At 63.9% G+C, this 57671-nt stretch carries 52 protein-coding genes, 1 tRNA gene and 1 pseudogene (1 of these 54 only partly in view); 24 read left to right on the top strand and 30 right to left on the bottom strand.

Annotated elements, in window-relative coordinates; genetic code table 11:
• The 7 genes from BN1233_RS16605 to BN1233_RS16575 form a co-directional block, all read right to left on the bottom strand.
• Window positions 1-429 carry the start of a class II 3-deoxy-7-phosphoheptulonate synthase gene (locus tag BN1233_RS16605; protein WP_046864727.1) on the bottom strand. It extends 957 nt beyond the left edge of the window, so the window shows 429 of its 1386 coding nt (coding positions 1-429); its start codon is at window positions 427-429; its stop codon lies off the left edge, out of view.
• Window positions 430-573: 144 nt separating this feature from the next.
• A complete protein-coding gene (gene gor / locus BN1233_RS16600) occupies window positions 574-1959 on the bottom strand; it encodes a glutathione-disulfide reductase (RefSeq protein ID WP_046864726.1) in 1386 nt (461 codons plus the stop codon).
• Entirely contained in the window at window positions 1956-3212 is a 1257-nt protein-coding gene (locus tag BN1233_RS16595) for an O-antigen ligase family protein (RefSeq protein WP_046864725.1), read from the bottom strand. Before BN1233_RS16595 ends, gor begins: the two co-directional genes overlap by 4 nt.
• A 54-nt stretch (window positions 3213-3266) precedes the next feature.
• Entirely contained in the window at window positions 3267-3785 is a 519-nt protein-coding gene (locus tag BN1233_RS16590) for a DUF2059 domain-containing protein (protein ID WP_074078310.1), read from the bottom strand.
• Between the two features lie 27 nt (window positions 3786-3812).
• Window positions 3813-4508, bottom strand: a complete 696-nt coding sequence (rpiA, locus tag BN1233_RS16585) for a ribose-5-phosphate isomerase RpiA (protein ID WP_046864724.1) — start codon at window positions 4506-4508, stop codon at window positions 3813-3815.
• Window positions 4505-5953, bottom strand: coding sequence for an NAD-dependent succinate-semialdehyde dehydrogenase (locus BN1233_RS16580; protein WP_046864723.1), 1449 nt, complete (start codon window positions 5951-5953; stop codon window positions 4505-4507). Before BN1233_RS16580 ends, rpiA begins: the two co-directional genes overlap by 4 nt.
• A gap of 106 nt (window positions 5954-6059) precedes the next feature.
• Window positions 6060-6515 (bottom strand): hypothetical protein, encoded by a 456-nt coding sequence (locus BN1233_RS16575; protein WP_046864722.1) that lies wholly within the window; start codon window positions 6513-6515, stop codon window positions 6060-6062.
• Between the two features lie 198 nt (window positions 6516-6713).
• On the opposite strand from BN1233_RS16575, the gene BN1233_RS16570 reads away from it, so the two are divergent.
• Window positions 6714-7418, top strand: coding sequence for an HAD family hydrolase (locus tag BN1233_RS16570; RefSeq protein ID WP_046864721.1), 705 nt, complete (start codon window positions 6714-6716; stop codon window positions 7416-7418).
• A gap of 35 nt (window positions 7419-7453) precedes the next feature.
• On the opposite strand, the gene BN1233_RS16565 is transcribed toward BN1233_RS16570, so the two are convergent.
• The gene (locus tag BN1233_RS16565; RefSeq protein ID WP_052763820.1) at window positions 7454-7930 is read right to left on the bottom strand and encodes a copper chaperone PCu(A)C; all 477 of its coding nucleotides are present in this window, start codon (window positions 7928-7930) and stop codon (window positions 7454-7456) included.
• Window positions 7931-7978: 48 nt separating this feature from the next.
• A tRNA-Val gene (locus tag BN1233_RS16560) sits at window positions 7979-8053 on the bottom strand.
• A gap of 214 nt (window positions 8054-8267) precedes the next feature.
• On the opposite strand from BN1233_RS16560, the gene BN1233_RS16555 reads away from it, so the two are divergent.
• On the top strand, window positions 8268-8858 hold the full coding sequence (locus tag BN1233_RS16555; protein WP_046864720.1) for a L,D-transpeptidase: 591 nt from the start codon (window positions 8268-8270) through the stop codon (window positions 8856-8858).
• Window positions 8859-9116: 258 nt separating this feature from the next.
• On the opposite strand, the gene BN1233_RS16550 is transcribed toward BN1233_RS16555, so the two are convergent.
• Window positions 9117-9491 (bottom strand): gamma-butyrobetaine hydroxylase family protein, encoded by a 375-nt coding sequence (locus tag BN1233_RS16550; RefSeq protein ID WP_046864719.1) that lies wholly within the window; start codon window positions 9489-9491, stop codon window positions 9117-9119.
• A gap of 89 nt (window positions 9492-9580) precedes the next feature.
• On the opposite strand from BN1233_RS16550, the gene moaA reads away from it, so the two are divergent.
• Entirely contained in the window at window positions 9581-10615 is a 1035-nt protein-coding gene (moaA, locus tag BN1233_RS16545; protein ID WP_046864718.1) for a GTP 3',8-cyclase MoaA, read from the top strand.
• An 11-nt stretch (window positions 10616-10626) separates the two neighbouring features.
• Here the strand turns inward: moaA and BN1233_RS16540 are convergent, their stop codons facing one another.
• Window positions 10627-12381, bottom strand: a complete 1755-nt coding sequence (locus BN1233_RS16540) for a methyl-accepting chemotaxis protein (protein ID WP_048708114.1) — start codon at window positions 12379-12381, stop codon at window positions 10627-10629.
• A gap of 151 nt (window positions 12382-12532) precedes the next feature.
• On the opposite strand from BN1233_RS16540, the gene BN1233_RS16535 reads away from it, so the two are divergent.
• The 11 genes from BN1233_RS16535 to BN1233_RS16485 all read left to right on the top strand — a co-directional run bounded on the left by BN1233_RS16535 (window position 12533) and on the right by BN1233_RS16485 (window position 25871).
• A complete protein-coding gene (locus BN1233_RS16535) occupies window positions 12533-13450 on the top strand; it encodes a DMT family transporter (RefSeq protein ID WP_048708116.1) in 918 nt (305 codons plus the stop codon).
• Window positions 13447-14634: a multidrug effflux MFS transporter gene (locus BN1233_RS16530; protein WP_048708119.1), complete on the top strand. Its 1188-nt coding sequence runs from the start codon at window positions 13447-13449 to the stop codon at window positions 14632-14634. The genes BN1233_RS16535 and BN1233_RS16530 overlap by 4 nt, the downstream gene beginning before the upstream one ends.
• Before the next feature lie 151 nt (window positions 14635-14785).
• Window positions 14786-15406 (top strand): TRAP transporter small permease subunit, encoded by a 621-nt coding sequence (locus tag BN1233_RS16525; protein WP_046864717.1) that lies wholly within the window; start codon window positions 14786-14788, stop codon window positions 15404-15406.
• Window positions 15407-15439: 33 nt separating this feature from the next.
• Window positions 15440-17320, top strand: a complete 1881-nt coding sequence (locus BN1233_RS16520) for a TRAP transporter large permease (RefSeq protein WP_046864716.1) — start codon at window positions 15440-15442, stop codon at window positions 17318-17320.
• Between the two features lie 81 nt (window positions 17321-17401).
• Window positions 17402-18211, top strand: a complete 810-nt coding sequence (locus tag BN1233_RS16515) for a transporter substrate-binding domain-containing protein (protein WP_082145528.1) — start codon at window positions 17402-17404, stop codon at window positions 18209-18211.
• A 681-nt stretch (window positions 18212-18892) separates the two neighbouring features.
• Window positions 18893-20302, top strand: a complete 1410-nt coding sequence (locus BN1233_RS16510; RefSeq protein WP_046864715.1) for a class II fructose-bisphosphate aldolase — start codon at window positions 18893-18895, stop codon at window positions 20300-20302.
• A gap of 228 nt (window positions 20303-20530) precedes the next feature.
• Window positions 20531-21667: an ABC transporter substrate-binding protein gene (locus BN1233_RS16505; RefSeq protein ID WP_046864714.1), complete on the top strand. Its 1137-nt coding sequence runs from the start codon at window positions 20531-20533 to the stop codon at window positions 21665-21667.
• A gap of 9 nt (window positions 21668-21676) precedes the next feature.
• Entirely contained in the window at window positions 21677-22645 is a 969-nt protein-coding gene (locus tag BN1233_RS16500) for a carbohydrate ABC transporter permease (protein ID WP_082145498.1), read from the top strand.
• A 14-nt stretch (window positions 22646-22659) separates the two neighbouring features.
• Window positions 22660-23526, top strand: coding sequence for a carbohydrate ABC transporter permease (locus BN1233_RS16495; protein ID WP_046864713.1), 867 nt, complete (start codon window positions 22660-22662; stop codon window positions 23524-23526).
• 5 nt (window positions 23527-23531) lie between these two features.
• The gene (locus BN1233_RS16490) at window positions 23532-24497 is read left to right on the top strand and encodes a carbohydrate kinase family protein (protein ID WP_244470715.1); all 966 of its coding nucleotides are present in this window, start codon (window positions 23532-23534) and stop codon (window positions 24495-24497) included.
• A 507-nt stretch (window positions 24498-25004) separates the two neighbouring features.
• Window positions 25005-25871: an NAD(P)-dependent oxidoreductase gene (locus BN1233_RS16485; protein WP_046864712.1), complete on the top strand. Its 867-nt coding sequence runs from the start codon at window positions 25005-25007 to the stop codon at window positions 25869-25871.
• Window positions 25872-26111: 240 nt separating this feature from the next.
• On the opposite strand, the gene BN1233_RS16480 is transcribed toward BN1233_RS16485, so the two are convergent.
• The 4 genes from BN1233_RS16480 to BN1233_RS16465 all read right to left on the bottom strand — a co-directional run bounded on the left by BN1233_RS16480 (window position 26112) and on the right by BN1233_RS16465 (window position 28446).
• Window positions 26112-26318, bottom strand: coding sequence for a hypothetical protein (locus tag BN1233_RS16480; protein WP_046864711.1), 207 nt, complete (start codon window positions 26316-26318; stop codon window positions 26112-26114).
• Window positions 26319-26331: 13 nt separating this feature from the next.
• Entirely contained in the window at window positions 26332-27123 is a 792-nt protein-coding gene (locus tag BN1233_RS16475) for an enoyl-CoA hydratase-related protein (RefSeq protein WP_046864710.1), read from the bottom strand.
• Complete coding sequence (locus BN1233_RS16470) at window positions 27120-27770, bottom strand: uracil-DNA glycosylase family protein (RefSeq protein ID WP_046864709.1); 651 nt, start codon at window positions 27768-27770, stop codon at window positions 27120-27122. Before BN1233_RS16470 ends, BN1233_RS16475 begins: the two co-directional genes overlap by 4 nt.
• Window positions 27771-27834: 64 nt before the next feature.
• Window positions 27835-28446, bottom strand: a complete 612-nt coding sequence (locus BN1233_RS16465) for a glutathione S-transferase family protein (protein WP_046864708.1) — start codon at window positions 28444-28446, stop codon at window positions 27835-27837.
• 288 nt (window positions 28447-28734) lie between these two features.
• Between BN1233_RS16465 and BN1233_RS16460 the strand changes: the two genes are divergently transcribed.
• The 4 genes from BN1233_RS16460 (at window position 28735) to BN1233_RS16445 (ending at window position 33136) form a co-directional block, all read left to right on the top strand.
• Window positions 28735-30225 (top strand): xylulokinase, encoded by a 1491-nt coding sequence (locus BN1233_RS16460; protein WP_046864707.1) that lies wholly within the window; start codon window positions 28735-28737, stop codon window positions 30223-30225.
• A gap of 166 nt (window positions 30226-30391) precedes the next feature.
• The gene (locus BN1233_RS16455) at window positions 30392-31333 is read left to right on the top strand and encodes an ABC transporter permease (RefSeq protein WP_046864706.1); all 942 of its coding nucleotides are present in this window, start codon (window positions 30392-30394) and stop codon (window positions 31331-31333) included.
• 16 nt (window positions 31334-31349) lie between these two features.
• The gene (locus tag BN1233_RS16450) at window positions 31350-32300 is read left to right on the top strand and encodes a sugar ABC transporter substrate-binding protein (RefSeq protein WP_046864705.1); all 951 of its coding nucleotides are present in this window, start codon (window positions 31350-31352) and stop codon (window positions 32298-32300) included.
• 35 nt (window positions 32301-32335) lie between these two features.
• Window positions 32336-33136, top strand: a complete 801-nt coding sequence (locus BN1233_RS16445; RefSeq protein WP_244470713.1) for an ATP-binding cassette domain-containing protein — start codon at window positions 32336-32338, stop codon at window positions 33134-33136.
• 54 nt (window positions 33137-33190) lie between these two features.
• Here BN1233_RS16445 and BN1233_RS16440 read toward each other — a convergent pair whose 3' ends face one another.
• A complete protein-coding gene (locus BN1233_RS16440; protein WP_187144306.1) occupies window positions 33191-33679 on the bottom strand; it encodes a thermonuclease family protein in 489 nt (162 codons plus the stop codon).
• A 112-nt stretch (window positions 33680-33791) separates the two neighbouring features.
• Here BN1233_RS16440 and BN1233_RS16435 point away from each other — a divergent pair, with 112 nt between their 5' ends.
• On the top strand, window positions 33792-35285 hold the full coding sequence (locus tag BN1233_RS16435; RefSeq protein ID WP_187144305.1) for a sensor histidine kinase: 1494 nt from the start codon (window positions 33792-33794) through the stop codon (window positions 35283-35285).
• A gap of 277 nt (window positions 35286-35562) precedes the next feature.
• Here BN1233_RS16435 and cobT read toward each other — a convergent pair whose 3' ends face one another.
• A complete protein-coding gene (cobT, locus tag BN1233_RS16430; protein WP_046864702.1) occupies window positions 35563-36588 on the bottom strand; it encodes a nicotinate-nucleotide--dimethylbenzimidazole phosphoribosyltransferase in 1026 nt (341 codons plus the stop codon).
• A 57-nt stretch (window positions 36589-36645) separates the two neighbouring features.
• Here cobT and BN1233_RS16425 point away from each other — a divergent pair, with 57 nt between their 5' ends.
• Genes BN1233_RS16425 through BN1233_RS16415 form a run of 3 tightly spaced genes read left to right on the top strand, consistent with a single transcriptional unit; the run spans window position 36646 to window position 38458 of the window.
• Window positions 36646-37530 carry an adenosylcobinamide-GDP ribazoletransferase gene (locus BN1233_RS16425; RefSeq protein WP_342341651.1) on the top strand — a complete coding sequence of 295 codons (885 nt, stop codon included), beginning with the start codon at window positions 36646-36648 and terminating at the stop codon, window positions 37528-37530.
• A 31-nt stretch (window positions 37531-37561) separates the two neighbouring features.
• Window positions 37562-37759, top strand: coding sequence for a DUF1289 domain-containing protein (locus tag BN1233_RS16420; RefSeq protein WP_046864700.1), 198 nt, complete (start codon window positions 37562-37564; stop codon window positions 37757-37759).
• Window positions 37760-37762: 3 nt separating this feature from the next.
• Window positions 37763-38458 (top strand): TIGR02281 family clan AA aspartic protease, encoded by a 696-nt coding sequence (locus BN1233_RS16415; protein ID WP_046864699.1) that lies wholly within the window; start codon window positions 37763-37765, stop codon window positions 38456-38458.
• A gap of 58 nt (window positions 38459-38516) precedes the next feature.
• Here the strand turns inward: BN1233_RS16415 and dusA are convergent, their stop codons facing one another.
• The 6 genes from dusA to BN1233_RS16385 form a co-directional block, all read right to left on the bottom strand.
• Entirely contained in the window at window positions 38517-39515 is a 999-nt protein-coding gene (gene dusA, locus BN1233_RS16410) for a tRNA dihydrouridine(20/20a) synthase DusA (protein WP_074078309.1), read from the bottom strand.
• Window positions 39516-39696: 181 nt separating this feature from the next.
• On the bottom strand, window positions 39697-40146 hold the full coding sequence (gene aroQ, locus BN1233_RS16405) for a type II 3-dehydroquinate dehydratase (protein ID WP_046864697.1): 450 nt from the start codon (window positions 40144-40146) through the stop codon (window positions 39697-39699).
• 248 nt (window positions 40147-40394) lie between these two features.
• Window positions 40395-43520: a S8 family serine peptidase gene (locus BN1233_RS16400; RefSeq protein WP_046864696.1), complete on the bottom strand. Its 3126-nt coding sequence runs from the start codon at window positions 43518-43520 to the stop codon at window positions 40395-40397.
• 87 nt (window positions 43521-43607) lie between these two features.
• Window positions 43608-44234, bottom strand: a complete 627-nt coding sequence (locus BN1233_RS16395) for a hypothetical protein (RefSeq protein WP_046864695.1) — start codon at window positions 44232-44234, stop codon at window positions 43608-43610.
• 34 nt (window positions 44235-44268) lie between these two features.
• Window positions 44269-44523 (bottom strand): hypothetical protein, encoded by a 255-nt coding sequence (locus BN1233_RS16390; RefSeq protein ID WP_147707328.1) that lies wholly within the window; start codon window positions 44521-44523, stop codon window positions 44269-44271.
• A 7-nt stretch (window positions 44524-44530) separates the two neighbouring features.
• Complete coding sequence (locus BN1233_RS16385) at window positions 44531-45505, bottom strand: radical SAM protein (RefSeq protein WP_244889833.1); 975 nt, start codon at window positions 45503-45505, stop codon at window positions 44531-44533.
• Between the two features lie 149 nt (window positions 45506-45654).
• Here BN1233_RS16385 and BN1233_RS51105 point away from each other — a divergent pair.
• Window positions 45655-45843: pseudogene (locus BN1233_RS51105) on the top strand (zinc-ribbon domain-containing protein); the annotation flags it as partial.
• 36 nt (window positions 45844-45879) lie between these two features.
• Complete coding sequence (locus tag BN1233_RS16380) at window positions 45880-48849, top strand: ATP-binding protein (protein ID WP_046864692.1); 2970 nt, start codon at window positions 45880-45882, stop codon at window positions 48847-48849.
• A gap of 148 nt (window positions 48850-48997) precedes the next feature.
• On the opposite strand, the gene BN1233_RS16375 is transcribed toward BN1233_RS16380, so the two are convergent.
• The 7 genes from BN1233_RS16375 to BN1233_RS16345 all read right to left on the bottom strand — a co-directional run bounded on the left by BN1233_RS16375 (window position 48998) and on the right by BN1233_RS16345 (window position 57343).
• Window positions 48998-50482 carry an aldehyde dehydrogenase family protein gene (locus tag BN1233_RS16375; protein ID WP_046864691.1) on the bottom strand — a complete coding sequence of 495 codons (1485 nt, stop codon included), beginning with the start codon at window positions 50480-50482 and terminating at the stop codon, window positions 48998-49000.
• Between the two features lie 201 nt (window positions 50483-50683).
• The gene (locus BN1233_RS44725) at window positions 50684-51277 is read right to left on the bottom strand and encodes an urease accessory protein UreE (RefSeq protein ID WP_074078307.1); all 594 of its coding nucleotides are present in this window, start codon (window positions 51275-51277) and stop codon (window positions 50684-50686) included.
• A gap of 184 nt (window positions 51278-51461) precedes the next feature.
• The gene (locus BN1233_RS16365) at window positions 51462-51947 is read right to left on the bottom strand and encodes a nucleoside deaminase (protein ID WP_046864689.1); all 486 of its coding nucleotides are present in this window, start codon (window positions 51945-51947) and stop codon (window positions 51462-51464) included.
• Window positions 51944-52888, bottom strand: coding sequence for a xanthine dehydrogenase accessory protein XdhC (xdhC, locus tag BN1233_RS16360; protein WP_046865006.1), 945 nt, complete (start codon window positions 52886-52888; stop codon window positions 51944-51946). Before xdhC ends, BN1233_RS16365 begins: the two co-directional genes overlap by 4 nt.
• 30 nt (window positions 52889-52918) lie before the next feature.
• Entirely contained in the window at window positions 52919-55264 is a 2346-nt protein-coding gene (gene xdhB / locus BN1233_RS16355) for a xanthine dehydrogenase molybdopterin binding subunit (RefSeq protein WP_052763817.1), read from the bottom strand.
• Window positions 55265-55267: 3 nt separating this feature from the next.
• Window positions 55268-56743 carry a xanthine dehydrogenase small subunit gene (gene xdhA / locus BN1233_RS16350; protein ID WP_046864688.1) on the bottom strand — a complete coding sequence of 492 codons (1476 nt, stop codon included), beginning with the start codon at window positions 56741-56743 and terminating at the stop codon, window positions 55268-55270.
• Between the two features lie 159 nt (window positions 56744-56902).
• Entirely contained in the window at window positions 56903-57343 is a 441-nt protein-coding gene (locus BN1233_RS16345) for a VOC family protein (protein WP_046864687.1), read from the bottom strand.
• Window positions 57344-57671: the final 328 nt, after the last annotated feature.

The raw sequence follows: 57671 nt of genomic DNA, 5'->3' as shown, positions 1-57671 counted from the left end.
CGTGAACGCGATATCGTTGATGATGTCTCCCCGGTAGCTCGGCAGTTCGACGCCATCGACGGTCTCCGTCGGTGCAGAACGCGGCTTCGCGAACTGGCCGGCGACCCGACCGATCTTCACCACCGGCGAGCCGCCCGCGAAGGTAAGGACCACGGCCATCTGAAGGAATACGCGGAAGAAATCGCGGATATTGTCGGCCGAATGCTCGGCGAAGCTCTCCGCGCAATCGCCACCCTGAAGCAGGAAGGATTCACCTGCTGCAACCTTGGCAAGGGAGCGCTTCAGCTTGCGAGCCTCACCGGCAAACACCAGAGGCGGAAACCCGGCGAGCTGCTGCTCGACCTGCCCGAGGGCTTTCTCGTCCGCATAAACGGGCACCTGCTGGATTGGCTTATTTCTCCAGCTATCCGGCGTCCAACGCTCGCTCATGACCCGTTTCCTTCGACACCCCAGTTTCGAACCGCCCCCATGGCGCCGGACCTATACACGAAACCTTCCCCGAAAGGCGAGAGCGGCGCTTGCGGCTGATCGGCCGATACTCCTCTTGCGAGATGAAAGCAGAGTAGCGGCCCATCAGCCAACTGAAACGGGCGTCTTCACGACGACCGGGGTCCGCATGGTCACGAGTTCTTCGGCAGCGGTCGGGTGCACGGCAATCGTGCGGTCGAAATCCGCCTTCGTGGCTCCCATGGTGACGGCGATGCCCGCGAGCTGGATCATCTCACCGGCATCGCTTCCCATGATGTGGACCCCGACGACCCGGTCCGTCGCCTTGTCGACGAGGAGCTTCATGAGAACGCGGTCATCACGCCCCGATAGCGTTGCGCGCATGGGCCGGAAGCTCGTGCGGTAGACGTCGATCTCTCCATGGAGCTTGCGGGCCGCCACCTCGCTGAACCCGATCACGCCGATCTCCGGAGTCGAGAAGACGGCGGTGGGGATGATCGAGTGATCGACGATCGTCGGCTTTCCGCCGAACACGGTATCCGCAAAGGCATGCCCCTCACGGATCGCCACCGGAGTGAGATTGGCCCGGTTGGTGACATCCCCGACGGCGTAGATCGAGGGCGTGATGGTCTGTGAATAGGCATCCACGGGAATGGCGCCGACCGCGTCGACCTCAATTCCGGCCGTCTCGAGCCCAAGGCCGGTGATGTTCGGGCGGCGACCCGTCGCGCCGAGGACGGTATCGAATTCGAGGACTTCGCCGTCGGAAAGCGTTGCCTGGATGGCACCGCCCCGGCGATCGAGCCGATCGACGGTGCGTCCGAGCCTGAGGCGAACCCCGCCACGGGCGTAGGCGTCGCCAATCGCATCGCGAATGTCCTCGTCGAAGCCGCGCAGCAGCTTGTCTCCGCGATGCACGAGCGTCACCTCGCTGCCCAACCCTCGGAAGATGCCGGCGAATTCCACGGCGATATAGCCGCCGCCGATGACCAGGATGCGGCGCGGCTGCTCGGCGAGATCGAAGACTTCGTTCGATGTGATCCCGAGTTCACCTCCCGGAATCGCGGGTTCGAGCGACGGCCGAGCCCCGACAGCAACCAGAATGTATCGCGCCCGCACGCGGGCGCCGGTGCTCAGCACCCGTACCGTATGGGCATCCTCGATCACCGCACGCGAGTCGATGATCTCGACTCCGGCCTTCTCGAGATTGGAGCGATAGATGCCTTCGAGGCGACTGATCTCCCGGTCCTTGTTGCGGATCAGCGTAGGCCAGTCGAAACGGGGCTTCTCGACCGTCCAGCCAAAGCCCGCCGCATCCTCGAAATCGTCCGAGAACCGGCTTGCATAGACGAGAAGCTTCTTCGGGACACATCCGCGGATCACGCAGGTCCCGCCGACGCGGTATTCCTCGGCGACCACGACCCGTGCCCCATAGCCCGCAGCGATCCGCGCCGCCCGGACGCCTCCGGAGCCACCACCGATGACGAAGAGATCGACGTCGAAGTTGCTCATCCGATCATCCCCTGCTCCCGCATGCGCACGCCCCGGAGCCACACCAAGGCAGCAGCTACCGACGAAGCCCACCAGGCTTGCCAGGCGCCGTGTCCGATCAGGGACACGGAGGCGACAACCGCGAGAAATGCAAGCTCGGCAGTCGGCATGATGCCGCTGCCCTGGGCGGCGCAACGGAGGACCAGCAGGGCGATCGCAAGAGCCATGAGCGCTCCCGGGAAACCGAGCTCGACCCAGATCTGCAGCGCCGCATTGTGCGCATGGCTCGCGCCAAGGAGTTCGCGACGCTCAGGAGCAACCTCCTCGGCTACCGGAAGATCGCCCATGCGGGCGCTCGTCCCGAATCCTGCTCCGAGCCAGGGCTCCGCCGCCACTGCTGCGCCGAAGCTCTGCCAGATTTCGACGCGCGCCTGCGAGTTGCTGGCAGCCAAGGCCTGATGAAGTCGAGCAGGAATGAGCGCTCCGGCAATCGGCCCGGTGAGCGGAGCGAGCAGAATCGCGGAGGCGAGGGCGAGGGCCAGCATTCCGGCGCATGCCCGCTGGGACGTGCGGGCAATCGCCACCACCGCGATGGCCACCAGCGCTCCAAGACGTGCGGCTCCGCTTTCCGAGATCGCCACGACCCCGAGAACGCCGAGCGCTGCAAGTCCGACGACGATTCGATTCACCGCGCCCGGGCGAAGTATCGCCAGGGTAAGGAGCGGCACGAGTCCCAACAGCAGCGTGAGCGCCGGCCGGTTATGGATGAAGCTGGCCGATCGCACACCAATGGCCTGACGCAAGGCGAGGCCACTCGAAAGATCAGTAAGGATGATGACACTCGCGACGATGATCCCGAAGGCGAGCCCGAGATATGCGCTGCGACCAAGGTGAGGCGGAAGAGTGAGGAACAGAACGAATCCAGCGAGGACGGACAGCCAGAACTCACCGAGCGCTCTGATCGTCAGGAGCGGAGCGCCGCTCCAGAGAAGTGACAGGATGCACCACGCGAGGGCAGCGAGGACCGCCATTCCGAGCGGGGAACGAGCCGCGCGCAGCATGCGTCCGAGCAACGCAGCGACGCCGCTCTCCGCGCAGGTCGCCGCAGCGCAGAACAAGGCAGCAACAGTCAGGAAAACTGGGCTCGAACGGTGTGCGATCGCCATCCCGACCGGCAGGAGCACGAGAGACAGGATCGCACCCTGCCAGAGGCGGGGGGCGATCCATGTCGCCGACTCGTCATACGAAGCCCGAATCGACGATGCGACCGTCATGGCGGGATGCTCCTCTCGCATGGCATCACCAGATCCGAGTGCCTGGCCGGGCCTCTATTGGAGGGCGTGCCCTCTCTTGCCCATCTCGTCGCGAGCCCGGTGCATCGCATATTCTGCGACGTTCTGCGTCCAGGTGCCCATATCGCGCACGAAATCGCCAAGAATCAGCGGCTCGGTCTCAAGATATTTCTGCCCGACCGGAGACTTGAAGAAAGCGGCAACCTGACGAAGCTCGTCCTCGGTCATTCGGCCCGCAACCGTGCGCGCCGCCAACTCGACCATCTGCTGCTTCTGCTTCTCGATCTCCGGACGGATGATCTCGACCACGACATCGAGATCTTTCCGGATCTCGGGCCGCGTGACGTTCATCTGCTCGAGGGAACGCAGGGTATCCTGCACGATAGCATCGAGCGGCTTCGTGAGGCCCGAGGCAGCTGCCACTTCCCGTGCGTAAACGAGATGCTGCGCAGAGAAATTCGTGCCCTGCCCGGCTGTCTGAGCCGAGGCCGGAAGTTGGACGAGCATGAGTGCGAGGCAGGTCGCAGCGCATCGCAGCGTGGAACGGATCATCATGTAACTCCAGATCAGGATTGAATTCGGTCAGACGCGGCCGATCTCGTCGACGCCGCTCGCGGTTGCGACGATCGCGCCGGTCGCAAGGCTGATGAACAGACCGTGCTCGACCACGCCGGGGATCGCCTGCAAGGAAGCGGCAAGCTCCTCCGGCCGGTCGATGCGCAAGAGCTTCGCATCGAGAATGTAATGCCCACCATCGGTGAGGAACGGCTCTCCGTTGGCGGCCATCCTGAGGCTCGTCTCATCGGGCAGATTCATGCGCCGCAGGCAGTTCTCGACCGAGCGGCGCGTCGCCGCAAGCCCGAACGGGACCACCTCAATCGGCAGCGGAAACCGGCCGAGGACATCGACGCGCTTCGACTCGTCGGCGATGACGATCATGCGCTTGCTCGCCGCCGCCACGATCTTCTCCCTCAGGAGAGCACCACCGCCGCCTTTGATGAGGCGCAAGTCGCCATCGAGCTCGTCAGCACCATCGACCGTGAGGTCGAGTTCTGGTGTCTCGTCGAGTGTCGTGAGCGGAATGCCTTCCTCGGTGGCCTGGGCATGGATCGTCTCCGAAGTCGGAACGGCGATGATGCCGAGGCCGCCTCGCACGCGTTCGCCGAGCAGTGAAACGAAATGGCGCGCCGTCGAGCCGGTGCCGAGGCCTACGCGAAACCCTTCTCCGACGAGAGCGACGGCGCGCTCCGCCGCTCTGCGCTTCAGAGTATCGCTCACCGGTCGAGCCCACCGAGAAGCATGTATTTCATCTCGACGAATTCCTCCATGCCGTGGCGCGATCCCTCGCGCCCGATCCCGGATTCCTTCACGCCACCGAACGGTGCGACTTCCGTTGCGAGAAGCCCCGTGTTGACGCCGACCATGCCGTAATCGAGCGCCTCTGCGACCCGGAACACGCGCCCGAGATCGCGCGCATAGAAATAGGCTGCGAGCCCGTATTCGGTGGCATTCGCCTGGGCGATCACATCTTCCTCGTCCTCGAAACGATAGACCGGCGCAACGGGGCCGAAGGTTTCCTCGCGCGTGACGAGCATGCGGGTCGACACATTGGAGAGCACCGTCGGCTCGAAAAAGCTGCGTCCCAACTCATGGCGCTTGCCGCCGACGACGACCTTCGCGCCCTGCCCGACGGCGTCGGCGATGTGGCGCTCGACCTTGTCGATCGCATCCATGGTGATGAGCGGGCCTTGGGTCACGCCCACTTCGAGGCCATTGCCGACCTTCAGGTCCATGACCTTCTTGGCAAGGGCCGCCACGAACTCGTCGTAGATCCCGGCCTGTGCGTAGATCCGGTTCGCACAGACGCAGGTCTGCCCCATGTTGCGGAACTTCGAGACGATGGCCCCCTCCGCAGCGGCCTCGATATCGGCGTCGTCGAACACGATGAAGGGTGCGTTGCCGCCGAGCTCGAGTGCGACTTTCTTCACCGTCGAAGCGGCCTGCCGCATGAGAAGCTTGCCGACCTCCGTCGAGCCCGTGAAGCCGACGAAGCGCACGGCCGGGTGCGATGTGAGGACACCGCCGATGGCAGGAGCATCACCCGTGATGATGTTCAGAACTCCGGGCGGGATCCCGGCGCGCTCGGCGAGTGCCGCGAGGGCAAGCGCCGTGAGCGGGGTTTCCGGAGCCGGCTTGATCACGGCCGTGCATCCGGCGGCGAGCGCCGGCGCGACCTTGCGCGTGATCATGGCCGCGGGGAAATTCCACGGTGTGATCGCCGCAATGACGCCGATCGGCTGCTTGATTACGACGATGCGCGAGTCGGGCCGGTGACTCGGGATGGTCTCGCCGTAAACGCGCTTGGCCTCCTCGGCATAGAACTCCACGAAGGATGCGGCATAATCGACCTCGCCCCGGGCCTCCGCCAGGGGCTTCCCCTGCTCGCTCGTCATCAGGAGGGCGAGATCTTCCTTGTTGGCGAGGATCAGGTCGAACCAGCGCCGCAGGATCTGCGACCGTTCCTTGGCGAGCCTGCGCGACCAGGACTTGAACGCTTCTTCGGCGGTCTCGACGGCACGAACGGCCTCGGCCTCGCCAAAATGCGGGACCCGGCCAACGACCTCTCCAGTCGCAGGATTGTCGACCTCTTCCCTCGGCTCGCCAATCCAGGCGCCGCCGACAAAGCAACGATCCTTCAGAAGAGATGCGTCGTTCAATTTCATGGCAGACCCTCCAGCTGCAGCGATCGACCCGCGTCTAGCATGCAGGCCGGACCGGGAGAAGAACCGGACCGCACTGGCCGAACGCCGAAGGCGCCGCTCTCGGGAATCAGGGCCGCTGCGGTGCCGGGCCGGACCGCCCGGGCATCTGTCCGGCTTCGGCTGGTATGGGGGGCGGCGTCGGGGGATTCGTCTGAGGCGTGCAGACGACGCGCTCCTCGAAGACGTAGCAGACGCTCATCTCGCCCGTTCGATAGTTGACCCGGAATACACCCCCTTCACGCTCGTGGCGCGATGCGACGAGGCCGTATTCTCCCGGAGTCTGCGCTCCGGCCCCCTCGCCGGCTCCGTAACACAAGGTCCCTCCGACCGTTCCCTCCTGGAGACCATACTGACAGGAGGTCACTTCGCCGGTCACGCGATCGATCCGGTAAATCCGGTTCAAGTCGGTCTGGGGTGCGGGCACGAAGTCGAACGACGCGGCGGCTGCCGGGCCGACCACGGCAAGAGCTGCCGCGGCGGCGCTCCAGCGGATCAAGCGCGGCCGGAGGAACGTCACATACATCGGGAGGTCCTTGATCACGAATCAGGCGGGCAGGTTACCACTCGGGAGGCCGGACTCACTCGGCCGCTCCCGGCTATCCGATATCCTGGATGCCCCTTCGGACGGTGCCTCGCCGACCGTGCGGCATCTCCGCAACAGATCCGGAGGATCGGTTCACGATGGCTTGATCGACCCATCCGTTGCGGCTAGCCAAGCTGGATGTCCGACCATCGCTCCCCCATCGCGGTCTTCGACCTCGACGGCACTCTGGCCGACACGATCTATGATCTGATCGCGACGCTCAATGTCGTCCTCCAATCCGAGGGTCTGCCGGCCCTGTCTCTCGAGGAGGGCCGTACCCTCGTGGGAGCCGGGGCCCGCGCACTCATCGAGCGGGGATTGGCGGTCGCGGGGCGGAGCGTCTCCTCGGACCAGCTGGACGAACTGCATCGGCTGTTCCTCGACCATTACGGCCGGAACCTCTGCGTCGACACGCGCCTGTTTCCCGGGGTCGTGGCGGCCCTCGATCGCCTCGAAGACGCCGGCTTCGCTTTGGCTGTCTGCACCAATAAATACGAGCATCACTCGATCGAACTGCTCGAGGGCCTCGGAATCGCATCACGGTTTCGCGCGATCTGCGGACGCGACAGCTTTCCGTATGCAAAGCCGGATCCGCGGCATCTGCTGCTCACCATTGAGCAAGCCGGCGGCGATCCCTCTCGCGCCGTAATGGTCGGCGACTCGATCACGGATATCACGACCGCCAAGGCCGCCCGCATCCCCGTCATCGCCGTTACTTTCGGATACACGGACCGCCCCGTTCAGGAGCTCGAGCCCGACGTCCTGATCGACCACTATGATCGGCTGTTCGATGCCGTCGAGGCGATCATCCCGACGCCCATGCCCGCCGTGGCGAACGCCTGACCTGAAACTGCGGCGCCTCCTCGCCGCAGAGGCGATCAGTGGGAGGAGTGGCTCTCGTGGCCGCTGCTGGCAGGTGCTCCGATCTTCTCGACCTGCAACTGGACAGGGATCCTTCCGGCGCGCTCGAACACGAGCACGCCATCCAGGCGATCCCCTTCGCGCAGCGGGTTCCGGAGGTCCATCAGCATCAGGTGGAGTCCGCCTGGGCGCAGTTCGACCTTCCCGTGGGGCGAGATCGGCACGTTCTGGACCTGGCGCATCCGCGTCACCCCGCCGCTTTCCGTCGTCTCGTGAATCTCGACACGTCCGGCAACAGCCATCTCGACGGCGAGAAGCCGATCCTGCGCATCGCCATGATTCTCGATTACGAGGTACCCGGCGCCGACCTTCGCGCCACCGGGCGTGGCACGGGACCAGCCGTCGCGCACGACGATCGTGGGATCCGAGGCCTGAACGGGAACGAGCCAGCCGAGCCCGACCATGAGCAAGGCAGCGAAAACGACAGCCCTCAAAGCGTCCTCCGCATCGACAGGCTTGGCTTCACGATTGCGTGAAACGGATGGTGGGCGCGACAGGGATTGAACCTGTGACCCTTCGCGTGTGAAGCGAATGCTCTCCCGCTGAGCTACGCGCCCTGAAGGCGAATTCTCTAGAGGGCCTTAGCCGGTGCCGTCAAGCGCCGAAGTCGTCCCAGCGTCGCTCCGCTGTGTGCGGTCGAGCACGGCAGCCGGTAACCGAAATGTGGCAGCTTGGCCATTAAAGTGGGCAGCAAGCTCAAGCGACGATGGATCCGGAGCGTGACCATTGCGTTCTAGCCAAAGAAATATCGCTGGGACATCAGAGGCAGACATGACACCAACACGCGGCGCATTCTGCGGCCTTGTTTTCGCCCTTGCTATGGCAGCTACGCCAGCGGCGGCGTTCTTCGAGATCGATCCGCTGACCCGGCAACCGCTCTACGGCTCCGGCGACGATCAGGCCTACAGGGCTCAGGCCTCTCCTGTTCCGCGGGCCGTGGTGCCATTCAGTGACCGCTATGCGCCGGGAACGATCGTCATCTCCACGGACGAGCGTCGACTCTATTATGTGCTCGGGAACGGAGAGGCGATCCGCTACGGGATCGGGGTCGGGCGACCCGGTTTCGAGTGGGCCGGTACCAGGAGGGTCACCATGAAGCGTGAATGGCCCGACTGGCGTCCGCCCGCACAGATGCTCCGTCGACGCCCCGACCTTCCCCGCTACATGGAGGGCGGCCCGGACAATCCTCTTGGGGCACGGGCACTCTATCTTGGCGGGAGCCTGTATCGCATCCATGGCTCGAACGAGCCGGAGACGATCGGGCAGGCCGTGTCCTCCGGATGCATCCGCATGACGAACGAGGATGTGATTGATCTTTATAATCGGGTGAAGGTCGGCACGCGCGTGGTCGTGCTCAACTGACGAGCCGGTTCTTCAACAGCCCTCTCGCCCTCCTGAGCCGCAGGCGAGGCGATCCAGTCTTAGACGGTGGCCTGGCTCGCTTCGCTGTGCTCGCGATGGCGTGTAGGGCATGAGAAAGGGAGGAGCGCTGGACCCGCTTCCGTCATTGTAAACGAAGTGAAGAGATCCAGACTTAGGGCCACACGACACCTGGATCGCTTCTCCCTCACGCGCGGTGACGGAAAAGCCCAGAGTGCCTCCACACCTGGAGAATCCGGGTCAGTTGCGTCGCGTCGGATCCCGCGATAGCCCCTTGGCGTCGAGGTCCGCGAGATAATTCTGCCATCTTTCGGCTTGGTCACGACCCAGCTCGTAGAGATAATCCCATCCGTAGATCCCGGTATCGTGAAGATCGTCGAAGCGGAGTTTGACGGCATAGTTGCCGACGGGCTCGACAGCGAGGATCTCGACGTTTTTCTTGCCCGGCACCGTCTTGCGCTCCGAAGGGCTATGTCCCTGGACCTCGGCGGACGGGCTCGTCACCCGGAGGTACTCGGCCGGCAGATCGAATCGCGCGCCATCGTCAAAGGTGATCGTCAGGAGCCGGCGATCCTTCGCGAGCCGAAGCTCCGTTGGCCAGCGTTTCGGGTTCATTATGCCTCCTCCGGCCATGATTTGACGGGACCGGCCCACCATCTAAGGTAGGGCGACCCTGGTGCAGCCCGACAACGAATACAATTGGAATGCTCGAAGACCCAAGCGCCATCCTGACATCCACCCCCGAGCCGCTCATGGACCCGTTCGGGCGCCGGATCGAGTATCTGCGCGTCTCGGTGACGGACCGCTGCGATTTCCGCTGCGTTTATTGCATGTCCGAAGACATGACGTTTCTGCCGAAGCGGGATCTTCTGACGCTGGAAGAACTCGACAGGCTCTGCTCCGCGTTCGTCGATCGTGGCGTGAAGAAGCTCCGCATCACCGGTGGCGAGCCTCTCGTCCGCCGTGACATCATGACCCTGTTCGGGAGCCTCTCGCGGCATCTTGCAAACGGCGCGCTGGATGAGCTGACGGTCACGACCAACGGCTCGATGCTCACCCGCTACGCGGAGCAACTGGCGGGATACGGCATCCGGAGGATCAACGTGTCGCTCGACACGCTCGATGCGGACAAATTCCGGACGATCACGCGCTGGGGTGATTTCGGAAAGGTCCTGGCCGGCATCGACGCGGCGCGCGAGGCCGGGCTGAAGGTGAAGATCAACACCGTCGCGCTCAAAGGCGTGAACGAGGACGAGATCGAAACGCTCATCGAATGGGCGCACGGCCTCGGAATGGATCTCACCCTGATCGAGGTCATGCCTCTCGGCGAAATCGAAACTCAACGGGTCGACCAGTTCCTGCCGCTCTCGCAGGTGCGCGCGCGCCTGCAGGAACGCTACACGCTCACGGATCTCGATTATCGCACGGGAGGCCCGGCCCGCTATGTCCGGATCAGCGAAACGGGCGGCAGGCTCGGGTTCATCACGCCGATGACCCACAATTTCTGCGAGAGCTGCAACCGCGTCCGTGTGACCTGCACCGGGCAGCTCTACATGTGCCTCGGCCAGGAGGATTCCGCCGATCTCCGGGCGCCGTTGCGCATGTCCGAAGCGAACGACCGGCTCAACGAGGTCATCGAGGCCGCGATCGCCCGCAAGCCGCGGGGCCATGACTTCGTGATCGATCGGCGGCGGAACCGTCCGGCCGTCGGCCGTCACATGAGCGTTACCGGCGGCTGACGAACCCGGGATCAGAGCTTGTATGCCGTCCGGAAGCCGCCCCAGTGGCGGCCGAAGAGGTGGATCGGCACATCCACCTCGCGCATCATCACCGTGACCCCGCCACCCATCTCACGGGCATAGCTCTGTACGAGAAAGGGGCGTGTCGAGCGCGCCGCCGTGATCCCGGCGCGATCGTCGAAGATGCGCCGGTTCCGGCAATTCGCGGTGTTCCAGACGGTGTCACCGGGCCGCTGCGGTTGGGAATAGGCGCGGTTGTGCACCGGAATGTAGCCGTTCCGATCGATCGCGACGCAGAACACCATCCGTCGGTCGGCCGCGAGCAGCGGCTCCTGGATGGCGGGAAGGAGATCTTCGAGCACCTTCAGAGAGCGCGTCTCGAATTGCTGGGGATCCGTCCCCTGGATCGGTCGGTAATCCGCGTCGAAAAGCGCTTCGCGAGCAAGCCTGCCCTTCGTGACCGCCTGCTCGAGCGCAAGTTCCATCTGCCGTGCCGTCTCCTTGGCAGCGGAAATCAGCGGCCGGTAACCAGTCTCGATCTCGGCAATGACGTCGTCGAGACGGCGCTGGACGTCGGACTCCATGGGGCCGAAGGCACAATGCACTCCCATTCCGCTCGCTGCCACGACGCGCAGAGAGACCCCGCCGATCCGCTCGACATCGGCTTCGAGAATCGTGCCGACCTGTGGCGTGAGGCCGCCGGAAGCCTCGAGCAGCAGGCCGCCCGCGCCTATATCGATTGTCCTGGCTGCGGCCGACGCCGCATTCGAAACGATGCGCACGGCGATCTCCGCAGGAAACCTGTCATAGCGCCGGCGGTCGCCGATCTCGTTCTGTCGGATCACGGCGATGAAGCGTCGTGAGAGGGTCTGCGCCTGGTCGCTGGCCAGCGCCGCCGCTTCGTCCGCTCTCGTGATTCGGCTGGCTGCTCGCTCGGCAATCTCATCGACCGACTGGGCGCGCTCGCTGACATGCTCGACGAAAGAGGATGCTTCCGTCGCCCTGGCGGCCAGCTCGGACAGGGATGCGTTTTGCTCGTCGACTGCGGTTCGGACATTGGTGAAGACCGGCCGGACATCGTGAATAACCGACAACACCGTCTCGACGGATCCGATCGAGGCCTCGGCACGCTCCCGGAGATGTGCGATCCGCTCCCGGATATCGTTCGCCGCCCTCCCGGTCTCCACGGAAAGGGTCTTCACCTCGCTCGCCACGACAGCAAACCCCTTGCCGGCCGAGCCGGCGCGCGCGGCCTCGATCGTGGCATTCAGGGCCAGAAGGTTGGTCTGACGGGCCACGGCAGCAATCGTGTCGACGATGCCGGCGATCTCGACGGTCGCACGGGCGAGTTCCGCGATCAGCCCGTTCGCGCCTTCCGCAACTCTGACCGCCTCGGCAATCCTCGCATCGGCAAGATTCATCGCCCCGGTAATCTCCCCCGACGCGGCTGCCAGCTCTTCCGTCGAGGCTGCGAGTCCGAGCGCCTGCGAGGCCGCCCTTCTTCCCGCAGCGACAAGATCCACCATGCTGCCGTGGATCTCAGAGAGATCGTCCCGGGTGGCATTCACCTCATGGCTGGCCGTGCGAATGGCCTCTGTCACCTGACGGATCGCGCGCGAGACATCCGCTTCGAGGCTGTCGATCATCTCGCCGTCTAGTGAGCGGACGGGTTCCGGCAGCGGAGGCGGTTCCGACGGTGGAGCGGAGCGAGCCGGCTCGGGAGACTGCACCTTGCGGCGGAGTACGGAGATCACTGCGGCAGCCATGGACAGATGCGGGTCGGGAAGGCATTTTCGCCGATCATCGTTAATGAACCGCTAAGGTGCCGATCCGCACGGAGCAGGCGAGCCATGCCACGCGCCACCTCGACGAAGTGGCCCCGGCCGGCCTATCAGAGGTGCCGATCAGGAGCCTTCGTTGATCACCGCCTCAGCCAATCGCCGCGGCATCCTCGCGATGCTGGCGGGGATGACCTTCTTCACGCTCAATGACACTCTTCTGAAGATTGCAACGGTGGCGCTCCCGCCAGGCGAGATCATGGCCGTTCGCGGAGTGTTCGGTGTCGCGATCGCGCTCACGCTCGTCATTGCGGGCGGGCACATCGTCCACCTGCGCGAACTCGCCAGGCCCGTCCTCGCCGGGCGAGCGGTGCTCGAGGCGCTGGTCGCAGTCACCTTCATCACGGCACTCCATGACCTCCCGCTCGCGAACATCACGGCCATCCTGCAGGCGACCCCGATCGTCATCACGCTGCTCGCCGTCATTCTCGGTCTCGAGCGGGTGGGCATTCGCCGCTGGCTCGCAGTCATCGTCGGGTTCGCCGGCGTGATCCTGATCTGCAAGCCGAGCCCAGCCGGGTTCCAGCCTGCCGAGGCCTTGACCCTTCTGACCGCCACTCTGATTGCCTTCCGTGATCTCTTGACCCGACAGGTCGCGGCCCATGTGCCCACGATCGTCGTCACTCTCTCCGCTGCGGGCTCGGTGACACTCCTGGGCTTCCTCATGGCCTTCAAGGAAACCTGGCAGCCACTCGCTCTCGGAGAGATCATGCTCCTCGGCGTGGCCGCTATCCTCGTCACGCTCGGCAATCTCTCGATCATCGTGGCATTCCGGATCGGGAGCGTCGCGGTCGTCTCTCCCTTCCGGTACACGGTGGTGCCGCTTTCCCTCCTGATCGGCATCACGGTCTTCGGAGACATTCCCGATGCCGCAGCCCTGGTTGGGATAGGCCTCATCGTTATGAGCGGCCTCTACACGTTCTACCGGGAGCAGCGAGTCTGCAGTCCCGAGAGCGCCTCCCTGACGCCCGCTATCGGCGCAGGAGATAAGCCGTGAGGGCGACGATGCGCAGGAGCAACCGGCCGCCCCTGTCGGTGCTGATCGCGATTTCGATGTTGCAGCCCTTCGCGCTGAACGTGCTCGCCCCGGCGACCCCTGCCCTCGCCCGCTCGCTGGCGACGGACTACGCGACCGTCCAGCTCACGCTCACGGTGTATCTCGTGACAGTGGCCTTGAGCCAGCTCGTCGTCGGGCCGATCTCGGACAAAGTCGGGCGGCGCCCCTGCATTCTCGCCGGGGCTGCTCTCTTCGCTCTCGGCTCGCTCCTTGGGGCGCTTGCCCAGGAAATCACATTGCTCCTCGTCGCAAGGGCCGTGCAGGCGGCGGGCGGCGGCACCTGTTTCGCGCTTTCGCGCGCCGTCGTGCGGGACACGGCTTCGAAGGACGAATCCGCGAGCCTCCTCGGCTATCTGGCGAGTGTGATGGTCCTCGCGCCGATGGTCGCTCCCCTGATCGGCGGCTTCCTCGATGCAGAGTTCGGCTGGCGCTCCATCTTCTGGGCTTGCGTCGTGTTCTCGCTGGTCGTGATCGCGGGCTCCGTAGCGTTTCTGTCGGAGACCGCGCCCAGAACTCAATCCAGCGGGCTGTATGCGCTCATCCGGGGTTATCCCGATCTTCTCCGGGACCGGGTTTTCCTCGGCCATGCCCTGGCGCTTGCCTTCACGAGCGCGTCCTTCTTCGCCTTCATCGCGGGGGCTCCTTACGTAGTCGTCGAGCACATGGGCCGAGAGCCCGACGTCTACGGGTTCTTCTTCATGCTCAACGCGATCGGCTACATGGTCGGCAACTTCGTTTCCGGGCGCTTCGGACAACGGCTCGGAAGCGAGCGGCTCGCACGGATCGGGATCGTGCTCTCGGTCGTGTCGGTGCTGCTCGAAGCGGTTTGCCTTCTCGTCCTCCCCTGGACTCCGGCGACATTGTTCGTTCCCCTCGCGCTGAATGCGGTCGGCAACGGCATGACGATCCCCGGTGGAACGGCCTCGGCCCTCTCGGTGCGTCCGGACTTTGCCGGCGCGGCCGCCGGCCTCGTCGGAGCAACCCAGCTCGGCTTCGGCGCAATCGCGAGCATTCTGGTCGGATACCTGGTTCCAATCTGGCCGGCAGCCCTGGTTGCCGTGATGCTCGCCCTCGTGCTCACCGGCTGGGCCTCGCTGTCGCTCCTGCCGCGCGCCCGGGCCTGACGAGATGCCCGGCCCGAATACTGGACCCGGGCCGGTCTCGCTCGGGTGATCCTTCGCCGGACCAGCCGTAAGGTCAGCTTGTTTCAGGTCTTTCGATCAGGTAACGACCCGGTAATCATCTCCAACAGCTTGAGCTTTCCGGGGACGGACCGTGCCAGCACTTCTGAGGGTCAGCCGGCTCATTGACACTCTGAACGAGTGGATCGGCCGGACCGTCGCCTGGGCGATCGTCCTTGCGGTCCTGGTTTCGGCCGTGAATGCCATCATCCGGAAGGTGTTCGGCACCTCGTCGAATGCCTGGCTCGAGTTGCAATGGTATCTCTTCGGCGCCGTCTTCATGCTATGCGCCGCCTGGACGCTGAAGGCCAACGAGCACATCCGGATCGACATCATCTCGAACCTCCTCCCGAAGCGCGGGCGGGACTGGATCGACATTTTCGGGCATGTGTTCTTCCTGCTGCCCTTCGTGGCGGTGATGATCTACCTGTCCTTGCCATTCTTTCTGCGCTCCTATGAATCCGGTGAGGTCTCCACCAATGTCGGGGGACTGCTGATCTGGCCCGCGAAGGGGCTGATCCTGATCGGGTTCGTCCTGCTGGCGCTGCAGTGGTTCAGCGAGCTCGTGAAAAGGATCGCCATTATGAGAGGCATCATCGAGGATGAGCATGCCTCACCGGGGCATCAGGCGTCCGCCGAAGTGGAGGCCGAGCGCCTCGTGCAGGAAATCGCCACTTCGCAGGACGGCACGCCACCGGGCGACGGCATCCGCTAGGCCGCACCCCAAAATTCGTCGGAGCTCTCGTCCATGACCCACCTGATCGCCCAGAACCTGGCGCCGATCATGTTCGCGGCGCTGGTGATATTCCTGCTGCTCGGATATCCGGTTGCCTTCGCCCTTGCGGCCAACGGCCTTCTTTTCTTCGTCATCGCGGTCGAGCTCGCTCCTCTCGCCCCGGATGTCATCCGCCTCGACTGGCCCCTCCTGCAGGCGCTTCCCGAGCGCGTCTACCAGACGATGGGCAACGAGGTGCTCCTCGCGGTCCCCTTCTTCACCTTCATGGGGCTCATCCTCGAGCGTTCCGGGATGGCCGAGGACCTGCTCGACACGATCGGGCAACTCTTCGGCACCGTCCGCGGCGGCCTCGCCTATGCCGTGATCTTCGTCGGTGCGCTGCTCGCGGCAACGACCGGCGTCGTGGCCGCCTCGGTGATCTCGATGGGGCTGATCTCGCTGCCGATCATGCTCCGCTATGGCTATGACCGACGCCTCGCCACGGGCGTGATCGCGGCATCGGGCACGCTGGCGCAGATCATCCCGCCGTCCCTCGTCCTCATCGTGATGGCCGATCAGCTCGGCCGCTCCGTCGGCGACATGTACGAGGGCGCCTTCATCCCGGGCCTGGTGCTCTCGGGCCTCTATGCGTCGTATGTATTCGGCGTCACGATGCTCTTCCCAAAGGCTGGCCCGGGCCTTCCCCAGGAGGCGATCGGATATCGCGAGCCCGATGGGGCCCGCGGGGTCTGGCAGCTCGGTGTCCTGGTGCTGTTCTCGGGGTTCGTCGGCTATTACGTGATGTCCCAGACGGACACTCGCGCCGGCGCCGACTTCGTGATCCTGACGATCTGCGTTGCGACCGTCACGGCTCTCATCTGTGCGCTCATGAACCGGCTGTTCGGCGCGCGCCGTATCGTGCTGTCGGCGCTCGTCACGGCCGCCCTGATTGGCGTTTACCTCTACCTGCTGCGCACGGGCCACCGGACGCCCGGCCTCATGATGGAGATGGTCGCAGCGGGCGCGCTCTATGCATTGGTCGTCGGTCTCGTGGAGCGCTTCACCGGCCTGCGCCTGATGTCGCGGATGGCAGAGCAGGTCACCTTCGTGATGGTGCCGCCGCTTCTCCTCATCTTCCTCGTGCTCGGGACGATCTTCATCGGTGTCGCGACTCCCACCGAAGGCGGCGCCATGGGTGCCTTGGGATCGCTGATCCTCGCCTTGGCAAAGCGCTACATCGACAGGAATCCCAAGCGCCTCAACTTCACGCTCGTCCGCCAGGCGACCGAGTCGACGGCGAAACTCTCAGCCTTCGTGCTCTTCATCCTGATCGGCGCGCGCGTCTTCTCGCTCACCTTCTACGGCGTCAACGGGCATATCTGGGTCGAGCACCTGCTCACCTCGTTGCCGGGCGGTCAGGTCGGCTTCCTGATCTTCGTCAACGTCCTCGTCTTCTTCCTGGCGTTCTTCCTCGACTTCTTCGAGCTCGCCTTCATCATCATTCCGCTCCTCGGACCGGCCGCGGACAAGCTCGGGATCGACCTGATCTGGTTCGGCGTCATCCTGGGCGTGAACATGCAGACCTCGTTCATGCATCCGCCCTTCGGATTCGCGCTGTTCTTCCTGAGATCGGTCGCGGCGAAGGAGTCCTATATCGATCGTGTCACCGGCAAGCGGATGGAGCCGATCACCACGGGCCAGATCTACTGGGGCGCAGTGCCTTTCGTCATCATTCAGCTCATCATGGTGGGACTGGTGGTCTTTTTTCCGCAGATGGTGCTGCACTACAAGAGTTCGGCGACAAAGATCGATCCGGCCGCAGTTCAGAAGAAGCTCGACGATCTCGTCATCCCGGGCCTCGATCAGCCCGGCGGCGGCCTTCCGGACCTCGATCTCGCTCCGCCGAAGTTCTGAGGCCACCGTGCTGGAATGACCCGGGAGGCTCGCTCGACGCTCCGCAGCTCGGCAAATCCGCATCGAAGTGCCGCCGAGGCCATGACCCTGGCCAAGGCGATACGCATCCGGGTCGTGGCGCTCGCCGTCGCGCTGCTTGCGTGCTGCCTGTGGCCATCGGCGTCCGTAGCTCAGGCCCCTCTCCCCGCGGTACCGGACGTGCGGATCGCCGTCGAGGGGGCGTACCCGCCGTTCAATTATCTCGATCAGGCCGGAGAGCTTCAGGGATTCGAGCCGGAACTCGCCAAGACGCTTTGTGCCGCCGCTCATTTGCGGTGCACGCTCGTCGTTCGTGAATGGGACGGGATGATCCGCGGGCTCATCAACCGCGAATACGACGCGATCATGTCATCGCTCGAGATCACCAAGAAGCGCCAGAAGCGGATCGCTTTCTCGCGGCCTTACTATCGTGTGCCATCGGCCTTCGTGGGTAAGCAGGACGCCGAACCGCGGGAGACGTCGCCGGCCGGACTCGCCGGGTTGCGCATCGGCGTCGTAGACCGCTCGCCCCAGGCTGCGTTCCTGAAGGACCTCTATACCGAGTCCGAGATCGTGCCCTTCGCGAAGATCGACGAAGCCAATCTCGATCTCCTGATGGACCGCCTCGATCTCGTGCTTGGCGACAAGCTGGCCCTGGCCCGCTTCCTGGAGAGCCGTGAAGGGGCGTGCTGCAAGTTCGTCGGCGATGCCCCACAGGCCCCGGCCTATTTCGACTCCGGTGTCGGGATCGGATTCCGCAAGGAGGACACGGAACTCGTTGAAGCGTTCGATCGCGCCATCGGGCAGGTGCTGACGGACGGAACCTACGACGAGATCCGCAAACGGCATTTCTCGATCGATCTGCGCCCATAAGTCGGCGTCCATCGCTGGAGACTCGACGTCGAGCCGCGGCCCCATCTGGTTGTCCCAGCCTTTCCAGGATGACCAACCTTCGTCGGTGGGGCGCCCGTGCCAGACCCGGACTTCTACTGTTTCGCCAAGAACTTTCTCGATCGAGACGGTGAACGAGGCTCCGAGATTCGACGGTGTGTCGTAGACCTCGATTTTCTTCTGCTGCAACGTCTCGAACTCGCAAAGTACGGGAGGAGAGAACGTATTGCGCTCAGCCTCTCCCATGAACTCTAGAGACCTTCCACCTGCGTGGAATCGATCCCGATTTTGTGCCGCGCTGACGGCCTGTCGGAAACCACCCGACCTGAAAACACTCTGGACAAGCAATTTCTGCCTCACCATGATGAGGTCAAAGATCACGGTAGCCAGGCCCCGGCAACTGCTGCGCGCGGATCCAGTGGACCACGGAGAGCTACCTCAAGGAGGGAGGAGATGCGACGACGGCCACTGCGATTACGTGGGCGGCCTCGCCCGGGGTGACCATTCAACAGAAGGCATTGCTTTCCCTGCCGATGATCGGCCCGATAGAGCCTGGACCCAGACGCCCAGGCATTCCGGTCCTATGGACGAGAGCACCGCGGTGCGCCCGTGACGCCCTGGGGCGAGATTCATCTCTAGATAGACTTCAAGAGGATTCGGCTGATGGAATGTTCTTCGCTCACTGATTTGTTGATGGACCTCAAGAGCATCAACATGATCGTCGAGAACGGTCGGCCAACTCTGTCAAAGAGCATTCGGCCGACTGACGAGATGCTGGATCGCTGGGCGCGGATAGCAGCTCTCGGAGACGATGATGCCCGGCAGGTTGCAATCTGGGCTATCCGCGAAGCAGCTCTCGCGGCCGGCGTGGTTCCCGCCTCGGTCCAGGAATTGTACCTCGCGCGAGCGGCGGAAAAGTGGTCTGGACGAACGGTTCCTGCCATGAACCTGCGAGGATGGAGCTACCAGACGTGCCGCGCCGTCTTTCGAGCGGCGAAAGACATAGATGCGCATCTCTTCATCTTCGAGCAGGCGGTCGGTGAGGCGATCTATGCTGCGCAGCCGCCGGCCGAGTATACGGCCGCCGTCCTCGCGGCTGCGCTGAGGGAGGGATACTCGGGACCCGTCTTTCTGCAGGCTGACCACGACCAGGTGGATGCGAAGAGCTATGCGAAGGCGAAAGAAGAGGAGGTCCAGCGGCTCGAAGAGATCATGCGCAGGCAGATCGACGCTGGCTTCTTCAACATCGATATCGATGCCTCGACGGTCGTTGACCTCTCGCTTCCGACCATCGAGGATCAGCAGCGCCTCAATGCGGAGATCACGGCTCATTTCACCCGCTACGTGCGCGAGATCGAACCGGAGGGCATTACGATCTCCCTAGGCGCGGAGATTGGTGAAGTCGGTCACGAGAATACGACACCTGAAGAGCTCAGAGCTTTCATGGAGACCTATGCGAAGCTCCTGAAGCAGATGCCGCAACCCTACGCTGGGGTTAGTAAAATCAGCATCAACTCCGGAACATATCACGGCGGAAAGGTCCTGCCGGATGGCTCCCTCGCGCGGGTGAATGTCGACTACGACACATTGCGGACGATCTCAGATATCTGCCGGCGGGAATTCAACATGGCAGGCGCCGTGCAGCACGGAGCCTCGACACTCCCCGGCAGCCAGCTCGCCAAGTTCCCTGAGAGCGGGGCGGTGGAGATCCATCTCGCCCTGGGATTTAACAATCTCATTTTCGATCATCCGAGCCTGCCACAGGCGGTGAAGGACGAGATCAAGGACTACGTCTTTTCAAATCACCCCGCAGAGAGGGTGCCCGGGGAGACGGACGCGCAGTTCCTCTACAACACGCGCAAGAAGTCCTGGAAGGTCATGAAGAAGAGGTTCTGGGATCTGCCCGAGTCCATCCAGGACGACATTATGCTCTCGCTGCAAGCCATGTTCCGGGACATGTTCACCTGGATGAATGTCGGCCAAACGCGGGAATTGGTTCTCGAGCACACCAAAACGAGGAAGGTGCCACCGGGAATTCCCGGCGCACTGACACGCGCACTCAGCCACCAGTAACGGGAGAAACCCAGAAGTACCAGCCCAATAACAAGCACAAGCCCACTCGGTGTGGGAAACAGAATTATTACAGGAGGAACACCCATGAAGCGTCTTACAGCGTCTCTGTCAAAGCTGACTGCAACGGCCTCCATCGTATCCATTCTAACAGTACCAACATTCTCGGTTGCAGCGCCGTCAGAGGTACGATGGTCTCAATGGAAGTCGACCGAGGTCGGCGAGAAGTGCATGTCTGAACTCAAGTCGGCGTTCGAGAAAGCGACTCCTGAAGTCAATCTCGTGCTGGTTGACTCGCCGTTCACCGGTTTTCACGACAAGGCGCTCGTGCTCTACCAGGCCAAGAAGCTCTCTGACGTTCTGATGGTCCAAGTTGACTGGGTGGCGGAGTTCGCCGACCTCGGCATGCTCGAGCCTCTGGACGACTGGATCGCGAAGGAGCCGAAGTCCTTTTTGGAGAATATTCCATTCACGTTCCATCAAAAGTGGCGCGGCAAGCAGTATTATCTCCCCGTGGAGAGCGGAGCGGTCGCGCTATTCTACAACACCGAGATCTTCAAGGAGGCTGGGATCGCCGGCCCTCCGAAGACCTGGGACGAGTTTGCGGAAGTCGCGCGGAAGGTCACCAACCCGGAGAAGAAGATCTATGCGGTGACCGGCACATTACAGAGCGAGCCGCCGACGAATATGACCTATGAGATCTACCCGCTCATCCTTCAAGCGAGCGGAACGCTGATCGACGAGAAGACGAACCGCGCCGTCTTCAACAGCCCCGAGGGCGTCAAGGCAATCGAGTGGTACATCGACAGGATCAACAAGGACAAGATCTCGGTGCCTGGGGTCCTGAGCAACGGCGAGAAGGAGAAGAGAGCCAACTTTGCGTCCGGCAACATCGCGATGATGTTTGAGGGGCCATGGGGCATTGCCATTCAGCGGCAGCTCAATCCTAACCTCAAATACGATATTACGACCCTGCCGAAGGGAGAGACGACCGGAACCATGGTTCGCGGCTCGTTGAACACCGTGACGGCGCAGGCGCAGGACAAGGAGGCTGCCTGGAAGTTCGTGCGCTGGATGTCTGGGCCTGAAGGCAATGCGATTTGGGCCAGATGTACGGGTTCGTTCCCGGCGCGGCATGACGTGTCCAACCAGGATTGGTTCAAGGAGAAGCCTCTCTTCCAGGCCTTCGTGAAACAGATGGAACTGCCCAATGCACGCTCTCCATTCCTGGGGATGCCCAATGCAGTCCAGATGAACAAGATCATGACCACCGAGGTGCAGAACGCCGTTCAGGGCAAGAAGACGGCCAAGCAGGCCCTCGACGATGCCGCGGCAGAGTGGAACAAGATCCTGTCATCGGCGAAGTAGCAACTCGGCATGGCACTGCCGCATTCTGCTGAACCAGCAGCCAACCCGCTCGCTACGAGCGGGTTGGCTCCCTACCGGCCTACATCCAGGCAACCCTACAGAGAGCGCTACAGACAGGAGATCATAGCGGCCTCGTTTCTGTGGCCGTCTCTCGTGATTCTGGTCGGCCTTCTGATCTATCCCCTCGCCGCCGTGGTCCGGCTGAGCTTTTATGAAAGCAACCTTCTGAAGGACAATTGGGTCGGACTCGACAATTACATAACCCTGCTGAACGATCCGATCTTCTGGAGAGCCTTTCTCCAAACCGTGCTGTTTACGGCCGGCAGCGTCGGACTGCATCTGATCATCGGCCTGTCGCTGGCCCTGCTTCTCAATGCGAAGATCAATCGCTCCTTCCGGACGATCGCTCGCGGCATCCTGATTGTGCCCTGGCTGCTGGCGCCGACCGTCGCCGGCATGATCTGGGTCCTGATGCTCGCGCCGTTCGGAGTCGTGAATGGATTCCTGGCGAGCATCGGGATCCTGGACGCGAATGCAACGATTTCCTGGCTGGGCGATCCTTCGACGTCGCTGATCTCCGTCACCGCGATGAATGTGTGGAGAGCCTTTCCGTTCTTCATGGTCATGCTCCTCGCCGGCCTGCAGTCTGTGTCCCCGCAGCTCTACGAGGCGGCGGAGATCGATGGAGCGACGCTAAGGCAGCAGTTCTGGTACATCACGTTGCCGGAGCTGCGTCCGGTCATCGCCACCATTGTGCTGCTCGACTCGATCTGGACGTTCCGGGCCTTCGATCCCGTTTTCGTGATGACGGGCGGAGGACCAATGCACTCTTCGGAAGTGCTCGCCACCGCAATCTATTTTGATGGGTTCCAGAAGTTGAGGTTCGGCTATGCGTCTGCCGAGGCGGTGATCATGTTTCTGGTTCTGTTCGTGGTGAGTGCCTACTACGTGAGGCGCTCCCTCAGCAATGTGACATGAGGAGTCCACCGGGAATGGCAACGCCAGCGATCCGATCCGGACTGGGGATCAGAGGCCGTCGTGTGCTGCTACACGCGTCAGTGTACTCGCTTCTGCTCCTCGCGATCATCGTGATGTGCTTCCCCCTCGCATGGATGCTGACCGTTTCGGTTCGCCCCAACGTCGAGGTCATGACCATTCCCCCATACTGGATCCCGCAGATCTTCACGCTGGAGGCTTATGCCAAGATCTTTCAAAGTGACCGGTATCTGCGGGTTTTCCTCAATACGTGCTTCGTCTCCCTCGTCGTGACCGCGCTCTCGCTTTTCCTCGGCTCGATGGCTGCCTATGCACTGGCCCGTTTTAGGTTCATTGGGCATCGGGCGGTGATGATGTTCCTGATCACGACCCAGATGTTCCCGCTCGTCCTCCTGTGCATTCCCTATTTCAGGATCTTCATCACGCTGGGACTCTACGATACGCTCCTGTCGCTGATCATAGTCTATCTCACCTTCACACTCCCCTTCTGCATCCTCATGTTGAGAAGCTACTTCCTCAACATCCCGAAAGACATAGAGGAAGCCGCCATGGTGGATGGCTGCTCAAGACTAGGTGCCATTCTGCGAGTCCTCGTTCCCATCTCGTACCCTGCCTTCGTAGGAGCTGGCCTCTATTCGTTTCTGCTGGCCTGGAACGAATTTCTCTTCGCGGTGGTGCTCATTGAATCTTGGGGAAATCGGGTTCTCACCATGGCCATCTACAGCCTGATGGCCGAGTTCGTTACCGACTGGAACACGATGATGGCGTTCTCGGTACTCGCGAGCCTTCCTCTGGTAGTGGCCTTTGTCTTCCTGCAGAAGTACATGGTGCAGGGCATGACAGCTGGAGCTCTCACCTCGTGACCAGCATGGATTCGGTTGAGGCTGGCGAGGACTCACAGCAGCGCGAACGGTTCGACGTGGTCGGGCTCGGCGTCAATGCCCTTGACCTGACAGGCGTTATCGACGGCTTTCCCGAGCCCGATCGAAAGTATCCGATGCATGGCTTCAGCGTCCAGGGCGGCGGCGTGACGGCCACCGCCATGGTGGCCTGCGCCAGGCTTGGACTGCGGACGCGCTATGTCGGGAAGGTCGGATCAGATTTCTTCTCGCGGCTCTCGATGCGCTCCATTTCGCGGGAGGGCGTAGATACCCGGGGAGTCATCCGGGCACCGAACTGCGAGGGACATGTCAGCATCGTTCTTGCAGACAGACGCACAGGCCAGCGAGCGCTCTTCGCCCGCCGGCCGGAGGCTTATGCCATTCGACCGGACGAACTCGATAAGGAGGTTATCACCTCGGGCAGGCTGCTTCACGTGGACGGGATCGACTCCGCTGCAGCCCTCGTAGCCATCGACTGGGCGCGCGAGAAGGGCATGAGGATCACGATGGATGGTGAGCGCATCGTGCCGGGCATCGAGGCCGTCTGGCCCAAGGTCGACCTGCTGGTCTGCAATCCCCGCTTTCTCGCGGAGACAGCCGGAACGATCGACCTTCGCGAGGGCCTTTCGTTCCTTGCCAGCAAGGGCCTCTCACGCGTGGCTGTGACGCTAGGACCCGACGGCGTGTGGGGCCTGAGCCAGGGGCGCCTTCTCGAAATCCGGGGCTTTGCGGTGAATGCGGTCGACACGAACGGGGCGGGCGACGTTTTTCACGGGGCCTGCGCCATCGGCGAGTTGAAGGACTGGTCGTTCGACTGGACTCTGACCTTCGCGAGCGCCGTGGCCGCGATGAAGTGCCGTTCCCTCGGCGGTCGAGCAGGAATTCCCAGTATGAACGAGGTTGCAGAATTTCTCGCGGAGCGAGGATACGCCGAGATTGCCAGCGCCATCTGATGTTGAGATGGGAGTCTTACTTCAACCGCTTTCAGGATCGGTTTGCTGGCATGGTCGACTTGCCGAGTTGAGGTATCTCTGCCTGCCCTGGAGCGCCAGATCAGAAACCCGCGATGATGCCGCTGACGATAACGTGCCCGCGTGGCTCTAGCAGTTTCCGGACAGCAGGGCGGAACTGCCACACGTAGAACAGGGCCAGTTGCCGTCGATGTTTCTCGAACAGCTGCCGGCCTGGCTCGACTAGGTCGAGGCGAACACCCAGACCAGGGCCGCGAGGGTGAATGTGCACATGGCGCGGCAGCAGCTCGCCGGAATGCACGAGGACGGCGATAGCCCACTGAGTTGACGTGATGTCACCCCAAGCCCATAAAGCCGCGCTTCCTGCGGCAACGTCCGTATGCTTGCGCCGGACGGATTGGCTCGGGGGCCCTGCGCTTCGGTCAGCCCTCCCCCTTAGCTGTCCGGACAGCTAGAACGTCCCCCATCTCGAACGAGCGGAGAGCAGCAATGGCGAAGGTGGCATTCCTGGGTCTCGGCGTCATGGGTTTTCCCATGGCGCGGCATCTCAAGAGCAAGGGACACGAGGTCACGGTCTATAACCGGACCACGGCGAAGGCCGAGCAATGGACCGCGGAACACGGCGGGCGACATGCAAAGACGCCACGGGAAGCAGCCGCCGGGCAGGAGATCGTCTTTGCTTGCGTCGGCAACGACAATGACCTTCGCGAGGTCGTCCTCGGCGAGAACGGTGCCCTTGCAGGCATGCAGGCGGGCTCGGCTTTCGTCGACCACACGACGGCCTCGGCGGAGGTTGCTCGCGAGTTGCACGGCATCGCAGCCCAACGCGGAATCGGCTTCATCGACGCGCCCGTCTCAGGCGGACAGGCTGGCGCGGAGAACGGAGTTCTCACCGTCATGTGCGGCGGCGACGCAGAGGCCTACGCGAGGGTCGAGCCCGTCATCATGAGCTTCGCGCGCGCGTGCCGTCTCCTCGGCCCTTCGGGCGCCGGACAGCTCACGAAAATGGTCAACCAGATCTGCATCGCGGGGCTGGTGCAGGGGCTCGCCGAAGGCATTCATTTCGGTCAGAAGGCAGGTCTCGACATCGAAGCCGTGATCGACGTCATCTCAAAGGGCGCCGCAGGCTCCTGGCAGATGGAGAACCGCGGCAAAACCATGAACGAGGGCAAATTCGATTTCGGCTTTGCGGTCGATTGGATGCGCAAAGACCTCGGGATCTGCCTCGACGAAGCCCGGAGGAATGGTGCGCATCTCCCGGTCACGGCGCTCGTCGATCAGTTCTACTCCGAAGTGCAGACACTCGGAGGCCGGCGCTGGGATACGTCCAGCCTGATCGCACGCCTCACTCGGTGAGTGGTTGCTGCATTATTTTATGCTTGTTGCGTTGGCGCCGCCACCTTCACCCGCCCCTTCGGGGCGACCTCTCCCGTCGAGGGAGAGGTGATGTGCGAGCGCCACCCTCGTCGCCTCTCCCCTGGCGGGAGAGGTCGGCTGCGTCAGCAACCGGGTGAGGGGGGAAACACCGCGCTTTCCGAAATTGCACAACTTGCACCTACGCATTTCAACATAGCGCTGACACTCTCATCTGCGATCTCACCGCCTCGTCATCGTGAGGTACACGATGAAGCCGCCGAGGCCGAGCGCGAGGGCGAGGAGGACGAGTTGCCGTGTCTCTCCGGTGAATTGCGCATCGCGGCTCACCTGCGCCATGCGTGCGGCATGTTCCGGATCACTGCCCATGTAGATGCCGATCACCGCGAGCAGAACGAGTAGGATGAGGATCAGAGAGCGAGAGCCCATTCCGGTTCTCCATTCATCGGCCCGCGAAGCGCGGCGAACGCTTGTCGCGGAATGCCTTCAACCCTTCGGCGAAGTCCATGCTAAATCCAGCCTCCCGCTGAAGGGAGGTCTCGAGATCGAGTTGGGCCTCGAGTTCATTCCCGAGACTCTCGCGCAGCGCGCGTTTCGTCAGTCGATGAGCCAATGCCGGACCTTCGGACAGAACCCGCGCGAAGTCCGCCACGCCGGACTCGAACTCTGCATCCTCAAAGACGCGATAGACGAGTCCCATCGATTTCGCTTCCTCCGCAGGAATCCGATCGCCCGTCAGCATCAGGGCACTGGCGAGGCGCGGCCCGACGATCCGCGGCAGGAGCCACGTGCCTCCCGCATCTGGGATCAGACCGATATGAACGAAGGCCTCCTGAAGATAGGCGGAACGCGCCGCCAGAACGATGTCGCAGGCAAGCGCGATGTTCATGGACGCGCCGACGGCTGGCCCGTTAAGGGCTGCAATCGTCACCTTCGCGAAATCGACGAGCTGAAGAAGGAGCGGATTGTAGTCACGCGCCAGAGGCGGCCCGAGATCGATGCGACCCTGCTCGTCGCGTGGCAGAGTCTCCGTCAGGTCCTGCCCGGCCGAGAACGCCCTCCCCTCTCCCGTCAGCACGACGACACGCACCTCGTCGTCCGCCGCGAGAGACTCGAGCGCGCTACGGAGTTCGGCATGGAGATTCGCGGTCAGCGCATTCAGCTTCCCGGGCCTCGCGAGGACGAGGCGCGCGACGGCACCGGCGCGCTCGGTTCTCAAGGTCGTCTCGCTCATAGGGCGGTCTCCGTCTTTCCCGACGTCATGATGGCACGCACTTCGCTCCTGAGTGCAGGCAACACATCCGTCTCGAACCAGGGATTCTGCCTGAGCCAGACATTGTTGCGCCAGGACGGATGCGGAAGAGGCAGGATGCGGGGTCGAACCGGCGCAGACAGGAATTCCCGCCATTGCATCATCGTCCGCGTCAGGCCGCCGGTGCCGGCCGGGCCGAGATGCCACATCTGGGCGTAGCGCCCGATGAGCAGGACGAGTTCGAGTTTCGGGAGAGCATTCATCAGGGGTGAGCGCCAGATGGTCGCACATTCGCGCCGGGGTGGAAGGTCACCCCCTTTCGCATCCTGGCCGGGAAAGCATGCGCCCATCGGGATGATGGCAACTCTCATGCGATCATAGAACTCGGCCTCGGTCAGCCCGAGCCATGCGCGCAGGCGACGCCCCGACGCATCATGAAAGGGAATGCCGCTGCGATGTGCCTGTGTTCCTGGCGCCTGGCTCGCGATGCACAGGCGCGAACTTGCACTACCCTGGACGATCGGCCGCGGTTCATGAGGCAGGCCGGGCAAAAATTGCGGCGCGTCGCGGCACAGGCGACAGGAGCGCAACTCCGCAGCGATCTGATCGAACGATCGACTCTCGGTCATCAGGCTCGGATTCGCTTGCGCTCCCCGCTCGGAAAAGGCCGACGCCCCTGCCTGCCGGCGAGCCTCACGCCCTCGCGCTGGGCCGCGCAGAGATATCTGCGTGCCAGCGCTTCACGTTCGAGAGATCGTCCGGCACGGCGAGCCGTGCAGGCTTCATGAAATCGATCGCCACGAGGCCCGTGATATCCGCCACCGAGAAGGTGTCGCCGCAGACGAAGGTTCGATCGGCGAGGTGCCGGTCCAGGAAATGAAGAAATTCGAGCACCTTCGGCTTGTTGGTTTCGCCCCAGGCCGCTACCTGCGGAACTTCCATCTCGGCCATGGCCGGATGGAGGTGCCGGAACACCGCGGCCACTGTGCCGAGAAGGCCGAACTCGATCCGGCGCTGCCACATCTCCACCATGGCGCATTCGAGCGGGCCGGTGCCGAAGAGCGGCGGCTCCGGATGCAATTCCTCGAAATACCGGCAGATCGCGATCGACTCGGTCAGAACGGTCCCGTCGTCGAGTTCCAGCGCCGGTGTCCGCTTGAGTGGATTGACCGCAATGAAGGCCGGCGCCTTGTGTTCGAGCCGCCCGAGATCGATCGGGACCAGTGGAACCTCGATCCCCTTCTCGGCGAGAAAGATCCGCACCCGTCGAGGATTCGGCGCACGGCCGGCATCATAGAGCTTCATCGAAAACAACCTCCGGAGCACTCGGACCACGACAGGGGCGAGCCGTCAACTGCGTGAGCGACGGGAAGCACGCCCCGGCGGAAGGTTTGACTTCGCGCGAGGCGGTGTGCACGGGTCACGGCATGCACGATTCTGCGAGGCATCCCGACTTTTGGCCGAGACCACGATCGACACCCGCGATCGTCTCGTCCCCATGATGGTGTTGGCCAGTTCCCGACCTGCGGCCGACCTCGCGCAAATCCAGACCATGCTCATGCTGCCATTCGCGTGCATCCAGGGACTCGACCCGTGACCGAAATCGTTCTCGCAGTAGACCTCGGCGCCGGATCGCTGCGCACGGCTGCCGTCGATCTGAATGGACGGATCAGAGCACTGGATGCGCAGGTTCTCGGGATTGCGGAACCGGTGCCGGGCTGGGCGGAGGTCGACCCGGAGCTCTGGTGGGAGGCTCTGTCGACGGGTGTCGGAAGGGTCCTGACGAATCTGAGCCGGAGCGCTCGCCCGGCAGCGATCTGCATCACCGGGATGAGCCGAACGCAGGTTCTCCTGGATTCGCAGGGCCGTTCGATTCGCCCGGCGCTCCTCTGGCGCGATCACCGGGCGGTCGAGGATGCTGTATTGCTCGCCGGGCAAATTCCTCTCCCGAATCCGGCGACCTCCATCAATGCGTTTCACCCGCTCGCGCGGCTAGCCTGGATCGCGCGAATGGAGCCCGCGCATTTCGAACGCCTGAAGCTCGTCCTCGAGCCAAAGGATTTCCTCAACCTGAGGCTGACGGGCGTCACGGCAACCGACAGCGTCACCGCCGCACGCCTCGACGACCTCGCTCTCGCGCCGCCGGACCTTCCGGCGACGCTGCAGCGGGGCCTGTCGCTGCTCGAACATCCCCGTGTCCCGCCCTGGGCCCGGATCGGGGAGATCACCGCCGTGCATGCACCCTTCGACGAGTTGCGCGGCATCCCTGTCTTCGCAGGCGCGATGGACACCTGGGCCGGCGCAATCGGCTCCGGCGTCTCTTCCGCGGGTCGTGCATACGACGTTGCCGGCACCTCGGAAGCTGTCGGACTCGTAAGTCCAAGAAATGCTTCCGTTCCCGGGCTCGTCACTCTGCCTTGGGCCGAGAACCTGTTTCAGATCGGCGGCCCGACGCAGGCGGGCGGCGACGCAGCACGATGGGCTTTCGAGACCTTCCGTGTTGCGGGCCGGTTCGAGCACGCGATGGAGCATGCCGGACGTCTTGCGCCGGCAGCGGATTTGCCGGTGTTCCTGCCCTACCTGGCCGGCGAGCGTGCGCCCGTCTGGCGCCCCGAAATCCGTGGCACCTTTGACGGGCTTTCCCGCCATCATGACGGCACGGCATTCTTGTTCTCCACCCTCGAAGGCGTTGCCTTTGCCGTGAAGGATATTCTGCTGGCCGCCGCAAACGGGGCCGGTACGAGCGTCGAGGAAGTCCGCATCAGCGGCGGGGGTGCACGCTCCGATGCGTGGTGCCAGCTCAAGGCGAATGTGCTCGGCGTTCCCGTCGCGCGCCCGAGCGAGGTCGAGACGGGCCTCATCGGATGCGCCATCACCTGCGCCGTCGGCCTCGGAATTCACCGCTCCTTGCACAGTGCCGCCGACGCGATGTCTCCGATGGAGCGGACTTTCGAACCGGATCCGTCGCTCGTTCCGCTCTTCGCCTCGCGCTTCGAGCGCTATCAGGATCTCAAGGCCCGCGCGCTGGGACCCGCATCCATTCCGTTGCGGCACGATGCCCGACGCGACCTCGGCAATCCATAAGATCCTTTGCCGCCGCGCTCCGGGTCGCTAGAACCGGCCCCGTCGTCATTCGCGGAATGACCGCAACGGGGACCGCTCTTGGAACGAACAATCGGCATGCTGGAGATCGACCGGACATGCGTCCTGCCCACAATGGCCTGCCGTGCTGCATGAGGGGAAGCCAACCGTGAACGAGCTCATTTCCCGTTACGGGACGGCGATCGGAGGAGCGCTCGTCTTCGCATTCTTCGCAGCAGCCGCCGATAACTTCCTCAGCATCGGCAACCTGCTCACGATCCTGCGGCAGATCAGCTTTCTGACCATCCTCGCGATCGGATTCACGTATGCCCTGATTGCCTCCGAGCTCGACCTCTCCTTCGCAGCCGTCGCGAGTCTCGCGGGCGTCGTTTGCGGAGGGCTCGTCCATGCCGGGCTCGCCTTCCCAGTCGCGATCGCAGCAGCGCTTATGGTCGCGACGGCCTTCGGGGCGGCGAACGGCCTCCTGGTCACACGGATGAAAATCCCGTCGCTGATTGCGACGCTCGCAACGGCATCGATCGCGACCGGCTTGGGCTTTGCCTTCACGAATGGAGTCGCCTGGGTCGGGCGCTGGGACCGTAACTTCCTCTGGCTCGGCCGAGGAGACATCCTCGGTATCCCGGTCCTCGTGATCTGGATGGTCGTGATTGCTGCCGCCTCCTGGTTCGTCGTCAGCCAGACCCGCTTCGGCATCTGGCTCGTCGCAACGGGCGAAGCGGACGAGGCTGCACGCCTCGCCGGGATACCCACGCGCCGGATGAAGCTTCTCGGACTGATGCTGTCCGGATTCCTTGCCGGCATTGCAGCCGTGCTCCTGACGGCGTCTCTGAGTTCCGCCGGACCGAACGGCGCCGCCGATTTCCTCATGAAGGGGATCGCCGCGGTCCTGCTTGGGATGACGATGTTCGATCCCGGCAAGCCCAACGTGCCGGGAACCGTGGTCGGATCGCTCGTGATCGGTATTCTCGGCAACGGTCTCGTGCTGCTCGGCGCCCCCTACTACGTCCAGGACATCACGCTCGGATTGATCATTCTGGGCTCTGTCGCGATTTCCGCGTCGGCGCTCACCAAGGCTGCTTTCAGCGTCTAATTCGGAAAGGGGAACGATGATGCGCTTCAAGGGAATGGCTGCTGCGATCGGCCTGATTGCGGCGGGCTTGCTGGCCGGGCCGGCCGCCGCTTTCGATATCGGGATCGTCGCATTCCAGATGTCGTCCGAAACCCATGCCCGCGTCGCGAATGCCGCGAAAGCGGCCGCGGAGGCGAGAGGCTGGAAGGTGACGCTTCTCAACTCCGCCGGCGCAATGCCGGAGCATGCGGCCCAGATCGAGAACCTGATCCAGGCCAAGGTCGGCGCGATCATCATCGCGATGGGCAAGCCCGTCGAGACCGATGGCCAGCTCGCGGAAGCCAAGAAGGCCGGTATTCCGGTCATCACCGTCGCATCGGGCGGCAGCCAGCAGACGCTCTTCGACGTGCAGGCGAACGAGTACCAAGTTGGGGCTCAACAGGCCCTCTACCTGCTCGGGCAGCTCGGCTACCAGGGCAACCTCATCGCCGAGCGGTTCGAGGGCAACGTGGCGACGCGCATTCGCGGCCGGGTGCTGGATGCCGTGCTCGCGGAAAACCAGGCCGTGAAGGTCGTCGGGACGCATTCCATGGCCCGGACGGCGAGCTGGCGCGATGATGTCCGGTCCGGCATGGAAGCCCTGCTCCTCAAGAACCAGGGCAAGGTCGACGGAATCTGGGCCTCCTTCGACGGGCAGGCTTTCGTCATCGACGATCTCCTGAGCCAACAGGGCGCAAAGCGCGGCAAGCCCGTTCTCGTCTCGGCCGATGGCGGCCCCGAGGCATTCCGCCGGATCGCCGACCAGGACAGCCTTCTCATGGCGACGGTCGCCGTGCCGTTCGAGGATATGGGCCGCTTCGCCATCGATGCCGTGGAGCGAATCGTGGTCAAGAAGGAGCCGAAGGACGCCGTCGTGAAGGGTCCCTACCATTTCGTCGATGCGGTCCTCGTCGACGAGTCGAACGTCGCACAATACCTCAAGCCGTGATGTCCGGAGGGCGTTGCACTGTGCAGGAACGACTCGTGGGCGATCCCATTCTGAGTCTCGAAAGTGTCGGAAAGCGCTACGACGCAGTCGAGGCGCTTTCTGGTGTGACCTTCTCCGTTCCCGCCGGGCAGACGCTTGCGATCTGCGGCGACAATGGTGCCGGGAAGTCGACGCTGATCCGCATCATCTCCGGTGCTCAGCCGCCGAGCACCGGCACGATCCGGTTGCGGAACGAGCCAGTCACCTTTGTTTCTCCGGCGGACGCGCTGACGCGTGGCGTCGCAACGATCTATCAGGATCTCGCACTGGCTCCCCGGCTGTCGATTTACCAGAACGTGTTCCTGGGGGCGGAACTCCTGAAGAGCACCTGGGTACCGGGCCTGAAGGTGCTCGACAAGAAAGCCATGAAGGCGGAGGCTCGCCGCCTCCTCGAGCGCCTGCGCATCTCGGTTCCCGACATGGAGCGTCCCGTACAGGCGCTCTCGGGCGGCCAGAGACAGGCCGTTGCGATCGCACGCGCCCTGCGCTGGAATGCGGAGATCGTCATCATGGATGAGCCGACGGCCGCACTCGGCGTCAAGGAAACGCGACAGGTTCTCGACCTGATTCACGAGATCCACGATCAAGGCATCACCGTCATTCTGATCAGCCATAACATGCGCGATGTGATCGAAGTCGCGGAGCGGGCCTTGATCATAAGATCGGGGCGGGTCGTGAACGACATCGCATTGTCCGGCTGGACTGCGGATCAGCTCTCACACGAGATCATGGAGCGGGACAGCGAACCCGCATCGCGGCGCGCGCCGAGCACCGCCGTGAATGCAGCCGTCAAGTAGATTCGCACAGCGCCCGAAGTAGAACGCTGTCCCGATCATCAGGACTGAAAAACGTCAGGAACCGTGCGGCCCATTGCGCTGCCGCCAGGCGCCCGGCCGTTCGAAGCTTCCGGCCCACAGGCCGACCTTCCGCTTCCGGGCGGCCGATTCTTCGCGTTCGTAATCGCTCCCATAGGACACTGCCAGTCCTCCGCGGACGAGCCAGGCCCCGATATCGTCGCCGTCGAGCAGGCACCGGGCAAGCAGGCGTTCGTATCGGTCCCTGCCACTGATGCGGCAGGCGATCGAACTCCCCTTCAGATGCTGTCGGAGCGCCTCTGTCGCTGCATGGCCGCAGGCATAGGATTGCCGCTGGATCGTGCAGCTCTGTCGCAGCTCCGGAGCATCGATGCCGCGGAGACGAATCTTCGACTGGCCTATCCAGAGCGTGTCGCCGTCGACGATGCGTGCGGGACCCTGGATGGTACGGCCAGGCGGGCGTTCCACCACGACACCGAGCACGGCGAGCCCGCCGGCAATGAGGAGAGACAGGAAGCGCCGCAAGCGAATCTCGGATTCGGACGAGGGAGCAGTTCTCGCCGTATGATGACGGAACCGTTAACGTTTCTCGCCTAGGATGCAGCGTGCCGTTCTGCTTGGCGCCCTGGACCATTTTATGACTGCTCCTGGACAAGCACTGGCTGCGGCGCATCGGCAATGCCGCGGGGAGACCCGCAGCAGGAGCGCGCAGCCGGAGATCGATGCAGACGATGCCGGACTCCACGGCGCCGTGCTGCACGCTTTTTGCGATGTGCAGTGGCGTCAGATTCCGATCCATATCCTTCTCGTCGGCGCGCTCGTCTGGGTTGCTTCCGCGCTCTATCCGACCGAGGCCGGCGGGCCGCTGACGGCTCTGCTCGCGGGGCTGCTCGTCATCGAGGCGCTCGCCTGCTGGCGGGTCGCGCGGCGGGATCTGCGCGCACGAGAGGTGACGTATTGGCGTCGGATTTTCCTAGGCGTCTGCCTGGCACAGGCAGGTTGCTGGCTCGTCCTCCTCAGCCTGCTGGTCCAACCGCCGGGCATAGCGGGAACCGGGAGCTTCTCTCTCGGAGCGGCGCTGGTCCTCAGCCTGATTGCGTCCGCCAGTGCGATGCCGAAGGCACTTCTGCCGGGCGCGGCCCGCGCGGGCATCGTTCCCTTGCTGCCGATCCCGCTCATGGTGATCGGAGCCTCCTCGACGACTCAGGAGGCAGCGCTCGCCGTGTTGACGCTCGCGGGTCAATTGCTGCTTCTGGTTGCGTCAGGGCGTCTCGAGCGAGCCGCCGCAGCGGCAGCGAAGTCGGAAGCTGCCATTGCGGCGAGCCACGCCGCACTCGGTCTGGCCCGGAATGCCGCTGACAGAGCCGCGCGACGGGCCGAACGCGCCGAGCTGTCGAAATCCATGTTCCTGGCATCGGTCAGCCATGAGCTTCGCACGCCGCTCAACGCGATCCTCGGCTTCTCCGAAGTCATGAAGAACGAGGTTTTCGGGTCGCATTCGAGCCCCTCCTACCGTGAATACTCGAGCGACATTCACGGGAGTGGCCAGCGCCTTCTTGCGCTCGTCAACGAGATCCTCGATCTCGCGCGTCTTGAAGAAGGCAACTATCCGATCGAGGAGGCGGAGTTCAGGCTCGGAGAGGTCGCACGTTCCGAGATCGAGCGCATCGCAACGGCCGCTTCCGCCAAGGGCATCGCCGTCCTCATGCGTGCCGATGACGATCTGCCGCCCATCCGGGCCGACCGTCGCGCGCTGGGGCAGATGACAATGCATCTCCTGTCGAACGCCCTGAAGTTCAGCCCGAGCGGCGGACGCATCGAAGTGCGATGCGGCTGGACTGCGCGGGGCGGGCAATATCTGAGCATATCCGACGAAGGCCCGGGCATCCCCGAGGAAGAGATCCAGGCTGTCCTGTCCTCCTTCGGGCGCGGAGCCAGGGCGCATGCCACGGCGACGCCGGGCGTCGGAATTGGGCTGTCGATCGTAAGTCGCTTCGCGGAACTCCATGGTGGACGGCTGGTCCTGCGCCGGGCGCAGCGACAGGGTCTCGAAGCCGCCTTCACGATTCCCGCCAGCCGCGTCGTCGCGACGCCCAGAGCCGGCGCGGATGCGCGGCCGAATGCGGCCTGAGACAGAGGCCCGCACCCTGTGAGATGCATCGCGACGTCAATCTCAGCGTCATCGCGAGCAGAGCGGAGCGATCCTGGAGCGCATCCGTCGATGGGTAGATTGCTTCACTTCGTTCGCAATGACGACGAGGGCGTGAGGGCGGAATGAGCACTGCCAGGAATGGAAATAATCGCCGGACCCACTGCCGTCATTGCGAGCCGAAGGCGAAGCAATCTACCCATCAACGGGTAGTTCGCCCCGCCTCCGGCTCGCCCTGACGGAAATGGCATTGCCGTCATCAATCCGAAAGCTGCTCCGAGACTCCGGCCTGGGCGAAGGTGGCCATGTCGCGATGGACGAGGGCAGCGGTTTTCACGAGGCCTGCGGCGAGCGCCGCTCCCGTCCCCTCCCCGAGCCGCATCCCAAGCGCAAGCAACGGAATTTTCCCGAGACGCTCGAGCACGTCCTGATGTGCTCCATCGGCGGAGAGGTGCCCGGCAACGCAATGGTCGATCGTCGCCGGGTGGATCGCGTGCATGATGGCAGCCGCCGCGGTCACGACGTAGCCGTCCAGGATGACGGGGATATGCTGGAGTCGTGCCGCGAGGATGGCCCCTGCGAGCGCCGCGACCTCTCGCCCGCCCAGACGGCGCAGGATCTCGAGCGGATCCTGAAGCGAGCCGCGATGCCGCTCGAGAGCAGCCTCCACAGCGGCGACTTTGCGGGCCAAGCCTTCGTCGTCGAGTCCGGTGCCGCGGCCGACCCAGTGCTCAGCCGGCTCGCCATAGAGCGCCGCGTAGATCGCTGCGGCGACCGTGGTGTTCCCGATCCCGAGCTCGCCGAGGGCGAGCAGATCGGTCCCTCCGGCAATCGCCTCCATTCCGAAGGCCATCGTCGCCACGCAGGCCTTCTCGTCCATCGCCGGACCTTCGACGATGTCGGCCGTCGGCATGTCGAGCGCGAGATCGAAGACCTTGAATCCGAGCCCCAGGCCCGCGCAGATCTGGTTGATCGCCGCTCCGCCGGCCGCGAAATTCTCGAGCATCTGGCGGTTGACGGCAGGCGGAAAAGCCGAGACTCCGCGTGCCGCCACGCCATGGCTCCCGGCAAACACGCAGACGAGCGGCCGGTCGACACTCGGCGGTGCTTTCCCCTGCCAGGCTGCCAGCCATTCCACCAGCCATTCGAGGCGCCCCAGGCTGCCGGCCGGCTTCGTCAATTGCCGGTCCCGCTCACGGACAGCATTCACCGCCGCCTTATCCGGCCCGGGGATGGACGTGATCATTTGCCGGATATCGTCGAACGGCGCGGCTTCGCTGGACATGGTGACTCCTGATGCCGGGCTTGAAGGGCTCGGGCCGAGCGGGGGCGATCCGGGCTGGTGCCCTGCAGCCGCGGGACCTATACCGGCCCGGCGACATGGGGTGAAGGGATGGCGGTCGGCCAGGACGAGTTCAGGCGCGATGGAGTGCTGCAGCGCTACCTTGTCGGCATCGCGCGCTGCGTGCGGTTCTATTCGAGAATTCCGGTTCCGGCCCTCCCCTTCGAGACCGATCCCTACGCAGCTCCGGATTTCTCCCGGACCGGGGGCGCCGTTCCGCTGGCAGCCCTCATCATCGCCGCCGGTCCCGCCACTCTCCTCGCCTTTTCGATGACGCTCGGCCTCGGCCCCTGGCTGTCGGCCGCCCTCGCCGTCGCGACGCTGACTCTCGCGACCGGCGCCTTTCACGAGGATGGGCTCGCCGACACGGCCGACGGGTTCGGCGGCGGCACGACACCGGAGCGCCGCCTCACGATCATGCGGGACAGCCTGATCGGCTCGTTCGGAGGGGCCGCTCTCGTGCTGGCCTTCGCCCTACGGATCGGCGCCGTGGCGACGCTCTGCGAGCGCCTCCCGCCTTCGGCGGTCGCGATCCTGGTCACCGCGACCGCCGCCCTGTCCCGAACGGCAGGGCTCGTGCCCCTGGTGCTTCTTCCGCCTGCCCGAGCGGATGGAGCCTCATCGTCGGTCGGACGTCCGACCCGGGATACCCTCTGGGCTGCGGGAGCCTGGACGATCGTCATCGTGGCGACGGGCGCCATTCTGGCGGGAATCGACCCGCTCGGCATGATCCTCATGGTGCTGTCGGTAGCTGCCGTATCCTGGATGATGACCCGCCTCTCGGACCGTCTGATCGGCGGGCAGACGGGCGATGTCGCCGGGGCGACGCAGCAACTCTCGGAGATCGCAGCCTATATTGGGCTTCTCCTCACGATTGAACCGTAGAGCCGCTGATGCTTTGTCTTTCCCGGAACCCATGACGCGCGTATCCTCTCCCTGCATCAAGGTCTGCCTCCTCGACCCGGAAACCGGCCTCTGCGAAGGCTGCGGACGGACGCGCGAAGAGATTGCCCGCTGGTTCCGGATCCCGGAGGAAGAGCGCTTGCGCATCATGGCTGAATTGCCGGAACGGATGCGGCGGGCGTTCTGCGCCGGCACCCAAGAGAACGCCTGATCGATGTCCGGCACGTCGGGACTCGGCACGCTGCTGATTGCGGCCGGCGCTCTGATCCTAGGCTTCGCGACGCGACCCGTCCTGGGGCTCTCGCCCGACGAGGCCGCGACCATCGCCATCCTCGCCGGCATCGGCCTCCTGATGACCGGGCGTGTCATCGATGCCTTCCGGCAGCGCGGTAGCCTCGGGGTTCACGCGCTCATTCTCTGGAGCCTCGCCTTCGGAGGGCTCGTGACGATGTTCGTCCAGCGCGAGGCGTCGCTCGCGATCGTTGATCGCTTCATCGGCGAGGTCGCGGCCGGGCGCGCCGTCGATAACGGTTTGGGAGAGGTGGTCGTCGCGCGCCGCGCCGACGGCAGCTTCACCCTGGCAGGCCATGTCAACGGCCGCGGGGCGCGATTCGTGTTCGACACCGGCGCGAGCACGGTGGTGCTCACCGCGGACACGGCGGAGGCCGTCGGGTTGGATCTCGAGAAGCTGAACTTTTCGATCCCGGTTGCAACCGCGAACGGGCGGATGCTCGCAGCGCCCGTGACGCTGAGCAGCCTTGCCATCGGATCGATCGTCGAGCAGCGCGTCGATGCCCTCGTGGCGCGACCCGGGCTGCTGCGCGACAACCTGCTCGGCCTGACCTTCCTCGACCGCCTCGCCTCCTACGAGGTGAGGCGCAATCGCCTCATCTTGCGGGCAGGCTCGTGACGTTCGGGGTGCCGCTCGCGCCGAAAGTGTAGGTCAAGCCTTCAACCGGTACCGGATGTCACGCTGCCTTCTCGATGGCGTCCTCGCGCGCGACATGCGCCACGGCGGCCCGCAGCGTCTCGAGGCCGGCGCCCGGCTTCGGAGCTTCGACCGCGAGATGCCGCCGGAAGGCCCGCGCACCGGGCCTTCCGGCGAAGAGCCCGAGGAGATGACGCGCCATCGCCTGCAACCGGACGCCTTCCGCCAGGCGAGCCGCAACATAGGGCTCGAAAACCTGCAGGGCCTCAAAGGCGTCGGCGACCGGCGCCGGCTCTCCGAAGAGAAGCGAATCGACCAGGAGGAGTTGCTCCGGGTCCTGATAGGCGGCGCGACCCATCATGACTCCGTCGACCCGCGAGAGCTGCTCCTGCGCCTCCTCAATTGTGCGAATCCCGCCATTGATCGCGATCGGCAGATCGGGCCGCGCCGCCTTGAGGCGATGCACCCGGCCATAATCGAGCGGCGGCACGTCCCGGTTCTCCTTCGGGGAGAGGCCCTGCAGCCAGGCCTTCCGAGCATGAACGATCAGAGCATCCGCGCCGGCGGCGACGACTGCGTCGGCCATGGCGTCGAGCGCGGCTTCCGGATCCTGCTCGTCGACCCCAATCCGGCACTTCACCGTAACCGGAACGGCCACCGCAGCTTTCATGGCGGCGACGCAATCGCCCACGAGGGACGGCTCCCGCATCAGGCAGGCCCCGAACCGCCCGTCCTGCACGCGGTCGGACGGACAGCCCACGTTGAGGTTTACCTCATCGTAGCCGAAGTCGACGCAGATCCGGGCCGCCTCGGCCAGCTCACGAGGATCCGACCCGCCGAGCTGCACCGCAATTGGGTGCTCCTCCGGCGAGAACCCGAGCAGCCGCTCCCGCGGCCCGTGAAGGACCGCCCCCGTGGTGACCATCTCGGTATAGAGACGCGTGCGCCGGGACAGGAGGCGATGGAAGTGTCGGCAATGCCGATCCGTCCAATCCATCATGGGCGCAACGCTAAGTCTTATGTCACTGGCAGATAACAATATTCCGGGCCTCTGCTGGTCTGGTGCCGGTCTGGCAGCGGGCACACACGCATTCGATCCAATCACGGTCATGCCGGATCGCCGTCGTACATGCCAGTTCTTGCCAGAGATGGCGACAACCCCAAAGTAAGGCAAGCACCATCCGGCACGTTCCGTGATGCCTCTGGCGCCTCGTCCGCGGCTATCTGGCGGCTCCGTCGATGAGCCGGGCCAGGCGATGGATGGCGAAGGGGTAGCCTTGCGTGCCGAAGCCGGCGATCACGCCCGAGGCGACGCCTGACACATAGGAGTGATGCCGAAACGCCTCGCGCTTGTGAATGTTCGAGATATGCACCTCGATGATCGGAAACTCGCACATGTTCAGCGCATCGAGGATTGCGACGGAGGTATGGGTGAATGCGGCCGGGTTGATGACGATGCCGACAGCCGTCTCGCGCGCCTCGTGGATCCACTCGATGATCTCATACTCGCGATTGCTCTGATGGAAGCTGATCTCGAGATCGTGCTCGCTTGCTACGCGACGGCACTCGGCCTCGACATCGGCAAGCGTCTCGGAGCCGTAGATCTCCGGCTGGCGCTTGCCCAGGAGGTTCAGGTTCGGGCCATTCAGGACATAGATGAGGCGGCTCATTCTCTCGGCTCGCGGGTTGAGTGCATTGGATCGGAGGGGCTCACAGAGCCTGGAGGCGGTATACCGTCAGCCGGCCTGCGTGGAAGCAGGAAATGGGAACTTGCCAGGTTTCGAAGTATTTGCCGGTACGTTTCACTGCTTTCATGCAGCAGCTGTGTATGAGCCAGCAGGGCGAGCGCCTGCCCCTGATGCCGGGGCCTCACTACTACGCCTGGAAGCAGACCGCGCGTCGGTTGAAGGACGCTGCATCAGCCCAAAATGCGCACGGTTCCGCCCCCGACACGCCGTCCGCCGCTCAGGTGCAGCATGTGTAGCGCGTCCCCCATTTCATGTTCGACTGCCACTTTCAGAGCCAGCCGAGCTCCCGGAGCAATTCGCAGACGCCGCAAGGTGACGCTGCCGCGCCCCTCGATCGTCGCGAGTCCATTCGCGAGCTTCAGGCTCTCCACACCCAGTGCTTCAGTCACGGTCTGAATATTTTCCTGCCCCTCCAGGCTCGCCTCCAGCGTGGCGGCCATGTCTCCCACCTCGTCGTCAGACCCGTAAAGAGGGCGTTCGCTGCGGCCAGCCTCGGCGAACATTTGGCTGTCTCGCCATGGTAGCGCGCTGATGGGCATTTCCTCGATGAGGATTCGTCCCTCCGGGGCTTCCGAGCGGATGGTTACACCGTCGATATCGCGTGAACCGATGATGTTGAAAGTAGCGAATGTCCCGCTCCGCGCTGCGGCGATGTCGAGTGCGGCCGCATTGTTCTGCGCACAGAGCGTATCATCAGGATCGAAGGGATCTACCTCGTTGCCGACCGTAGCAATGAGGACGTGAGGTATGACCCTGCCCTCCGTATCGCGTGGCGGTATCCAGTTGAAGATAACATCCATGGATTGGCCGGGGTCGAGATCTGTCACCCGTTGTGAGTTGGTATTGCGGTCCTCTACACTGAACCCATCAGCCTGCCAGGCCCCGCCACCTTCGCGCGACTGAGGTAAGGGGTGGACTGCACCGAGGGGTGCCCACCACACGGATATGTCGGGATTTCGCGCAGGCTGAGCACCGCGGTTCTTGACCTTCACACGCAATCGGGCGGGAATGGCCTCCCCGACTGCCACATGGGTCGCGTCGAGAGCGCGACCCTGTGCATCCTCCAGCGCCAGAGCCGGACTGTTCCAGAAGACCGGAGCGACGAACGGTTCCGCACCAGTATCCTCCTCTGCTTTCGGCAGCCACAGGTCGGCCATAACGGGCATGGGAGGAGATTTCAGCAAATTGAGATCCAGCATCCCATAGCCGCAGGCGTTGTCCCAGCCGTCCGACCCGGCCATGGGCATGTTCGAGGTTCGCACCGCAGCCTGCAGAATAGCCTGCCGAATATCTGCCCAAGTGGCAGCGGCGCCAAAGCGCTCGAACAGGAGGGCGCATGCGCCGGCGACTTGAGGCGCCGAATAGCTCGTTCCCGGCGGGTCGAACGTGCGGTAGGGACCGGAAGACGGCAGATGATTCCAGCGGTCTGCAGGCACACCACGCGGGCCGACGACGCCTTCCCCGATAGCCACAAGATCCGGCTTGTGCGGCGCGTTGAGGGTCGCCCGGATGGGCCCGCGACCGCTGAAGCTCGAGGGAGTTCCTTGGGCGCTCTGGATCGAACCTACCGTGAGCGGTCGGATCGCGACCGCCGGTGAACCGAGCGTTGTGGCATTCGCACCCGCTTGTGCGGTCGGGCCCGTCCAGCGGCCGGCGCCTTCATTGTTCCGATCGAGCCAGCCGTGCACCGGTCCATCTGCAGGAACGGTGATGCTCCATTCCGACCGCACGATCTCGCGCGACGGAGCAGGCTGGAAAATGAGGCTCAAGCAATAGGCATCGGCCTCCTGATACCAGCCAAGCTGCGCGACAACGGTGGTGCCGTCCAAGGGGTTATCGGCCGGAGTGAGAATCGTGACGGGTTGCGCGGTGATTGAAACCGGTATGGGCTGCCCGACGGGATTGTTCCGAATCTTGATCGCGATCGTGGCGCTCGCAGCGGTATTGGCGGGAGGACGGAACCAGATCTCCGCACAGTCGGGCCAGGAGGCTCCGCTGTCGAACCGCAGCACGAGAGGCAACGGCGGTGCCGCACCGGAACCGATCAGCGCGGCGGCGTGCCAAGCTGGAAATGTCGGCGGTGCACCCGGTGTGTGGTTCAGGTTACCGGCAGAGAGCACGATCGCACGACCGGGCAGAAGCAGCAGATCGTCTAGTGCCTCCTCTCCGCCGAGCGTGCCATCGTGCGGACCAAGATTGTCACTGTTGGCCATAAGGGCAACGCAAGCGGCGGTTTGACCTTCGAAAGCTGCCGCGAAAGCGCTGTGTACATCGAGCGAGTCCGCAAAACGCTTCTCGTCATGTCCTCCGATCGCGAGGAAAAGAAGATCGGCATCCGGCGCAACGCCCGGCACAGGTGCAGGCCCGCTTGGAAGAGGTGAAGACGAATGCCCGTTCCCCGCAGCAATGCCGGCGGTCCCCGTCCCGTGCTGCTGAACCAGGGTACGGTATTCGGGATTTCCCAGTGCATCCTTCAGGCGCTGAATGTGGGTAGCGATGACCTCCGGCTTCGGACTCGATGAAGAAGCCTCGTACCAAAGGAGCGCATTCTGGAGATCACTACCGGTGAAGCGTCGCCCAATGGAACCTGCCGGCGCGCTTGCCGCCGGCGCGAGAGCAAAATCATGCAGCCAGAGGGTCCGGACCTCCTCGGACGCTCCTATCGGCTGCAGAAAGGCGGGATGGAGGAAATCGAATCCGAGATCAATGACGGCCAGCCTGACCCCTGCGCCGGTCTCGGAGCCACCGCCTCCACCAGACGTTGTATTCCCCGCACTTATCGAGCCGCCTGCTGCCGGCGTCCAGGTGCGCAGCGCATCAATCCGAAGAACCGCTGGATTCTTCGCCAGCGCCGATACGCTATGCAGGTTTACCCAGCCGAAGAAGACGTCCCCAGCTTGAGCTGCCGGGATAACGCCGAGCGGAAGCAGATCCGAGCGACTGCCCAGGAACTCGATGCTGACCGCCACCGCCGGGCGAGCAGGGTCGAAAATCGCGCGGCCGGTCGGATCGATGCGTCGGATCGATTCGAAACTGAGATTGAGAACGCGGTCCTCGGCAGGTCTCAGACGCACGGCGGCAGTGAGCGGCGAGGGAATATGCGGCGCCGGTGCCACCGCTACCCTCCCGAGAAGGCGCTGAAAGCGGCTTTGCTGAGCATTCAGCTCCCGGCGCCACAGATCCTGCTCCTGCTCAACCAGGGCAGGTAATGCCGAGCCTTTCTCGAACAGCCACACCAGAAAAGCGAGCCGAGCGCCGATAATCGCGCGTTGCCGTCCTTCCGGGGCCGGTGACATGCCAACCTGGGGTTTGCGACCGGTGCTCGGAGCAGGCGGAGGACGGCGCGGAATTCCGTTCTCTCGGTTCGGCATCCTGGTTACAGGTCAGGTAATGAGTATCTGAATTAAGGGATAGGCAGGCTGCCCACCGACATTCCTGGCGAGATCGCCCTCATTGCTCGCCAGAGTGAGGAACTCCTCTCGGCTGGTCGGCTGGTTGAGCATGATCTTCATGAAATCGACGAGTTCTGCATACCACCCCGACGGACCGATAGCTTGCCGCAAGGCATTCAGAGCGTCCGTAAATGCCTTTTTGTAATCGTCTCGTGGCACAGGAGAGCGCATGCCGACGATCATGGTATATGAGGCGTGGGATAGGCCCGTAGCGAGATAGGTGCCGAGATACTCGAGAAATACGTTACCGTTCGGGTCCGGCAAGGTCTCGAAGAAGTCCTTGAGTGCCTCTTCGCGGGTCGGGTAGGCGCCGCCTGCAGGAGCTCCGGTCAACCAGAGCTGAACCAGCTGAGCATCGCTCCAGGACAGATCTACGCGCCACGCGACGAGGGCCCCGAAACGCGCATTAACAATATTGAGGTATTGAGGCGCTGCCTGTGGATCGAAGTCCAGTGACGCATCCGTGCGCAATTCCGCGACAAGCGTCTTCGCCTGCGGTGCTGCCGTCTCGGAACTCAAGAGCGGCGCGGGTGGTGGCGTAATCCGTTTGTCCGTCATGGATCAGAGCTCCTGTCCTTGGGGTCGATCGTGCTTACGCAACCGCCGGCGGAGTAACCCGCCGGATGATGCCAAGGGCCAGAAGTTCCTCCAGGCCTTGGCGAAATGCCTCGTCGGTTCCCGCATTTCCGGCGAGCGCCTCACGATAGGCGCTCGCAATGTCCTCCACCGAGCGGCCATCACAAAGACTGACGATCAGCCAACTTGCAGTGTTGAGACGATGCAGAGCTGGTTGCCCTGGAGTGTAGGCCAGACAGACACCCATTTCGGGCACAGGCCTCAACCTCACGCTAGACTCAAGAGCGAAGTATTCTTTCGGGCAGTGCAAGGAGGTCTATCCCGTCATTCAGCGTTTCGTCGAAGGGATCGGGCGCAGTCCAGCGTCCGTGAAATGCGAAAGCCGTCGAGCGGCAACCTCCCCTGGTACCCTGGCTGGCCGAGCAATCCGGGCACCCTCGCTCGACACGTCCTGAGCGCAGATTGCGGTAAAGTGGGTGACCACGCCAGATATCGAGGTATCGGGATGTGCCGATGCTTCCAAAATCCACGTATTCGCGAAGGTACATGCATCCGATCGCTCGGCCGAATGCATCCACCGCAGCAGCCTGCCAGCAGCAATTCTTGTCCATCGGATGCCAGGACTGCATGACGGCGAGGCCTGGTGGTGGCCGAAGGCTACGGATGGCAGCCATCTGCTCGTCCAGTGAAAGCGCAATCTCGGGCCAGAGCTTCTTTGCGCGTCCGAGTGGATAAAGCCGCAGAACGCCGACACGGTCCGCACCGAGAGCCGCTGCAAGCTGCAGCAGAGCATTGAGCTCGGGGACGATCTGACGCGTCAGGATCACCAGCATGTCGACGGGAATGCCATGGGCGACACAATGGCTGATCCCGTTACAGGCCGCCTCGAAGCTGCCCGGGACACCTGCACAGCCGTCATGCGTCTCGGCAGTAGCCCCCATCAGGTCGATGAAGATCCGTCCAAGGCCCGTCTTCTTGAGCGCATCAGCCATCGCTCCATCGATGAGCGTGCCATGGCTGCGCAGCATCGTCATCGCGTCTCGGGCGCAGTATGCCAACAGGTCGAGTAGACCAGGCTTCAGGAGAGGCTCGCCGCCTTCGATATAAAATTGGATCACGCCGTCATCGACGACCTCGTCGATGAATCGCTTCCACTCCGCGATGTCCAATTCCCCGGGTTTCGGCTCCGATCCGCAGTCCGAATAGCAATAGCGGCATTGCAAAGGGCACGCCTCGGTCAGCCCCAAAGTCATCTTGGGTGGACTTTTTAGGGCCGGACACATCAGCCGTTACCTCATCGTTGTCATGAGGGCCTGCTCACGCCACACTGAGGAACCAAGAACAGTAAAACTATAGCATAGCTTTCTCGATTGAGCCATGTTCTATCAGCCTTGTGTTTTCGATGACATCCTCGTCAGGTAACCCGGCCGGAACCGGATCTGAAGTTGCTGGATTCTGCCCGGCCTGCCAAGCTTCCGTAGAAGCCGGTGCCCGGTTCTGTGGTCAGTGCGGCGCGGCTCTACCGCGATTCTGCCCCGTTTGTGCCGCCCCCGCCTCACCCAGCCAGCGATTCTGCACGAAATGTGGCGCCCCACTTGGCACCACGGCTGCAACGCAGAGTGGCAGCGTGCCTTTGACCGGAGGCGCCGAGCGCCGTCTCCTGACGGTAATATTCTGCGACCTCGTTGGCTCGAGCGCCCTGGCTGCACAACTGGATCCGGAGGAGTTCGCCGCGATGCTGGTCGCATACCGGGACCGGTGCGTGGCTGCGGTGACAAGATATGGAGGTTACGTCGTGCGCTACGCCGGCGACGGTGTGCTTGCGTGTTTCGGATATCCACGAGCCGTCGATCGCGATGCTCAGGCTGCCGTCGCTTGTGGTCTGGCGATCGCCCGAGAGGTGCATGAACTGGCCCGCTCCACTCCGCTTCCAAAGAACATGGAACTCGCGGTCCGCATCGGCATAGAGACCGGCATCGTGCTGGCTGGGCGGCTGGGCTCCGATCATGCGATGGAAATCGACGGTCTTGTCGGCACTGCACCCAACATAGCCGCTCGATTGCAGGAGCTTGCAGCTCCCAATGGAGTCATCATTGGTGAGGCCACTCACGAACTCGTAGCCGACGAATTCGCGTGCGAAGAAATACCACTGCAGCGCCTTGCACGCCTGCAGCCTTCAGTGCGAGCGTTTGCTGTCCGTCAACCGGCTGTCACAAACAGTGGTCAATTGGTGCTTGCCCGGCCTCGTCGAGCGCCGTTCGTCGGCCGTGCCAACGAGCTCAAGGCTTTGTCCAAGCTCTGGAAAGTAGCCGCTGAGGGACATGGGCAGACGGCTCTCGTGTCGGGTGAGGCAGGGGTTGGAAAGTCGCGACTTGCCCAAGAGCTTCTGAATTCCATTGCGGGAGTGCCGCATGCACTGGTCGTGCTTGCCTGTACCCCTCCCACTGCGACCACCGCCTTCTATCCGGCGATCGAAGCATTGCGTCATGCTTTGACCGTAGGGGTTGAGGGAAATGGCGCTACCCGTAGTCCTGTGCAGGTGCTTGCCGAGATCGTCGAAGCAATCGGGCTTAACGATGGTCATACGCTGCAAGTGTTACAGGAAGCGCTCGGCATCGGACCCGGGCCAGGCGATCTTGCGCCGGCCGCGCGCCGACGGCTGCTGCTGCAAACGCTGCAAGCTTGGTTGCTCCATCATGCTCACGGTCAGCCATTACTGATTCTGGCCGAGGACTTGCATTGGGCGGACCCCTCGTTGCTCGAACTTCTTCACGGCATAACCGAACTCATCTCGAATCGACCGGTCATGCTGTTGGCAACCTATCGCAGCGATTTCGTGCTGTCCTGGCCCGATCGCCCGACTACTTTTCGGCTCACGCTCTCTGCGCTCGAGCGCTCGGATTCGGCACGACTGCTCGACGCGCTCCTGCATGACCGCACGGCTGCAACCCGCGAGATGATCCTGGCGCGATCGGACGGCGTGCCACTCTTCCTCGAGGAATTCGCCCGTGCTGCGGTTGTCACGACCGTGCCGCGAACCCTTCAGCAGCTGTTCACTGCGCGTCTCGACAGCCTTGGGGACGCGAAGCGCCTCGCACAATGCGCCGCAATCATCGATCCGTATCTGGAGCCCGATCTGCTGGCGGCCCTCGCCGAGGTGCCGGACACTATCCTCGAGCGGTGGCTTTCACGGCTGATCGACGCGGAGATACTCGTCCGAGTCACGGCATTGCCTGCGCCCGCCTACGGCTTTCGTCACGCCCTCCTGCAACAGGCAGCGAGCGAGTCTATTCTGCTCGCCAGTCGGCGGGCACTCCATGCCCGCGCGGCAAACCTGCTCGAGGTCATGCGGCCCGGCCTCGTGGAACGCCGGCCCGAGGTCGTAGCCGAGCATTATTTTCTGGGTGAGAATTATTCAGCTGCGTTGCCGCTCTACTTTTCTGCAGGCCGCCGCGCGCTCGCAGCGGCTGCTCTCGAGGAGGCCGAGTCTCAGGTCCGCCGTGGACTGCAAGCCATCCAGGCCTTGCCGGCGACGCAGGCGCCGGAAGCGGAACTCGATCTTCGAGTCCTCATGGGACAGATTCTGATTGCTCGACGGGGTTACGCGAACGCTGCCGTACAGGAGGCTTTTGCGGCAGCCCTGAAGATAGCCGAACGCGTCCCCACGCAGGCGCGGACCTTGCCGGCATTTCAGGGGTTGGCATCCTTCTACCAAGTCCGCGGCCCACTGTCGCGTGCCGAAGCAATATGCGGCACGCTCGTCGCCATGGCCGAACATATGGGCGATGATCGCATGCTCGTCGATGCGTGGAGGAGGCGGGGCTGGAATCGCGTCTGCATGGGACGGCTGATCGAAGCGGAGGAAGACCTCGAGCGAGCTCTAGCGACCATGGATCCCGCAAGGCAGGAACAATACATCGCCGTTGCAGGGCAAGATCCGCGTGTTCTGGCGCTCGCCAATCTCTGCTGGCTGGATACTCCAAGGCGCGGCATCGAGGCAGCAGCACGACGGGCACGGATGGCCGCAGAAGCGGCGCGAGCATCACCGCATCCCGTCAGCGCTTGCTACGGCTTCGTTCTGCCAGCCTTCGCGCTTCAACGTGCGGGACAATTGAATAAGGCCCTTCAACTGGCAAGGAGAGCGCTTGCAGTCGCAGCTGAGAAGGGGTTCGCCTATTGGGTCGCGCTAAGTGAAGTCGCAATTGGCTACGATCAGGTTGCGCGTGCCTGCAATGCTGCCGCCGGGCGGGAGAAAATTCGACGAGGACTGGCGAGCTATCGAGAAACACAGGGCGAACTTCTGCGTCCTCTGATCCTATCGCTGCTTGCCGAGGCCGAGACCGCGCTCGGTGAAGTTGATGCAGCCGAGGCTGCGATGAGGGAAGCAGCGGATGTAGCGTTGACTTTGGAAGCGTATGGGTTCCTCCCAGAGCTGCTGCTGCAACACGCACGATTGCTCGCTTCGGAGGCGACATCCGATCGGCGCGATTTGCTGAACCGCGCACTCACGACTGCGAGAGAGCAAGGTGCCGACGCAGTCGCTATCGCGGCTGCAGCCGCGATAGCGACCCTGGATTCGGGGCAGATCCGGAAATGACTAAGCCAAGGACATCATCCGAAATTTCTGCGCGCCGCATGTTCGCGGGCGTCGTGCAAGCATTCTCGCAAAGCTGATGCGCATCGGCCTCTCTCGTGCAAGAGAGAGGCCGATGCAGCACGCGCGTTGCCTGCAGCCGTCTGCGATTCTACTCGCTCGACTTCGTCTTCGGCACGTAGGGCTCGTTCATATCGAAGGTGTAGGCGGTCTTCACCGTCGTGTAGAACTCGCGGGCATAGGCGCCCTGCTCGCGCGGGCCATAGGACGAGCCTTTGCGGCCGCCGAATGGCACGTGGTAGTCGACGCCGGCCGTCGCGAGATTCACCATCACCATGCCGGCTTCCGCGTTGCGCTTGAAGTGCGACGCGTATTTGAGGCTCGTTGTGCAGATACCGGCCGAGAGGCCGAACTGAGTGTCGTTCGAAACTTCGAGCGCCTCGTCGTAGTCCTTGACGCGGATGACGCCGGCCACAGGGCCGAAGATCTCCTCGCGGGAGATGCGCATGCGATTATCGACGCCCGTGAACAGGGCCGGCGCGAGGTAGAAGCCGGGAGTGTCGCGCTTGAGGAGTTCGCCGCCCGTCACGAGCTTCGCGCCCTCGTCCTGACCGATGCGGATATAGGAGAGGTCCTGATCGAGTTGGTTCTGGTCGACCACCGGGCCGATATGCGTGCCCGCCTTCAAGGCATCGTCGATGACGAGGCTGTTCAACCGCTCCGAGACGGCCTCGACGAAGCGGTCATGGATCCCGGCGGTCACGATCAGGCGTGAGGAGGCCGTGCAGCGCTGGCCTGTCGAGAAATACGCGCCATTCACCGCGCACTCTACCGCCACCTTGAGATCCGCATCGTCCAGCACCACGAGGGGGTTCTTGCCTCCCATCTCGAGCTGGACCTTCTTCATGGGGGTGGATTGGATGCAGGTCGCCGCCACGCTCCGGCCGGTCTGGACCGAGCCCGTGAAGGAGACGGCGTCCACGTCCGGGTGCTCGAGAATGGCCTGCCCGACCTCAGAGCCGCGGCCCATCACGAGATTGAAGACCCCAGCCGGTATCCCGGAGCGAATGATGATCTCCGAGAGCGCGTGCGCCGTCGCCGGGACGAGGTCGGCGGGCTTGAACACCACGGTATTCCCGTAGGCGAGCGCCGGCGCGATCTTCCAGGCCGGGATGGCGATCGGGAAGTTCCAGGGGGTGATCAGCCCGACGACGCCGACGGGCTCGCGGGTGATCTCGACATCCACGGACGGGCGCACGGAGGCTAGTTTCTCACCGGCCAAGCGCAGGCACTCGCCCGAGAAGAACAGGAAGATTTGTCCGGCGCGGGCGGCCTCGCCGATACCCTCGGGGAGCGTCTTGCCCTCCTCGCGCGAGAGCAGGCGTCCGAGCTCTTCCTTGCGGGCGAGGATCTCGTCACCGATTTTCTTGAGGATGTCGTGCCGCACTTGGGGCGTGGACCGGGACCAAGCCGGAAAAGCCTCTCTCGCTGCCGCTATGGCGCGTTCGGCATCGGCGCGGGATGCGCGCGGGAACTCGCCGATGACGTCCTGCGTGTTCGACGGGTTCAGGTTCGGCGCCTTTTGGCCGGCCTCGACCCACTCCCCACCGATGAAGTTCTTCGCGTGAATCGTCATAGCCGTCTCCTGTTCCTTGCCTTCCGTCCCGGGCTCAGGACACATTCCTCACCCGTTTGCAGAAACCATTGGGGGCTGTTGCCTCCCGCAGCGAAGTGAAGTCAACCCTTCACGCCACCAGAAAGTCCCGTCCAGCAGCTGCGGCCCGCTCGACGCGAGGACCAGCGGCCCAGACGGCAAGCCACTGCCGGTGGCCTGAATTCAATGCCCATGATGATGTTTGCAGCCGGGCCCATGCCGGTGCTCCGGCTCGTGGGCATGATCATGGGCGTGAGTATGACCGTGGTCATGTCCGGCGTGATCGTGCACGTGACCGTTATGATCATGGCTATGGTCGTGATGGTGATGATGATCGTGCCCGCAATCATGCTCGTCTATGCGCTCCGGCTGAAAGGGGCGCATGATCCGCGTCGCGGTGCACCCCTGTCCGCGAACGAGTTCGGCGAGAGCGGCATCGTCCTCGATATAGAGCGCCTCCGCCGTCACTTCCGCTGCCGCATGACGGTTGCCGATCTGATACGCGACCCGCATCAGGCGAAGGGGATTCTCGGCCTTGACCTCCAGGAGAGGCTGGAGCGCGGCCTGGACTCGGACGAGGCGTCCATCCTCGAGCTTCACGGCATCGCCATCCTTCAGCGCCGTGGCCTTGTCTAGATCCAGAAGGAACTCGAGGCCGCCTTCGCCTTTGAGCACGACCCCGCGGCTCTGGCGGCCCTCGTGGTGGAGCGTCACCGTATCGGCGACACGATCGGCCCGGACGGCGGGCTTGCGGACGACGGCAGTGGCACGAAGCATGACAAATCTCCGAAGCCGGCAACCCAGAGCGGTGCCGGCCTGTCAGACAGGAATGAGTGTTGGGCACCGGTAGCACCGTTGAGTGCCCGCCGGCCACCCGTTCGGGGACGATATGGTCGCCCCGGCCCCGGTCTGGAAGCCGGCCACGCGAGAGCTTGTGGCCTTCGACATCGCCGGACCCGGGTCAGTACTCGACCCGATCCGCCTTGCCGAGCCACTCCTCGAAGACGGCTCGCGCCTCTTCGCTCGGCACGTGCAGCATCGGAATCTCTCGATCACCCGGCTCCCGCGCAACCTCGTCATAGATGTGCTGGTCGTCGAAACCAATGACTGCGGCATGGATACGGGTGTTCGCATAGACGATGCGATCGACTCGTGCCCAGTAGGCCGCCGCAAGGCACATCGGGCAGGGCTCGCAGCTCGTGTAGAGCGTCGCACCCGACAGCGAGAAATCGCCGATCTGCCGGCAGGCCTTGCGAATCGCATTGATCTCCGCATGTGCGGTCGGATCGTTGGTGGAAGTGACTTCGTTCCAGCCTTCTGCAAGCACTTTGCCATCGCGAACGATGATGGCGCCGAACGGTCCGCCGGCGCCCTGATGCATGTGCTTGCGCGAGAGCGCGACGGCGCGCGCGAGGAAACGAGACTCCTCGGGAGTCAATTGCGTCATGGAGAGCCTCCAGCCCGTGTGGAATGGTGATGCGCAGCGGCCTTCGTCAATCGCTCGCTTTCGGCCAGGATCTGAGCCGCGACCGACGCAGCGATGATTGCGGGCTGCTTGCCGTGGATGGTGGGCAATCCGATCGGACAATGGAGAGCCTCGATCCTCTCCTTTGGAATCCCGAGTTCGCGGAAGCGCCGCTCGAAACGGGCTCGCTTCGTGTCGCTGCCGATCAGGCCGACGAACGGGAATGGGCCCTGGAGGGCCGCTGCCGTGATGACGAGATCGAGAGCATGCTCATGCGTCATGATGAGCGCGAATGCGTCGGCCACTGCGCGGGACAGTTCCGAGACGGGATTTGGTGCAAGGATCGGCGTTGCATTGGCAGGAATGTGCGTCGGGAACGCGCCCTCGCGGCTATCGATCCAGGCGATGTCGAACGGCAACGGCGCGAGGGCGAGCACGATCGCGCGCCCGACATGCCCGGCTCCGAAGAGAAGCACAGGCGTATGAGCCATGCCGTGGTGCTCGCACCAGACGTCCGGCTCCGAAACGGCCGATGGCCCGGGTGCGATCGTGCGATGGATGCGTCCGTCGGAGCCCCGCCGGCACAGCATCTCGAATGCGCCTCCCCTCTCGCGGTTCGCGAAGGCGGTGAGTTCCGGCAGATCGCGACGATCGAAGGTCTCTATCAGGAGCGACACCCGTCCACCGCAGCACTGGCCGAGGTCGGGACCCAGGATCCGCTCGATCGTGACGGCGGGGCCGCGCCCGGCTGCGATGAGGCGTCGGGCTTCACGCAGCGCATCCCATTCGAGCGCGCCGCCGCCAATCGTCCCGGACAGGCTGCCGTCCGCGCGCGCCGCCATCCGGGCATCCGTCTCCCGCGGAGCCGAGCCCTGCACGCGATGCACGGTGACGAGCGCCGCGACATCGCCTGCAGAGATCATCTCGCGGAGTCGTGCCCAGATGCGCAAAGCTCAGGCCCGCACGTGTTCGCAGGCGCTCAGAATGGCTTCCGGGGTCGCCGGCGCATAGAGGGGAACCGGACGCTCCGGCGCGAGCGAATGGATCGCATCGGCGATCGCGCAGAACACGCTGTTGGCCAGCATCAGGGGCGGCTCGCCGACCGCCTTCGAGCGATAGATCGTCTCCTCGCGGTTCGCATTCGGGAACAGGACCACCCGCAGATCCGCCGGCACATCCGAGGCAACAGGGATCTTGTAGGTCGAGGGCGCGTGCGTGAGCAGTCGCCCCTCACCGTCGAAGACCAGTTCTTCGGTGGTGAGCCAGCCCATTCCCTGCACGAAGCCTCCCTCGATCTGACCGATATCGAGTGCCGGATTGAGAGAGCGGCCAACATCGTGGAGAATGTCGACCCGCAGGAGCCGGTTCTCGCCCGTCAGCGTGTCGATGATCACCTCGCTGCAGGCGGCGCCGTACGCGAAGTAGAAGAACGGCCGCCCGGTCGCGCGCGCTCGGTCCCAGGTGATCTTCGGGGTCTTGTAGAAGCCGGCTTCCGAGAGTTGCACTCGTCCGTTCACGCAGCGCTTCGCGAGGCCGCTGAAGGACAGGCTCTCGTTGCCGATGAAGACGCGATCGTCCCGGAACTCGACCTGATCGGGTGTCGTCCCGAATTCCTCTGCAGCAAAGGCCGCCATGCGCGCCTTGATGGCGCGCGCCGCGTTGCAGGCTGCCATCCCGTTGAGATCGGAGCCCGACGACGCAGCCGTCGGTGCGGTGTTGGGCACCTTCCCGGTCGAGGTCGCGGTGATGCGCACGCGCTCGAGACCGATCCCGAACTCTTCCGCAACGACCTGGGCAACCTTCGTATAGAGCCCCTGCCCCATCTCGGTGCCGCCGTGATTCAGGTGGACGGAGCCGTCCTGATAGACGTGAACCAGCGCACCGGCCTGGTTGAGCTGCGTCAGCGTGAAGCTGATGCCGAACTTCACCGGCGTCAGCGCAATGCCCTTGCGCAGGATGGGAGACGTTTCGTTGAACGCCGCGATTTCGTTGCGGCGCTTGCGATAATCGCATGTGTGCTCGAGCGTCTCGACGATCGCGCGCAGCGTGTCCGTCTCCTCCACCTCCATTCCGTAGGGCGTAATGTTCCGCCCAGGCGCGTAGAGATTGGCGAGGCGCACGTCGAGCGGATCCCGCCCGGTCGACCACGCGATCTGATCGATGACATGCTCGATGGCGAGCATGCCCTGCGGCCCGCCGAAACCCCGGAAAGCCGTATTGGACACGGTATTCGTCTTGAGCCGGCGCGACGAGACTCGGACGGCCGGCAGGAAATACGCGTTGTCCGAATGAAACATCGTCCGGTCGACGACGCCCTGCGAGAGATCCGCCGAATACCCGCAGCGGGCGAGATGCTCCACGGCACAGCCTGCAATTCGCCCTTCTTCGTCGAAACCGACCTGCCAGTCGCACCGGAAGTCATGTCGCTTGCCGGTGAGGATGAAATCATCGTCGCGGTCGAGACGGATCTTGCAGGGACGGCCCGTCACCTTCGCGGCGAGCGCCGCGGTCACGGCCCATTGAGTCGCCTGGCTCTCCTTGCCTCCGAAACCGCCGCCCATGCGGCGCACCTCACAGGTCACGAACGCATCGGGGATATCGAGCACGCGGGCGATGACGTGCTGCACCTCGGTCGGGTGCTGGGTGGAGGAATGGACGACGAGGTCGCCGTCCTCGCCGGGAATTGCGAAGGCAGCTTGGCCCTCGAGGTAGAAGTGCTCCTGGCCGCCGATCCGGAAGCTTCCGGAGAGTTGGCGGGGCGCCGCGGCGATGGCCTCCTTCGGATCACCGCGTCCGAACTCATAGTCCGGCAGCACCGTCTCTCCGCGCTCGAGGGCATCCTCGACCGTGACGCTCGGCCGTTCGGCAGCGATCTCGATCGTCGCGAACTTCACGGCGCGGCGCGCGACGTCGCGATCGGTCGCGATGACGGCAAACAGCGCCTGACCGTGAAAGGCAATCTCGTCGTCGGCGAACAGAGGATCGTCGCCTTGCGTCGGCGAGACATCGTTCGGGCCTGGGATATCGGCCGCCGTCAGCACCGCAGCGACACCCGGAATGGCGCGTACGGCCGAGACGTCCAGTGACACGAGCCGGCCCCTCGCCTTCGGGGATTGGCCGATCGCGATGTGGAGCGTGCCCTCGGGCTCCGGAAGATCGTCGATGTAGCGTGCCGCGCCCTGCACGTGCTTGACGGCCGAGTCGTGCGGGATCGGCTTGCGCACGTGGCGCAGGACTTCCTCTGCCGTGTCGTCGTTCCGACGCGCTGTTTCGCCTTGTCGGACCACGAGGTCGTCCATCGCCTACTCCGCCGCCTGCAGGACGGGGCGGTGCCCGGTGATCCGCGTCGCATCCGTCTCGCCTGAAGCGATCTCCATCAATGCCTTACGAAGAAGATTCCGCGCGACGGTTCTCCGGTACTCTGCCGTGGCGCGATGATCTCTCATGGGCTGGAAGTCCTCTTCGAGGGCTGCCTCCGCGTTTCGCCAATGGGTCGGCTCGTCCAGCGAGAGACCTGTCACGGCATGCTCCGTCGCGGCGGCTCGCTTCGGGATGCCCGCCATGCCGCCATAGGCGATCCGGCAGCCAACGATGCGGCGGCCATCGAGAGCGAACTTGAACGCACCCATGACGGCCGAGATGTCCTCATCGAAACGCTTCGAGACCTTGAAGCACCGGAATATCTCGTTCGGCGAGAGCTTGTCGATCTCGACGCGCCGCAGGAACTCGCCCGGCTGCCGGTCCTGCTGGCGATAGGCGATGAAGAAATCCTCGAGAGCGATCCGGCGCAGCGCCTCACCACGCCGCAGTTCGAGACGACAGCCGAGCGCGAGCAGAGCCGGCGCGAGATCGCCGATCGGCGAACCGTTCGCGATGTTGCCTCCGACCGTGCCGGAAGCCCGCACCTGAACGGAGCCGAAGCGGCGCATAAGCTCGCCAAGATCTGGATCGATCCCGGCGAGAAACGGGAGCGCCGTCGCGTGGGAGACCGTGGCGCCGAGCAACAGCCGATCCGGCTCATTCTCGATCGCATCGAGCCCTTTGACCCGGCCGAGCCAGACGATCTTCGAGAGCGGGGCAAGCCCCTTGGTGATCCAGAGCCCGACATCGGTCGAACCGGAGACGATCGTTGCGTCCGGGTGCTCGACGAGAAGCGCCGCCAGACGCTCTTCGGAAGCCGGCGCAGCGAAGAAGCCGTCGGGATGTCGGACGAAAACGTCCTGCTCGCGTGCTCCCGACATCCGAGCGATGAGCGCATCGGCAGGCAGGGGCTCCGGAGCGCTGCTGCAGGCCGCCAAGGCCGCGTCGACGATAGGACGATAGCCCGTGCAGCGGCAAAGATTGCCCGCGAGGGCATCGCTGACGGTCTCCCGGCCGACGGGGCGCGGCGCCTCGCGATGGAGCGTGAAGAGGCTCATCACGATCCCGGGCGTGCAGAAGCCGCATTGCGATCCGTGATGATCGACCATGGCCTGCTGGACCGGGTGAAGCCCCCCTGCCCCCGCAAGATCCTCGATCGTAAGGAGATCGGCGCCATCGATCTGGCCGAGGAGCAGGATGCAGGCATTGACGGGCTCATAGACGAGACGCCCGTCCCGGACGCGGCCCAGCGCCACCGTGCACGCGCCGCAATCACCCTCGGCACAGCCCTCCTTCGTTCCGACCTGCCGCTCAGACAGGCGCAGGTAATCGAGAAGCGTCGTCCGCGGGTGGAAGCCGTCCACCTCCGTCGGCCGGCCGTTTCGCCAGAAGCGGATCGTTGCACGCTCTCCCGTCACATCTCCTCCACGACCATCGGTGCGCCCCGGCGCACGAACCCGGTAGCATGGAGGAGGTGGAGCATGCCGCCAAGGGCCATTCGGGCGCAGGGAAATGACCGAGGGCGGAAAGCAGCGCCTCTCGAGGAGCCGTCTCCTCCGCCCCGCCCGGCCTGCGCCTTACCAGGTGCCCGTATTCTGCATCGAGGCCCAGGGCTCCTGCGGTGCCTTGGCCTCGCCTCGCTGGAGCAACTCGATGGAGATCCCGTCCGGGGACCGGATGAAGGCCATGTATCCGTCCCGCGGGGGGCGATTGATCGTGACACCGGCATCCATGAGCTTGCGGCAGGTCTCGTAGATGTCGTCGACCCGGTAAGCGAGGTGCCCGAAATTGCGCCCGCCGGAATATTCGTGCTCGTCCCAGTTATAGGTAAGCTCGACCAGCGGCGCACGGCTCTCGCGGGCCCGATCGACGTCCCCGGGCGCAGCCAGGAAAATCAGGGTATAGCGCCCCTTCTCGTTCTCGACCCGGCGCACTTCGACGAGCCCGAGCTTGTTGCAGTAGAAGTCGAGCGCCGCGTCGAGATTGCCGACCCGGACCATCGTGTGAAGGTATTCCATGAGTTCCTCCTGTCCTCGGCTCCGTCATGGAGCATCGGGGAATTGGGTCAAGGGGAGATGGCGGGCGAGGAGTGAGGTGAAAGTGGTGCAATCGCCCCGTCAGAGACCGCTCTGGATGGGAAGACCCATCTGCGCAACATTCGAATCGTATTGCGCATAAGCCTCCCGATCTGGCGCAGCAGAAATTCTATCCTCCCTGCGTGCCGTGAGCGTCATCCGCCGCGGGCTCCCACAGTTCCCGGTGCTTATTCCCTACAGTGCATTGGCCTATCGCACTCAGGCGCGAGTGCAGGCTTTTGGAACCCGCACTTGGATCATCACACTGCTC

The organism is Microvirga massiliensis (assembly GCF_001006805.1).
Classification (GTDB): Bacteria; Pseudomonadota; Alphaproteobacteria; order Rhizobiales; family Beijerinckiaceae; genus Microvirga; species Microvirga massiliensis.
The sequence above is the reverse complement of the archived record's forward strand: the minus strand, read 5'-3'. Positions and strand labels throughout refer to the sequence as shown.

Bases quoted from the DNA above. Each gene is read 5' to 3' on its own strand.
- gor (WP_046864726.1), bottom strand. From the start codon at position 1,959: ATGAGCAACTTCGACGTCGATCTCTTCGTCATCGGTGGTGGCTCCGGA.
- BN1233_RS16595 (WP_046864725.1), bottom strand. From the start codon at position 3,212: ATGACGGTCGCATCGTCGATTCGGGCTTCGTATGACGAGTCGGCGACA.
- BN1233_RS16590 (WP_074078310.1), bottom strand. From the start codon at position 3,785: ATGATGATCCGTTCCACGCTGCGATGCGCTGCGACCTGCCTCGCACTC.
- BN1233_RS16580 (WP_046864723.1), bottom strand. From the start codon at position 5,953: ATGAAATTGAACGACGCATCTCTTCTGAAGGATCGTTGCTTTGTCGGC.
- BN1233_RS16575 (WP_046864722.1), bottom strand. From the start codon at position 6,515: ATGTATGTGACGTTCCTCCGGCCGCGCTTGATCCGCTGGAGCGCCGCC.
- BN1233_RS16570 (WP_046864721.1), top strand. From the start codon at position 6,714: ATGTCCGACCATCGCTCCCCCATCGCGGTCTTCGACCTCGACGGCACT.
- BN1233_RS16555 (WP_046864720.1), top strand. From the start codon at position 8,268: ATGACACCAACACGCGGCGCATTCTGCGGCCTTGTTTTCGCCCTTGCT.
- BN1233_RS16550 (WP_046864719.1), bottom strand. From the start codon at position 9,491: ATGAACCCGAAACGCTGGCCAACGGAGCTTCGGCTCGCGAAGGATCGC.
- moaA (WP_046864718.1), top strand. From the start codon at position 9,581: ATGCTCGAAGACCCAAGCGCCATCCTGACATCCACCCCCGAGCCGCTC.
- BN1233_RS16540 (WP_048708114.1), bottom strand. From the start codon at position 12,381: ATGGCTGCCGCAGTGATCTCCGTACTCCGCCGCAAGGTGCAGTCTCCC.
- BN1233_RS16520 (WP_046864716.1), top strand. From the start codon at position 15,440: ATGACCCACCTGATCGCCCAGAACCTGGCGCCGATCATGTTCGCGGCG.
- BN1233_RS16515 (WP_082145528.1), top strand. From the start codon at position 17,402: ATGACCCTGGCCAAGGCGATACGCATCCGGGTCGTGGCGCTCGCCGTC.
- BN1233_RS16510 (WP_046864715.1), top strand. From the start codon at position 18,893: ATGGAATGTTCTTCGCTCACTGATTTGTTGATGGACCTCAAGAGCATC.
- BN1233_RS16505 (WP_046864714.1), top strand. From the start codon at position 20,531: ATGTCTGAACTCAAGTCGGCGTTCGAGAAAGCGACTCCTGAAGTCAAT.
- BN1233_RS16500 (WP_082145498.1), top strand. From the start codon at position 21,677: ATGGCACTGCCGCATTCTGCTGAACCAGCAGCCAACCCGCTCGCTACG.
- BN1233_RS16495 (WP_046864713.1), top strand. From the start codon at position 22,660: ATGGCAACGCCAGCGATCCGATCCGGACTGGGGATCAGAGGCCGTCGT.
- BN1233_RS16490 (WP_244470715.1), top strand. From the start codon at position 23,532: ATGGATTCGGTTGAGGCTGGCGAGGACTCACAGCAGCGCGAACGGTTC.
- BN1233_RS16485 (WP_046864712.1), top strand. From the start codon at position 25,005: ATGGCGAAGGTGGCATTCCTGGGTCTCGGCGTCATGGGTTTTCCCATG.
- BN1233_RS16480 (WP_046864711.1), bottom strand. From the start codon at position 26,318: ATGGGCTCTCGCTCTCTGATCCTCATCCTACTCGTTCTGCTCGCGGTG.
- BN1233_RS16475 (WP_046864710.1), bottom strand. From the start codon at position 27,123: ATGAGCGAGACGACCTTGAGAACCGAGCGCGCCGGTGCCGTCGCGCGC.
- BN1233_RS16470 (WP_046864709.1), bottom strand. From the start codon at position 27,770: ATGACCGAGAGTCGATCGTTCGATCAGATCGCTGCGGAGTTGCGCTCC.
- BN1233_RS16465 (WP_046864708.1), bottom strand. From the start codon at position 28,446: ATGAAGCTCTATGATGCCGGCCGTGCGCCGAATCCTCGACGGGTGCGG.
- BN1233_RS16450 (WP_046864705.1), top strand. From the start codon at position 31,350: ATGATGCGCTTCAAGGGAATGGCTGCTGCGATCGGCCTGATTGCGGCG.
- BN1233_RS16435 (WP_187144305.1), top strand. From the start codon at position 33,792: ATGACTGCTCCTGGACAAGCACTGGCTGCGGCGCATCGGCAATGCCGC.
- cobT (WP_046864702.1), bottom strand. From the start codon at position 36,588: ATGTCCAGCGAAGCCGCGCCGTTCGACGATATCCGGCAAATGATCACG.
- BN1233_RS16420 (WP_046864700.1), top strand. From the start codon at position 37,562: ATGACGCGCGTATCCTCTCCCTGCATCAAGGTCTGCCTCCTCGACCCG.
- BN1233_RS16415 (WP_046864699.1), top strand. From the start codon at position 37,763: ATGTCCGGCACGTCGGGACTCGGCACGCTGCTGATTGCGGCCGGCGCT.
- aroQ (WP_046864697.1), bottom strand. From the start codon at position 40,146: ATGAGCCGCCTCATCTATGTCCTGAATGGCCCGAACCTGAACCTCCTG.
- BN1233_RS16400 (WP_046864696.1), bottom strand. From the start codon at position 43,520: ATGTCACCGGCCCCGGAAGGACGGCAACGCGCGATTATCGGCGCTCGG.
- BN1233_RS16395 (WP_046864695.1), bottom strand. From the start codon at position 44,234: ATGACGGACAAACGGATTACGCCACCACCCGCGCCGCTCTTGAGTTCC.
- BN1233_RS16385 (WP_244889833.1), bottom strand. From the start codon at position 45,505: ATGACTTTGGGGCTGACCGAGGCGTGCCCTTTGCAATGCCGCTATTGC.
- BN1233_RS16375 (WP_046864691.1), bottom strand. From the start codon at position 50,482: ATGACGATTCACGCGAAGAACTTCATCGGTGGGGAGTGGGTCGAGGCC.
- BN1233_RS44725 (WP_074078307.1), bottom strand. From the start codon at position 51,277: ATGCTTCGTGCCACTGCCGTCGTCCGCAAGCCCGCCGTCCGGGCCGAT.
- BN1233_RS16365 (WP_046864689.1), bottom strand. From the start codon at position 51,947: ATGACGCAATTGACTCCCGAGGAGTCTCGTTTCCTCGCGCGCGCCGTC.
- xdhC (WP_046865006.1), bottom strand. From the start codon at position 52,888: ATGATCTCTGCAGGCGATGTCGCGGCGCTCGTCACCGTGCATCGCGTG.
- xdhB (WP_052763817.1), bottom strand. From the start codon at position 55,264: ATGGACGACCTCGTGGTCCGACAAGGCGAAACAGCGCGTCGGAACGAC.
- BN1233_RS16345 (WP_046864687.1), bottom strand. From the start codon at position 57,343: ATGGAATACCTTCACACGATGGTCCGGGTCGGCAATCTCGACGCGGCG.